At 57.0% G+C, this 49,287-nt stretch carries 50 protein-coding genes; 21 read left to right on the top strand and 29 right to left on the bottom strand.

The genetic code is table 11. The features are described from left to right. Positions 1-560 precede the first annotated feature (560 nt). The 20 genes from metK to dtd all read left to right on the top strand — a co-directional run bounded on the left by metK (position 561) and on the right by dtd (position 20,931). Complete coding sequence (gene metK / locus LHW45_06910) at positions 561-1,733, top strand: methionine adenosyltransferase (protein ID MCB5285305.1); 1,173 nt, start codon at positions 561-563, stop codon at positions 1,731-1,733. Positions 1,734-1,837: 104 nt separating this feature from the next. Then, a complete protein-coding gene (locus LHW45_06905; protein ID MCB5285304.1) occupies positions 1,838-2,395 on the top strand; it encodes an HAD hydrolase family protein in 558 nt (185 codons plus the stop codon). A gap of 7 nt (positions 2,396-2,402) precedes the next feature. Next, entirely contained in the window at positions 2,403-2,924 is a 522-nt protein-coding gene (lptC, locus tag LHW45_06900) for an LPS export ABC transporter periplasmic protein LptC (GenBank protein ID MCB5285303.1), read from the top strand. Continuing rightward, positions 2,899-3,975 (top strand): hypothetical protein, encoded by a 1,077-nt coding sequence (locus LHW45_06895; GenBank protein ID MCB5285302.1) that lies wholly within the window; start codon positions 2,899-2,901, stop codon positions 3,973-3,975. Before lptC ends, LHW45_06895 begins: the two co-directional genes overlap by 26 nt. Before the next feature lie 32 nt (positions 3,976-4,007). Beyond that, complete coding sequence (gene lptB, locus LHW45_06890; GenBank protein ID MCB5285301.1) at positions 4,008-4,757, top strand: LPS export ABC transporter ATP-binding protein; 750 nt, start codon at positions 4,008-4,010, stop codon at positions 4,755-4,757. Continuing rightward, complete coding sequence (rpoN, locus tag LHW45_06885; protein ID MCB5285300.1) at positions 4,754-6,205, top strand: RNA polymerase factor sigma-54; 1,452 nt, start codon at positions 4,754-4,756, stop codon at positions 6,203-6,205. Before lptB ends, rpoN begins: the two co-directional genes overlap by 4 nt. Positions 6,206-6,216: 11 nt before the next feature. After that, the gene (gene lpdA / locus LHW45_06880; GenBank protein MCB5285299.1) at positions 6,217-7,617 is read left to right on the top strand and encodes a dihydrolipoyl dehydrogenase; all 1,401 of its coding nucleotides are present in this window, start codon (positions 6,217-6,219) and stop codon (positions 7,615-7,617) included. A 15-nt stretch (positions 7,618-7,632) separates the two neighbouring features. Further along, entirely contained in the window at positions 7,633-8,169 is a 537-nt protein-coding gene (raiA, locus tag LHW45_06875; GenBank protein MCB5285298.1) for a ribosome-associated translation inhibitor RaiA, read from the top strand. 63 nt (positions 8,170-8,232) lie between these two features. After that, on the top strand, positions 8,233-9,210 hold the full coding sequence (hprK, locus tag LHW45_06870; protein ID MCB5285297.1) for an HPr(Ser) kinase/phosphatase: 978 nt from the start codon (positions 8,233-8,235) through the stop codon (positions 9,208-9,210). Further along, positions 9,191-9,457 carry an HPr family phosphocarrier protein gene (locus tag LHW45_06865; GenBank protein MCB5285296.1) on the top strand — a complete coding sequence of 89 codons (267 nt, stop codon included), beginning with the start codon at positions 9,191-9,193 and terminating at the stop codon, positions 9,455-9,457. Before hprK ends, LHW45_06865 begins: the two co-directional genes overlap by 20 nt. Positions 9,458-9,463: 6 nt before the next feature. Then, complete coding sequence (gene ptsP, locus LHW45_06860) at positions 9,464-11,185, top strand: phosphoenolpyruvate--protein phosphotransferase (protein ID MCB5285295.1); 1,722 nt, start codon at positions 9,464-9,466, stop codon at positions 11,183-11,185. A gap of 10 nt (positions 11,186-11,195) precedes the next feature. Next, entirely contained in the window at positions 11,196-12,551 is a 1,356-nt protein-coding gene (locus LHW45_06855; GenBank protein ID MCB5285294.1) for a glucose-6-phosphate isomerase, read from the top strand. Between the two features lie 271 nt (positions 12,552-12,822). Then, a complete protein-coding gene (locus LHW45_06850) occupies positions 12,823-14,166 on the top strand; it encodes a class II glutamine amidotransferase (GenBank protein ID MCB5285293.1) in 1,344 nt (447 codons plus the stop codon). A gap of 173 nt (positions 14,167-14,339) precedes the next feature. Next, a complete protein-coding gene (locus LHW45_06845) occupies positions 14,340-15,377 on the top strand; it encodes a rod shape-determining protein (GenBank protein ID MCB5285292.1) in 1,038 nt (345 codons plus the stop codon). 91 nt (positions 15,378-15,468) lie between these two features. Further along, entirely contained in the window at positions 15,469-16,212 is a 744-nt protein-coding gene (locus LHW45_06840; GenBank protein MCB5285291.1) for a rod shape-determining protein MreC, read from the top strand. 55 nt (positions 16,213-16,267) lie between these two features. Then, positions 16,268-16,759 (top strand): rod shape-determining protein MreD, encoded by a 492-nt coding sequence (gene mreD / locus LHW45_06835; protein MCB5285290.1) that lies wholly within the window; start codon positions 16,268-16,270, stop codon positions 16,757-16,759. After that, the gene (gene mrdA, locus LHW45_06830; protein MCB5285289.1) at positions 16,756-18,672 is read left to right on the top strand and encodes a penicillin-binding protein 2; all 1,917 of its coding nucleotides are present in this window, start codon (positions 16,756-16,758) and stop codon (positions 18,670-18,672) included. Before mreD ends, mrdA begins: the two co-directional genes overlap by 4 nt. Then, positions 18,669-19,886: a rod shape-determining protein RodA gene (locus LHW45_06825; protein MCB5285288.1), complete on the top strand. Its 1,218-nt coding sequence runs from the start codon at positions 18,669-18,671 to the stop codon at positions 19,884-19,886. The genes mrdA and LHW45_06825 overlap by 4 nt, the downstream gene beginning before the upstream one ends. Further along, positions 19,883-20,494 carry a hypothetical protein gene (locus LHW45_06820; protein ID MCB5285287.1) on the top strand — a complete coding sequence of 204 codons (612 nt, stop codon included), beginning with the start codon at positions 19,883-19,885 and terminating at the stop codon, positions 20,492-20,494. The genes LHW45_06825 and LHW45_06820 overlap by 4 nt, the downstream gene beginning before the upstream one ends. After that, a complete protein-coding gene (gene dtd, locus LHW45_06815) occupies positions 20,494-20,931 on the top strand; it encodes a D-tyrosyl-tRNA(Tyr) deacylase (GenBank protein ID MCB5285286.1) in 438 nt (145 codons plus the stop codon). Before LHW45_06820 ends, dtd begins: the two co-directional genes overlap by 1 nt. Before the next feature lie 314 nt (positions 20,932-21,245). Here the strand turns inward: dtd and LHW45_06810 are convergent, their stop codons facing one another. From LHW45_06810 to rpmE, 19 genes are all read right to left on the bottom strand, one after another. Then, on the bottom strand, positions 21,246-22,031 hold the full coding sequence (locus LHW45_06810) for a formylglycine-generating enzyme family protein (GenBank protein ID MCB5285285.1): 786 nt from the start codon (positions 22,029-22,031) through the stop codon (positions 21,246-21,248). A 152-nt stretch (positions 22,032-22,183) separates the two neighbouring features. Next, positions 22,184-23,047, bottom strand: coding sequence for a hypothetical protein (locus LHW45_06805; protein ID MCB5285284.1), 864 nt, complete (start codon positions 23,045-23,047; stop codon positions 22,184-22,186). After that, positions 23,044-23,727: a hypothetical protein gene (locus LHW45_06800; GenBank protein ID MCB5285283.1), complete on the bottom strand. Its 684-nt coding sequence runs from the start codon at positions 23,725-23,727 to the stop codon at positions 23,044-23,046. The genes LHW45_06805 and LHW45_06800 overlap by 4 nt, the downstream gene beginning before the upstream one ends. 81 nt (positions 23,728-23,808) lie before the next feature. Beyond that, a complete protein-coding gene (locus LHW45_06795; GenBank protein ID MCB5285282.1) occupies positions 23,809-24,249 on the bottom strand; it encodes a DUF2147 domain-containing protein in 441 nt (146 codons plus the stop codon). A 30-nt stretch (positions 24,250-24,279) separates the two neighbouring features. After that, the gene (purB, locus tag LHW45_06790; GenBank protein ID MCB5285281.1) at positions 24,280-25,575 is read right to left on the bottom strand and encodes an adenylosuccinate lyase; all 1,296 of its coding nucleotides are present in this window, start codon (positions 25,573-25,575) and stop codon (positions 24,280-24,282) included. Then, positions 25,572-26,261: a hypothetical protein gene (locus tag LHW45_06785; protein MCB5285280.1), complete on the bottom strand. Its 690-nt coding sequence runs from the start codon at positions 26,259-26,261 to the stop codon at positions 25,572-25,574. Before LHW45_06785 ends, purB begins: the two co-directional genes overlap by 4 nt. After that, positions 26,258-27,082: a prolipoprotein diacylglyceryl transferase gene (lgt, locus tag LHW45_06780; protein ID MCB5285279.1), complete on the bottom strand. Its 825-nt coding sequence runs from the start codon at positions 27,080-27,082 to the stop codon at positions 26,258-26,260. The genes LHW45_06785 and lgt overlap by 4 nt, the downstream gene beginning before the upstream one ends. Positions 27,083-27,084: 2 nt before the next feature. Beyond that, positions 27,085-27,873, bottom strand: a complete 789-nt coding sequence (locus LHW45_06775) for an electron transfer flavoprotein subunit beta/FixA family protein (protein MCB5285278.1) — start codon at positions 27,871-27,873, stop codon at positions 27,085-27,087. Next, positions 27,870-28,985, bottom strand: a complete 1,116-nt coding sequence (locus LHW45_06770; protein MCB5285277.1) for a DegT/DnrJ/EryC1/StrS family aminotransferase — start codon at positions 28,983-28,985, stop codon at positions 27,870-27,872. The genes LHW45_06775 and LHW45_06770 overlap by 4 nt, the downstream gene beginning before the upstream one ends. A gap of 11 nt (positions 28,986-28,996) precedes the next feature. Beyond that, positions 28,997-30,334 carry an SLBB domain-containing protein gene (locus LHW45_06765; GenBank protein MCB5285276.1) on the bottom strand — a complete coding sequence of 446 codons (1,338 nt, stop codon included), beginning with the start codon at positions 30,332-30,334 and terminating at the stop codon, positions 28,997-28,999. Then, entirely contained in the window at positions 30,324-31,283 is a 960-nt protein-coding gene (locus LHW45_06760; protein MCB5285275.1) for a GDP-mannose 4,6-dehydratase, read from the bottom strand. Before LHW45_06760 ends, LHW45_06765 begins: the two co-directional genes overlap by 11 nt. Positions 31,284-31,601: 318 nt before the next feature. After that, positions 31,602-33,116 (bottom strand): T9SS type A sorting domain-containing protein, encoded by a 1,515-nt coding sequence (locus tag LHW45_06755; GenBank protein ID MCB5285274.1) that lies wholly within the window; start codon positions 33,114-33,116, stop codon positions 31,602-31,604. Beyond that, a complete protein-coding gene (locus tag LHW45_06750; protein ID MCB5285273.1) occupies positions 33,113-33,493 on the bottom strand; it encodes a DUF5658 family protein in 381 nt (126 codons plus the stop codon). The genes LHW45_06755 and LHW45_06750 overlap by 4 nt, the downstream gene beginning before the upstream one ends. Next, the gene (locus LHW45_06745) at positions 33,477-33,860 is read right to left on the bottom strand and encodes a DUF5658 family protein (GenBank protein MCB5285272.1); all 384 of its coding nucleotides are present in this window, start codon (positions 33,858-33,860) and stop codon (positions 33,477-33,479) included. Before LHW45_06745 ends, LHW45_06750 begins: the two co-directional genes overlap by 17 nt. Positions 33,861-33,924: 64 nt before the next feature. Next, positions 33,925-35,589 carry a glutamate formimidoyltransferase gene (gene ftcD, locus LHW45_06740; GenBank protein MCB5285271.1) on the bottom strand — a complete coding sequence of 555 codons (1,665 nt, stop codon included), beginning with the start codon at positions 35,587-35,589 and terminating at the stop codon, positions 33,925-33,927. Continuing rightward, on the bottom strand, positions 35,586-36,860 hold the full coding sequence (locus LHW45_06735) for a hemolysin family protein (protein ID MCB5285270.1): 1,275 nt from the start codon (positions 36,858-36,860) through the stop codon (positions 35,586-35,588). Before LHW45_06735 ends, ftcD begins: the two co-directional genes overlap by 4 nt. Then, entirely contained in the window at positions 36,853-37,920 is a 1,068-nt protein-coding gene (gene prfA, locus LHW45_06730) for a peptide chain release factor 1 (GenBank protein ID MCB5285269.1), read from the bottom strand. Before prfA ends, LHW45_06735 begins: the two co-directional genes overlap by 8 nt. A 1-nt stretch (position 37,921) precedes the next feature. Further along, positions 37,922-38,896, bottom strand: a complete 975-nt coding sequence (locus LHW45_06725) for a DUF1385 domain-containing protein (GenBank protein ID MCB5285268.1) — start codon at positions 38,894-38,896, stop codon at positions 37,922-37,924. Between the two features lie 96 nt (positions 38,897-38,992). Continuing rightward, positions 38,993-39,202: a 50S ribosomal protein L31 gene (gene rpmE, locus LHW45_06720; protein ID MCB5285267.1), complete on the bottom strand. Its 210-nt coding sequence runs from the start codon at positions 39,200-39,202 to the stop codon at positions 38,993-38,995. A 590-nt stretch (positions 39,203-39,792) separates the two neighbouring features. Here rpmE and LHW45_06715 point away from each other — a divergent pair. Then, positions 39,793-40,566 (top strand): T9SS type A sorting domain-containing protein, encoded by a 774-nt coding sequence (locus LHW45_06715; GenBank protein ID MCB5285266.1) that lies wholly within the window; start codon positions 39,793-39,795, stop codon positions 40,564-40,566. Between the two features lie 352 nt (positions 40,567-40,918). Here the strand turns inward: LHW45_06715 and LHW45_06710 are convergent, their stop codons facing one another. The 10 genes from LHW45_06710 to LHW45_06665 all read right to left on the bottom strand — a co-directional run bounded on the left by LHW45_06710 (position 40,919) and on the right by LHW45_06665 (position 49,130). Next, positions 40,919-41,584, bottom strand: a complete 666-nt coding sequence (locus tag LHW45_06710; GenBank protein MCB5285265.1) for a peroxiredoxin — start codon at positions 41,582-41,584, stop codon at positions 40,919-40,921. Between the two features lie 80 nt (positions 41,585-41,664). Next, positions 41,665-42,471 (bottom strand): Mrp/NBP35 family ATP-binding protein, encoded by an 807-nt coding sequence (locus tag LHW45_06705; GenBank protein MCB5285264.1) that lies wholly within the window; start codon positions 42,469-42,471, stop codon positions 41,665-41,667. An 86-nt stretch (positions 42,472-42,557) separates the two neighbouring features. After that, on the bottom strand, positions 42,558-42,899 hold the full coding sequence (locus LHW45_06700) for a NifB/NifX family molybdenum-iron cluster-binding protein (protein ID MCB5285263.1): 342 nt from the start codon (positions 42,897-42,899) through the stop codon (positions 42,558-42,560). Next, positions 42,896-43,768, bottom strand: a complete 873-nt coding sequence (locus LHW45_06695; GenBank protein MCB5285262.1) for an ATP-binding protein — start codon at positions 43,766-43,768, stop codon at positions 42,896-42,898. Before LHW45_06695 ends, LHW45_06700 begins: the two co-directional genes overlap by 4 nt. After that, complete coding sequence (locus LHW45_06690; GenBank protein ID MCB5285261.1) at positions 43,765-44,628, bottom strand: ATP-binding protein; 864 nt, start codon at positions 44,626-44,628, stop codon at positions 43,765-43,767. The genes LHW45_06695 and LHW45_06690 overlap by 4 nt, the downstream gene beginning before the upstream one ends. Then, complete coding sequence (locus LHW45_06685) at positions 44,628-44,960, bottom strand: NifB/NifX family molybdenum-iron cluster-binding protein (GenBank protein ID MCB5285260.1); 333 nt, start codon at positions 44,958-44,960, stop codon at positions 44,628-44,630. Before LHW45_06685 ends, LHW45_06690 begins: the two co-directional genes overlap by 1 nt. 14 nt (positions 44,961-44,974) lie before the next feature. Then, positions 44,975-46,339: an FAD-dependent oxidoreductase gene (locus LHW45_06680; GenBank protein MCB5285259.1), complete on the bottom strand. Its 1,365-nt coding sequence runs from the start codon at positions 46,337-46,339 to the stop codon at positions 44,975-44,977. 67 nt (positions 46,340-46,406) lie between these two features. Next, positions 46,407-46,631 carry a DUF5320 domain-containing protein gene (locus LHW45_06675; GenBank protein ID MCB5285258.1) on the bottom strand — a complete coding sequence of 75 codons (225 nt, stop codon included), beginning with the start codon at positions 46,629-46,631 and terminating at the stop codon, positions 46,407-46,409. After that, on the bottom strand, positions 46,618-47,082 hold the full coding sequence (locus LHW45_06670; GenBank protein ID MCB5285257.1) for a DUF134 domain-containing protein: 465 nt from the start codon (positions 47,080-47,082) through the stop codon (positions 46,618-46,620). Before LHW45_06670 ends, LHW45_06675 begins: the two co-directional genes overlap by 14 nt. Positions 47,083-48,032: 950 nt before the next feature. Further along, positions 48,033-49,130 carry a T9SS type A sorting domain-containing protein gene (locus tag LHW45_06665; protein MCB5285256.1) on the bottom strand — a complete coding sequence of 366 codons (1,098 nt, stop codon included), beginning with the start codon at positions 49,128-49,130 and terminating at the stop codon, positions 48,033-48,035. Positions 49,131-49,287: the final 157 nt, after the last annotated feature.

Raw genomic sequence — 49,287 nt, 5'->3', positions numbered from 1 at the left:
CGGCGCTTGAGCTCTTCTGCCGGCATCTTGTCACTTACTTGGATCTGTCTCATCTGTACCTCCAGTGAACTGAAACTGGAGATACAATAACCTATATTTGGAATTATGCAAGCGAAATGGTATGAGGTAAGCGGAGATGATTTCCAAAATGGATGGACAGAAGAACGGGGTTTCACTCGGGGAAGGGCATCACAGCTGGACTCCAGCCTAACCGTCGCCAAGTTGCCTTCAGTAAACCCCCCGCCTGATTCCCGCCTAAAATGCGGGGATATGGCGGGAGGCGTGCAAGAGGCGTACCGACAGGGGCATGGGGCGAAGGCAATTGGCAAGTTTGAGGGATCCGCGCGGATATTTTCCTTGACTGATTTGGGCGGTGTCAAGAAAATACCCCCGTCTGTCGCATTGCCGACGGCGATGTTGCAGACACGCGGTGATTTGCCCTTTGCTCCGTTTCCAATGTGCTAAAGTGCGGATAATTATCCATCCGGCTTTAGTGGCCGGTTTTTTTATCCGGACAAATCAAGGGCAGAAACGATAGATAAACATTACAGGAGAATAAAATGACAGCACTGCACGCAAACCATTCCTGCGACCAAAATGAGTATGTGTTTACCTCCGAATCGGTTTCGGAAGGCCATCCGGACAAGGTCTGCGACCAGATCTCGGACGCCATCCTGGACGCCTGGCTGAGCTTGGACCCCAATTCCCGGGTGGCCTGTGAAACGCTGGCCACCAAAGACAGGATCGTGGTTTCCGGAGAGGTTTCCTCGCCCACCGGTGTCAAGGTGGAGGTGGAACCTATTATCCGCCAGGTGATCGGCGATATCGGATACACCAGGCCCGAGCTGGGTTTTGACCACCACTGCGCGATCGAAGACCTTCTGCACGCCCAGACCACAGAGCTGGAAACCAACGAAGGCGCTGGTGACCAGGGCCTGATGTTCGGCTATGCCTGCAACCAAACCAAACACCTGATGCCGGTGCCGATCGCCATGGCCCATCTGCTGATGGAGAACCTGGCCAAGGCGCGCAAACAGGGCCTGATCCCGGACATTCTGCCCGATGCCAAATCCCAGGTGAGCATGCGCTATTGCGGCCGCAAACCGATGGCGCTGGATACGGTGGTGATCTCTACCCATCATCTGCCCAAGAACGAAACCGAATTCGCCCGGATGAAGGAACAGATCAACGAGATCGTAATCCGTCCCACCATCGACGAGATGGAAAGCGATTCCTGCGCCACTTTCAGCGCGGAGAACTACTCTGTGAAGATCAATCCCCGCGGCATGTGGGAAGCGGGCGGACCGGCAGCGGACACAGGGCTCACGGGACGCAAGATCATCGTGGACACCTACGGCGGGTGGGCCCAGCACGGCGGCGGGGCTTTTTCCGGCAAAGACGCCACCAAGGTGGACCGCAGCGCGGCCTACATGGCCCGGCACATCGCCAAAAGCGTGGTTCATTCCGGCCTGGCCGATGAATGCCTGCTGCAGTTCAGCTTCGTGATCGGCGAATCCGAGCCGGTCTCACTGATGGTGGACACCTTTGGCAGCGGCAGCATGAAAGACGGTGAACTGGAAAAACTCATCCGCGCCAGTTTTCCCTTGACAGTAAAGGGAATCATCGAATACCTAGACTTACGCAGGCCGATCTATCTGCCCACGGCCTCCTACGGTCATTTTGGCCGGCTTGACGCGAGCTTCAGCTGGGAAGGAGCGAAAGCTCTCAAGTAGCCTGTCCGGCAAGCTTTGAGAACTCGCTCCGGGTTTTTGGGACAGGTGTTCCCGTTCCAGGAACAGCTTGGCAGTAACGCACAAAAAATATAAATGGAGACCGGATGAGTTTCAACAAACTGGCAAAACCACATAAACCCCTGCTGCGCTGGGAAAAGATACAACTGCTGATCTTCGATTGTGACGGCGTGCTCACCGATGGACGCATCATTTACGACAGCGCCGGCAACGAAAGCAAGAACTTCGACGCCCATGACGGCATGGGTTTCATGCTGCTGCGGCAGACAGACGTCAAAACGGCTGTGATCACCGGCCGGAACTCCCCTGTGCTCCAGCGCCGCTGCGACGACCTGAAGATCGACTACGTGTTCCAGGGCATCCAGAATAAACTGGCCAAGGCCGGCGAACTGCTGCAGGAGCTGGGTTTGGGCTTCGATAGTGTGCTGTTCATGGGCGACGACTGGAACGATCTGCCGATCATGTTCAAAGCCGCGGTCTCGGTCTGTCCGGCGGACGCCATGGAGGGGGTGAAAGCGCTGAGCGACCTGGTAACCAAACATCCCGGCGGCCGCGGGGCCGTGCGGGAGTGCATCGAACTGGTGCTCACCGGCAAGGGGATCCATGAGCAGGCTTTGCTCAAGTATCTTGCTCAGATCAGTTGAATTTCTGATGCTGCTGGCACTGCCGCTGTTCTTTGGCTGCGGGGAAAGCGACCTGGTGCTGCGCACGGAATCACTAAAGCGCGGCCTGCCGGATGAAACCAGCACCAACGTGACCATCACGGAGTTTGACAAGGAAGGCGTGGCCTATATCCTGAAAGCCGCCAGGATCGACCGCTATTACGAACGCCGTATCCTGAACGCTTATCAGGTGGATATCACCGCTTATGACAGGGTGAAGGGCGGATCGTCATCCCTGCAGGCCGACAGCACCATCGTGGATGACGCCCGCAACGTTGTCTACGCTCACGGCAACGTTAAACTGAGGGGCAAGGAAGGCAATGTTTCCACCGCCCGCCTGATCTGGGACCGCAACATGGACGAGGTGCTTGCTCCGGGGCAGGTGACCCTGGTGCAGGACGGCAACATTCTGCGCGGCACCAATTTGCGCACCAATCTCAGCATTTATCCCACCGAAATGGACAATATCTCCGCCGAGGGCTTCTTTGAAGAAGATTATCTGGATTGGTAGCCTGCTGCTGGCTTTGCTCCCTCTCTGGGGCCAGGGCCGGGAAAAGATCCGCGTGATCCATTCGGACAAGCTGTATCTGAGCAAGGTGCAGGACGAACAGGTGATGCGGCTGGAGGGCAAGGTGCATTTCTGGTATGGAAAAACGGAGTTCAAAAGCGACCGGGCGCTGATCTTCGATCTGCAGAAGATCGCCCGCTTGGACGGCAATGTGAAGGTGAACAACGATTCCCTGAGCGTGGCCGCGGACAGCCTCACCTATTACCGCATCCCGGATGAACTGAACGCCGGAGGCAAGGTGCTGATCGAGCAAAAGACAAAGGGCAGGGTCACACGCTGGTTCCGTTCCGACAAAGCCATCTACAGCAAGTTTCACGACACCGTGACCGTTTGGAGCAACGTGAGTTTTTTCGACCAGGCGGAAAACGCATCCCTCACCTGCGGATACGCTTTTTGGGACCGCAAGAACCGCTACGCCTACATGATCGAAGAACCCCGCATGGAGGTGGCCGGCAAGGACACCCTCAGTGTGCGGGCGGACAAATTTGAATATTTCGAGGCGGAGCGCAAGCTGATGGCTACCTTCAACGTTCTGGCGCTCAGCCAGGATTACGAGGCCAACAGCGATTTCCTGGTCTATTTGCTCAAGGAGGAAAAGGCCATGTTTCTGGGCGAGCCGCAATTCCGCTCGGCCAGCGCCAGCGCCACCGCCAAAGAGTTTTACCTCTTTTTCCAGGAGCGGGAACTCCAGCGGGCCGAGCTGGTGGAAGGCTGCCGCTTGGATTTCGCGGAAAAGGAGGACGGACCGAAGAAAAACTGGGTGACGGCAAACTATGTCCGCATCGATTTTGAGGATAAACAGATCCGCCGCTTTGAAGCCGAAAAAACGGTGAGTTACCGCTTTGACCAGGAGCAGACAGAGGAGCGCGACTTTTTTGTGAATACCGCCAACGGCGAGTTTATGGAAGCTAAGTTCAACGAGGAAAATGAGCTGGACTTCATGATCATGCGCGAAAGGATCAAAGGCGTCTACAAATTCCACAACGAGTCTTGACAAAGCCCGCTTTCGGGGTATAATAACAGTATATGGAAGCGCACAAAATTCAGGCCAAAAACCTGGTTAAAATATACGGCAGACGCAAAGTGGTCGACGATCTGAGCATGGAAATGAACCAAGGCGAGGTCGTGGGCATTCTGGGACCCAACGGAGCCGGCAAAACCACCACTTTTTACATGATCCTCGGTTTGGCCAAGCCAAACAGGGGCAAGGTGCTACTGGACGGGCGTGACATCACCCACCAGCCGATGTACCGCCGGGCCAGGCTGGGTCTGGGGTATCTGGCCCAAGCACCTTCCATTTTCGCCAAACTCTCCGTGCGCGACAACATCATGGCCATCCTCCAAACCCTGAAGCTCAGCCGCCAGGAACGCAAAGAGCGCCTGGAAAGCGCGCTCGAGGAACTAAACCTCACTTCCCTGGCCAAACAGAAGGCTTACACCCTCTCCGGCGGCGAGCGCCGCAAGCTGGAGATCACCCGCTCTTTGGTGACCAAGCCCACCTTCATATTCATGGACGAACCTTTCGCCGGCGTGGATCCCATCGCCGTGGCAGACATTCAGGACATCATCAACAAACTGCGGGAAAAGAACATCGGCGTCATGCTCACCGACCACAACGTAATTGAAACTTTGAAAATCGTCAACCGAGCTTATATTATCTTCGAAGGAAAGATCATAGTGTCAGGTTCTTCACTGGAGCTGATAAATGATGAGCAAGCCAAGAAACTATACCTGGGAGAACGCTTCCTGTCCAATCCGTTCGAGCCGCAATCATGAGCATCCTTAGCCAGAACATATCCCTCAAGCAAAGGCAGGAACTGGCACTCAAGCCCAAGATGCTGCAATCCTTGAAGATGCTGTCCCTGCCCATCCTGGAGCTGGAGGACTACATCAAGCAGGAACTGGAGCAGAATCCCCTGCTGGAACTCAGGGAGGAAAAGGACGAGGATGAGCAGGACAATCTGGAAACTCCACCGCAGGAGAGCAAGGAATCCCTGGACGATCCCCGTAGCAGCGAGGAAGTTGGCCAAACCCTGAACGAGGCCCGGGAACTCACGGAGATCCTTGATCAGTGGAACGACTATCATCTTAGCTACGAAGGCTGGCACAGCGAGGCCGAGGCCGATCAGGGCGAATCTCTCATCCGCTATGAAGAAGACGCCCGGGAGAAATTTCTACAGCAACTCTATCCGCTGTCCCTGCCGGAAAACGAAGTCGAATTCGCTTCCGAGCTGATCGACAGCTGCGACAGCTACGGGTTTTTGCCGCCCCATTTCGATCTGGCCAAAGTGGCCCGGGCTTTCGGGATCAGCCCCAATCGCGCGGAACAGGTGCACCAGATCATCCTCCAGCTCAGTCCCAAAGGCATCACCGCGCGCAACATCGGCGAATGCCTGCTGGCCCAGCTCACGGAAGAGCAGCGCGACAACCGCATCCTGGTTGGGCTCTGCACCGACCAGTTTGAAAACCTCATCCACCGCCGCTATCAAAAGATCGCCTCCCACTTCGGGGTGGGGGAGGACCACATCCTGGCCATGAAAGAGATCGTGGCCAAGCTCGATCCCAAGCCCGGCCTGCGCATCCTGGCCCCCAACGCCGCCTACGTTTACCCGGACATCACCATCAAGCAGATCGACGGCAAATTCGAAGTGATCATCAATGACCACATCACCCCCAACATCATCATCAGCCCCCGCTACCGCCAGATGATCAACCGCGGCCATTTCGACCGCGACACCCTCAAATTCGTGCGCGACCGCATCAACAGCGCCAAATTCCTCATTAAAAGCATCTACATGCGCACCCGCACCCTCCAGCGCGTGGCCCAGTCAATCATCAAATTCCAGCCAGATTTCTTCCAGCTGGGTACCGGACTCATCCATCCCCTCACCTATGCCGTGATCGCCCGCGACCTTTCTGTTAGCGAATCCACCATCTCCCGCGTGGTGAAGCATAAATTTGCCGAAACCCCCTCCGGCATCTACGCCCTGAAGGATTTCTTCAGCAGCACCGCCGGCATGGACAACAACTATGAGGGCATCTCACGGCAGCACGTAAAGGCCCAGATCAGCCACCTGATCGAGAACGAGAGTAAGAAGCATCCCTTCTCCGACCAGGACATTGTGGAACTGCTGCGCGCCGAGGGACTGAACATTTCGCGCCGGATCGTGGCCAAATACCGTTCTGAGCTGGGGATTCTGAACAGCCGCCTGCGCCGGCAATGAAGGAGGAAAATTTGCCCGAACACAAAGTTTTGATCATTGGAGGCGGCCCCGGAGGCTATGAAACCGCGATCCGCCTCAACCAATACGGCATCGACTGCGCGGTGCTTGAAATGGAGCGCCTCGGCGGCGTTTGCCTGAACTGGGGCTGCATTCCCACCAAGGCCCTGGTGAAAAGCTCCGAGCTCTTCACAGAGATAAAGAACGCGGCGGAGTACGGCTTGCCGCCGGTGGACCCCGAACTCGATTACGCCAGGGTTTTTGCCCGCAAGAACGCTGTTGTGGAACAGTTGGTGAGCGGTGTGGAGCACCTGTTTCGCAAACGCGCCATTCCAGTACTCCGGGAAAAGGCGATCAGTGTTTCTGCCCTGGACAAGGGTTATGAGGTGCACACGGAAGCCGGAACGTCCATCAGGGCTGAATATCTGGTGCTCGCCACCGGCTCGGTGCCCAAGGAACTTCCCGGCGTGAAGATCGATGAAGTGAACGTGCTGTCCTCCACCGGCATCCTGGCTTTGGAAACACTGCCCCAAAGTCTGGCCATCGTCGGCGGCGGGGTCATCGGCTGCGAGTTTGCCTCCATCATGAACAGCTTTGGTGTGCAAACCACCATCATCGAATTTCTGCCCCGCATCCTAGCCCTGGAGGACGAGGAAATAGGAAAACGCCTCACTTTGGCCCTCAAAAAATCCGGGATCAAGATCGTCACCGGAGTGGGCGTGGAAAATGTGCTGCAAACCGCAACGGGCAACGAACTCACCCTGTCCGACGGCTCCAAAATGACTGTGGATAAAGTTTTGCTCAGCGTGGGCCGTGTACCCCGCTGTGATCTGGATTGGCAAAGTGGCGCGCCGAAAACGGAGCGGGGCGCCGTCACCATCGACACTTTCATGCGCAGCAGCCTGCCCGGGGTTTACGCCATCGGCGATCTCACCGCGAAACTGCCTCTGGCTCACACCGCCAGTAAACAGGGAATGACCGTCGCCGCCCACATCCGCGCTCTCAGCGAAGGCCGCGAATGCACCGCCCCCGCTTTGAATTACGCGAACATCCCGCGCTGCACTTTCACCCATCCGGAACTCGCCTCCGTGGGCTACACCGAGGCCGAGGCCCGGGAAAAATTCGGTGCTGTCAAGGTGGGAAAACTTCCTTACAGCGCCAACGGCAAAGCCCTGGCCATGAGCGGCACTTACGGCCTGGTGAAAACCATCGCCCGCGAGGATGATGACAGCCTGGTGGGCATGCACATCCTGGGTCTGAACGCCGCCGAACTCATCGCCCAGGGGGCTTTGCTGCTCTCGCTGGGCGCGAAGGCCGACGTCGCGGAAAAGGTCACCTTTGCCCATCCCACCCTGTCCGAAACCATCAAGGAATCCCTCGAGGACTTGCACAACCTCGCCATAAACAAAATTTAGAAGGAGGAATCACACATGCAGATCACGATCACAGCCCGTCATTTCGAACTCACGAAGGCGATCAGGGACTACGTGGAATCATCGTGTTTGAAGATCAAAAGATACTTCGACCATATCATCACCGTCCACGTCACCCTGTCTCTGGAGAACAGCCGCAACATCTGCGAGATCTCACTCCAGGCCTCGAAATTCGGCCTGCAGAGCCAGGCGGAGGAGATGGACATGTATCTTTCCATCGACAACGCCCTGGACAAGATGGAAGCTCAGATCAAGAAGCTGAAAGACCGTGTGACCGACCATCAGAAGAGGGCCCTCAAAGACCAGTTCCCAGAGTTTTCCCGCGAAACCGATTTCCTGGTGAGCCCCGGGAACAGGGTCCACAAAACCGTCAAAACCAAACGTGCCGTGGCTGAAAACCTCACCATCGAGGAAGCCATGGAAAAGATAGACAACCAGAAAGATGAATTCCTCATCTTCAAAAACGTGGAAACAGACAGGCTGAACGTCCTGGTGAAACGGGACGAGCAGAATTATAAACTCTTTGAACCGTAAGCAATGGCCCCGGACCGCCGGCAGCGCGATCTGCCGGTGGTCCTATCGGGCTGGGGACCGCCTATGAAATCCATCACCATCCGCGAGTTTTTTGACCACAAGAAGAAGGACCTCGCCCTTTCGCTGATCACCGAGCCCCAAACCCTGAACAAAAAACTCAGCTCGCCCCACATCAACCGCCCTGGACTCGCTTTGGCCGGTTATTTGGATGTCTTTTCCGCTGAGTGTATTCAGGTCTTCGGTGAGGTGGAAGTGCGCTATCTGCAAAGCCTGAAAGAAGATATGATGCTCGAGCGCGCCCGCTCCATCTTCAAGCTGGACATCCCCTGCATCATCGTCACCAAGGGCCTCACTTTTCCCCCCGCGCTGGAATATCTGGCCAACGATCTGCAGATCCCCATCCTTTCCAGCCGCCTTTCCACCATCCAGCTCATCCAGCAGCTCACCCGCCATCTGCAATACACCTTTGCCATGGAAAAAACCGTCCACGCCACTCTGATCGACGTTTTTGGCCTGGGCATCCTGCTTTCCGGCAAAAGCGGCATCGGCAAAAGCGAATGCGCTCTGGACCTTATCCACCGCGGGCACAGCCTCGTGGGCGACGACATGATCACCATCCGCTATCTGGACGAACAGCTGGTGGGAAGGTCCGCCCGCGATTTCGGCCACTTCATGGAGATCCGCGGCGTGGGCTTCATCAATGTGGAGCGCATGTTCGGCATCGAAAGGGTGCGCAAACAGAAGAACATCGACCTCCAGATCGAGCTGATGCCCTGGGCGGACAACATGGATTATGAGCGAGTGGGCCTCACCACCAACTTCGCCGACCACCTCGGCGTGAAGGTTCCCATCATCTATCTGCCCGTGTCTCCGGGTAAAAACGTCTCCGTGATCGTGGAAGTGGCGGCCATGAACATGATCCTCAAAGGTGTGGGTTACGATGCCGCCGAGGATTTCAACCGCCAGGTGCACGACGAGATCCGCAAGCAACCCCTTGTGAAACCAAGCATTTCCAGCCTCCATGCGCCAGACAAGGATTAAGGTCACAAATCCCCTCGGACTGCACGCCCGGCCCTCCACCCTGATCGTGCGCGCGGCCACCAAATACCGCAGCGAGTTTTACATCGAAAAAGACAGCATGCGGGTGAACGGTAAAAGCATCATGGGCGTGATGATGCTGGCCGCGGAATGCGGCTCCATGCTCAATCTGATCGCCGACGGGGTGGACGAGGAATACCTTTTGGAAGAGATCGAAGCACTCATCAACGGCGGCTTTGGAGAGGCCTGAAAAGATATGCGCGCCATCAACGGGACCGTGATCCAGCCCGGGCTTGCCCTTGGCCGGGCGCGCCTGATCGCAGCTCAAAACTGGGTCATTTCCCGGCTGCGGATCAAGCGCGGGGAGGTGCAAGCCGAACTGGCCGCGCTGCAAAGCGCGCTCGCTACGGTGGAAACTGAACTGGCGCAGCAGCTTAATGAATTCACTGGCGCCGCGGAGGACCGCGAGATCCTCAGCTCGCATCTGCTCATCCTCCGCGATCCGGAACTGATCCCGGCCATCAAAGAGCAGGTTTCCTCCCGTCTGGCCTCCGCCGCGGCTTCCGTGCAGCGAGAGTTTGAGAATGTGCTGGACCATTTTGCCGGACTTGACGACCCCTTTTTCGCCCAGCGCGCCGCCGATTTCCGCGACGTGCGGGACCGTCTTTTGGGCGAACTCACCGGTTCCCGAGCCGCCAGTCTGGAGGGCTGGGAGCCAGACCAGATAGCGGTTTTGGAGGAGGCCGGCCCTTCCCTGGTCAGCTCGTTCGGCCGGCACGATGTGCCAGCCTACTGCTCTGAACACGGCAGCTACACTTCCCACGCCTCCATCCTCACCCGTTCGCTGAAGATCACCGCCGTGGCGGGTTTGGCCGGTCTTTACGGCTCCGTGAAGGACGGTGATGCCATCATCGTCGACGGCCTCGAAGGCAAGGTGATCATCGCCCCGGATCCCGCCACCCTAAAGCTTTATGAGGATCTGGTGGAAAAACTCCGTCGGCGGGGTGACCAGGCCCAACGTGAAGCCAGCCTGCCCACCCAAACCCTGGATGGCCGCCAGATCAAACTGCGCCTCAACCTGGACCTGCTTCCAGAGCCGGACGCGCGGCCCGACCTGCCTGCCGACGGCATCGGCCTCTACCGCACCGAGTTTCTCTATCTGGGCAAGGACGAACTGCCCTCCGAGGATTTGCAGTTCGAGACCTACCGCCAGGTGGCGCAAATGATCGCGCCGCACAGCGTTACCATCCGCACTTTCGACCTTGGCGGCGACAAGCTTTCCCACCTGATTCCCTCTTCCCACGAGGAAAATCCCTATCTGGGCATCCGCGGCATCCGCTTTTCCCTGGCTCACGAGGATGTTTTCCGCGTCCAGTTGCGTGCCGTGCTTCGTGCCAGCGCTTTTGGCCGCATCAAACTGATGTTTCCGATGGTGAGCGGCCTGAGCGATTTTTTCCGCGCCCGCCTCATCCTGCAGTCCTGCAAGGCCGAATTGAGCGAAGCAGGAGTCGCGTTCGACGCCCAGATCCCTCTCGGGGTGATGATCGAGGTACCCTCTGCCGCCCTCTGCGCTGATGAACTGGCCCAAAACTGCGATTTCCTCAGCATCGGCACCAACGACCTCGTGCAGTACACCCTGGCGGCGGACCGCAACAACGACGCCCTCGCCCCCTGGTATCAAACCCATCATCCCGCCGTGCTGAAACTGCTGCGCCTCACCCTGGCCGCCGGCCAAAAACACCAGAAACCTGTCTCCGTCTGCGGCGAAATGGCCTCCCAACCCCAGTATCTGCCGCTGCTCATCGGTCTCGGCTGCACCGATCTCAGCGTGGGCGCTTCAGCTTGGCTGAGCTGCAAAGGCATCATCCGCCGCTGCGACGCCCGTCTGTCCGAACTGGTCCAAGGCGCTGATCTGGACAGCCTCGGCGAGATCGAAAACCTCATCCACGACCTTCTGAAACCCTACTACACACCATAAGGAGAGCGCCATGCTGCGTTTCGAGCATTTCAACCTTTTGCATTCTGAAGCTTTGCCCACCGCCATCCCCGCCACCAAGGTCAAGGATTATTACTACGCCTGCCTGCAGGCCCACGAAGAGATCCAGGCCGACCGCCACGCCAATGTCCTCGGATTTTACGACCTGCCGGAACATGACCTTCGCCCCATCGAGGATTTCGTGGCCGGGCTTGATGCCCGCTTCGACACTCTGGTGGTGCTGGGCATCGGCGGCTCCGCCCTCGGCAACCGGGCCCTCTATTCCGCGCTGCGCACCGAACGTGAGCTGCCCCGCCGGGTTTTGGTTTACGACAACGTCGATCCCGTTTTCCTCCACGAGATCCTAGCCCAGATCAACCTCGACACCACCCTCTTCAACGTGATCACCAAAAGCGGCACCACCGCCGAAACCATGGCCGGATACATGATCCTGGCCGATCTCATCCGCCGGCGCCATCCCGCGGATTACACCAAACGGCTGATCATCACCACCGACCGCGAGAAGGGATTCCTGCGCCAGGTGATCAAAAACGAGGGTTATCCCTATTTTGTGGTGCCAGACAACGTGGGCGGGCGCTTTTCTGTGCTCACCGACGTCGGCCTGCTCTCCTCAGCCTTCGCGGGCATCAACATCCGCGAACTCCTCAGCGGCGCCGCTTCCATGCGCTCGCGCTGCGAAAACCTTGATACCTTCAGCAATCCAGCCTACCTGAACGGCCTGCTCCACTTCCTCTACATGCGCGAGGGCAAAAACATCTCGGTGATGATGCCCTACTCCAATTCGCTCTACGACCTTGCCGATTGGTATCGCCAGCTCTGGGCCGAGAGTTTGGGCAAACGCCACGACGTGAAGGGCCGCGAAGTTCTGGTGGGCCAGACCCCTGTGAAAGCGCTGGGCACCACGGACCAGCATTCCCAGGTGCAGCTTTACACCGAAGGCCCGAACGATAAGGTCTTCACCTTCCTCAGCGTTGAGAATTTCAACCACGACTTCACCATCCCGAACCTCCATCCAGACCGCGCTGAAGTCAGCTACCTCGGCGGCAAAAAACTCTCTGAACTCCTTAACGCCGAACGCCTCGCCACCGAGATCGCCCTCACCCAGGCCCACCGCCCCAACTGCAATATCGTCTTTCCCGCCCTCGACGAATTCCATTTGGGCGAATTCATCATGATGTTCGAGATCCAGACAGTTTTCACCGGCAAGCTGCTGCACATCAACCCCCTGGACCAACCCGGAGTGGAAGCCGGCAAGATCGCCACCTACGCCCTCATGGGCAAAACCGGTTTCGACAAGGAACGCGCGGAGATCGAACAGTATCAAAAAAACAGGAAACAGGAAAGCTGAATTTCTGACTTGGCTTTGTCAATTCCTTTGTCAATTCCTGTGATCTAACCGGTTGTTTTCCGGTTCGCTCCCAATATCAATACGGTATCAATACGGAATCAATACGGATGAAATCCGTATTGATTCCGTATTGATACCGTATTGATATTGGGAGCCGGGCGGGGATTTGTTCAGCAAAAAATATCGAGTGAGACGATAAATCCCGGGCTGGACAGCATCATTTGACTTGACAGCAGAGTGAGTGAAGGCAGAATTTGCCCGGGAGACAGAGATGTTGGAAAACCTGATCAGTAGCGGAAAGGAAAGAGGCAGGGCGGTGGTTTGGGCGGGAGCTTGCCTGTTTTTGCTGTTGCTGGGAGCGTTGGCATCTCCCCAAACCCTTTCCGGATGCGTGATGAGCGCTCTGATCAGCCGGGAGGGCCGCACCTTGGACGATTTCGCCGCGGAAGGCCCCGGAACGCTGTACTGGCATTACGACGATCCCTGGGACTACCTGGCTTTTGTGATGACCAACAGCACCTCCGGCTACAACAATGACGGTTACGGCGTTGTGGCCTATTCCGCCGGGGATCCGCAATTGGCCCCGAGCGCGCGCTGGTACAAGCGGGTGAGGCAAAGCTCGGATTTCAACCGGGTTTACTACACCGGGCCCTATTTCGGCTGGGACAGCTCCGCGCAAGGAGGTTGGGACGTTCTGGACACGGCGCTGGCGGAATTGCGGGGCGGCCTGATGCAGCCGGCGATCGTGCTTTGCCACGCCAGATCTGCCTCCGGGCACACTTTTGGCAATCATCCCTTCACCTTTGCCAGCGCGGGAAGGACCTTTAGCTTCATGCACAACGGCTGGTGTGGCGGGGCGCGGAACTTCATGATCGCGGGGATCAGGGCTTTGGACCCGGACTGGTTCAAACTCCATCCCAGTGAGTATTTCGGGCTTGGTGACCCGCTGGTGTGGGTGGATTCGGAGTTGCTTTTCCACTATCTGCTGGCCCACATCGCCGCGGCCGAAGGAGAAACGCTAACGGGGCTGAAGAAAGGGCTGGCAGGCTTGCGCCAGCAGTTGGCACATCCCCAGAGCGGGGTTTATAATTTTGTGCTTAGCGACGGGGACCGGCTTTATCTCTTTCGCAGCACCGCCATCGGTTCCGGCTACAAGCTTTCCTACAAGGAGTTCAAGGGTTTCTTCGCCGCGCGCACCCTCTATCCCGGCGGCGGGGACGTCGAGCTGAAACAAAACGAACTGGTGGTGCTGTCACGGGACCGCCAGCCCTTGCACCATCAGGATTTCCACCTTTTTCCGGAAGAGCCGGGGTATGCCTCTGGCGTGCGCGACGGCGGCGAAATGATCCGGCTGGGAGTTTTCCCCAATCCTTTCGCGGCCGGCACCGATCTGCGGATCACGGGACCAGCGGGACAGGAATTTGAGGCGACGGTCTTTGACCTGAGGGGCCGAGAAGTTCGGTCCTTGACCGGCGTGATGCCTGCCGCGGGGGTTCGCGAGATCGCCTGGGACGGCCGGGAAAGCCACGGAAAGGCTTTGGCGGCGGGGGTTTACCTGATCAGGGTCCGGGTGGGGGAGAGCTGTGTTTTCCGCAGGGTGGCGCGGGTGGAATGAGCGGGAATTTCTGGCCGGGTGGGCGCGGAAGGCCGGCGGGTTTCAGGGTTGGAAAAGATCACCGCTTTTTAGCTTGACAGAGCGTAGCCGGAGAAAATCCTTGCCTTACGCTAGGAATTTATTATTTCGAAGAGCCTCTCCCGCCGCTGGAGGCTTGATATAAAGGAGTTTGAATGTCTTTATTCGATTTTGTCGGCATGAAGGCCAACGACATCGCCATCGATCTGGGCACAGCCAACACCCTGGTTTACAAAAAGAACGCGGGCATCGTTATCGACGAGCCCTCGGTGGTGGCTGTATCCAACGACAGCAAGAAGATCATCGCCATCGGCCATCAGGCCAAGGTGATGCTGGGCAAGAACCCGGATGAAGTGCGGGTGATCAAACCCATGAAAGACGGGGTGATCGCGGATTTCCAGGTGACGGAGCTGATGCTGCGCGACCTGATCCTGCGGGCGCAGAAAAAGCGCCTGCTGGTGCGTCCGAGGGTGATCGTCTGCGTGCCTTCGGGGATCACGGAAGTGGAAAAACGGGCCGTGCGGGACAGCGCTCTGCACGCCGGCGCCCGGGAAGTTTACTTGGTTTCCGAACCCGTGGCCGCGGCCATCGGAGCTGATCTGCCCATCGAAGAGGCCTTTGGCAACATGGTGATGGACATCGGCGGCGGCACCAGCGAAATCGCCGTGATCTCGCTCTCCCATATCGTTGTGCACAATTCCATCCGTGTGGGCGGCGACAAGATGGACAACGACATCATCAGCTATCTGCGCAAGAAAAACAACCTCCACGTGGGCCTGCAGACCGCGGAAAAGATCAAGATGACGATCGGCAGCGCCTATCCGCTGAAAGAGGAACTTACGATGGACGTGCGCGGCCGGGATATCGTTTCCGGCTTCCCCGTGACCATCAAGATCAGCTCCGAAGAAGTGCGGGAAGCTCTTTCCGAGACCGTGGCCACCATGGTGGATGCCATCAAGAGGCTGTTTGAACGCACCGCGCCGGAACTTTCGGCCGACATCGCGGAACGCGGCATCTTCCTCACCGGCGGCGGCGCCATGCTGAAAGGCCTGGACGAAAAGATCTCCAAAACCGTGGACCTGCCCGTCTATGTGGTTCCGGACGCCCTGGAATGCGTGGTGAAAGGCGCCGGCAAGGTTCTGGACGAGCTGGACCGCTACCGCGAAGTGCTGATCAAACGCATCGAAGACTGACCGCGCTGACTGATTTCCAAGATTTACATGCTCTGGCGCTCCCGCGGCGGGGACGCCTGAGCCACCCTGCGAGGATAAACCCGTGAAGAAAATGATTCTGCCCCTGGCCCTGGTGCTGGTATCCATCCTGCTGATCCTGGGCAGCACGGAGGGCCGTGTGAAACGCGCCTCCCTGCTGGGTAAAACGGTCTTTTATCCCTTTCTGCATTCGGTGAACCTCTTCCGCACCAATTCCACCCTCAAGGGCGAGATCGCCCTCCTGCGCGAACAGCAGGCCGCCACCACGCTGGAAAACCTGAATCTGCGCAACGCCCTCAAGGAAAGCCAGACCCTGCAGGCGATCAATTTCGACACCGGGGCGATAGCATTCGAAGTGGGCGAAGTGATCGGCTACGCGGGGCAGTTCCAGCAACGCAACCTTGTGGTGAACAAGGGTTCGGCGCAGGGTGTGAAGGTGAACAGCCCGGTGATCTCGGCGCGTGGGATCGTGGGCCGGGTGATTTCCGTGGCCGCCACCAACTGCGTGGTGCTGCCTTTCAGCAATCCGCGCTTCCAAATCCCCGTGATGGACAAGGCCACCAGCGTTCAGGGCGTGCTGCAATCCGATCTGGCGGGCAAAACCTACATGAACATGATCAAGCTGGGTTCGCAGATCAGCGCCGGCGACACGATCGTGACCTCAAACCTCTCCACGCTCTATCCGAAAGGCTATCCGGTGGGCACTGTGTCCCGTATCAGCGATTCCCAGGATTACCTGTTCATCAGCGCGGAACTGGAACCTTTCACCCAAGTGGAAAACCTGGAACACGTTTTCATCCTGCAGGGAAAGAAATGAGCCTGGCCACCGCCGCGCACCGCAGCCTGAAGCCCACCCGGCCCGGAGATGGATCATGATCTGGAAGCATCTTTGGACTTTCATCATGGGCCTGCTGTGCTTTTACGCGCAGGTGCTGCTTCTGCCGGCTTTCGAGCTTTTTGGCGTGATCCCGAACATCCTGATCGCCTGGGTGGTCTATCTGGTCTGGACGCGTGAGATCACGCCTGCCCTGATCGTGGTCTTCATCATCGGCCTGCTTTACGACACCACCCAGCCCGAATCCTTTGGCATGCACACTTTGGTGCTGCTGCTCATCGCCCTCGCCCTCCACCAATTCCGCAAACCTTTTGAAAGCGAAAGTGTGCTGGCCCGGATGCTGTCGCTGATCCTGGCCAACTTGATCTTCCAGGTGGTGAGTTGGCTGGTGCTGGGTGTGGTTTACGGCTTCAGCGGCGAGTTGGCCATCCTGGCGCTGATCGGCCTGGGCTACAATCTGGCCGTTAGTTTTGTGGTTTTCTGGCTAATGCAGCTGGTGTCCCGGCTGCGGATCGTGATGGTGGAATGACCAGAAGCGTTCAGAGCCTGGTTTTCCGCGTAACCCTGGGAGTGCTTTTCCTGCTGCTGACCGGGGCGCTGTTCCGCCTGCAGGTGCTGAAAGGCGAATACTACGGTCGCATCGCGGAGAGCAACTTTGTGCGCATCCGGCGCGTCGTGGCCACCCGCGGCGAGATCTACGACAGCAAATACCGCCCCATCGTTAGCAATATCCCCTCCCACGACCTTTTTCTCACCAGCGGCAGGATCGGCAACACGGAAAGGCTGGCGGTGTTTCTGAAAGCCCATTTCGGGATCGAGCCGGAGGAACTGCGCAAGCTGGTGTTCGAGCAGCGCTTCAAGACCTATGAAGAGATCCTGCTGGCGGACAACCTGCCCTACGAGATGATCCTGGCCCTGTCCGAACGAATGGGTGACTTTCCGGAACTCACTTTCCGCAGCGGCACCACGCGCAGCTACATGTATCCGAATCATTTCACCGGCTACGTGGGCCGCATCGACGAAAAGGAATACAGCCGCTACCGCGAGGAAGATTATTCGCTGAACGCCTACATCGGCAAAACCGGCCTGGAAAGCTATTACGAGGTGCTGCTGCGCGGCCGCGACGGCAAGGAGATCATGCAGGTTGACGCCCAGGGCAAGAGCTTGGAGCTGTTCAGCGAAAACACCTCGGTGCCGCCGCAGAACGGCCTCAGCCTGATCCTGAGCATCGACAACGACCTGCAGGAATACGCCAATTCAGTGTTCCCGCCCGGGATCAAAGGCTGTGTGATCGTTTCAGATGTTAAAACCGGCGGCATCCTGGCCTATCTGAGCAAGCCGGATTACGACCCCAACATCTTCATGCAGAAGATCAGCACCGAGGTCTGGGCGGGATTGAACACACCCTCCAAACCATTGATGGACAGGATCATTCATGCCACCTACCCCCCGGGTTCGGTGTTCAAGACGGTCACCGGCTCCAAAGGCCTCGAAACCGGCGTGATAGACAGGTACACCAGGCTGGCCTCCTGCGGAGGGGGACTCAAGATCGGCAACCGCTTTTTCCGCTGCTGGAGCGCGGCCGGGCACGGTTCTTTGAACATCGTTGACGCCCACCGGGTTTCCTGCGACGTCTTTTTCTACGACCTGATCAGCAAAATGGACCTCGACGCCGTGGCGGCGCACGCCAGGGCTTGCGGCGTGGTGGAAAAAACCGGGATCGACCTGCCCAACGAGCGCAGCGGCTTCTATCCCGACAAGCAATACTACCGCGACAAACTTGGCGTCACATCAGGGCTAAACGGCTACAAGGCAAACCTGGCCATCGGACAGGGTGAAGTGCTCACCACGCCTTTGCAGATGAACACGCATTATGCCGCCATCGCCCGCGGTGGAATGTGGATGCAGCCACACCTTTTGCTGCAAACGATGGGCAGCAGCCGCATCACGCGCGATCAGCTGCAGCCACTGAACAAACATCCCCTGCCCTGGTCCGCCAGCACGGTGCAGACCATCCGCGACGGACTTTGGGCCGTTACCAACGCCCCCGGCGGCACGGCCCGCGCGATCAGCGTGTCCGGCGCCACCAGCTATGGCAAGACAGGTTCCGCCCAAAACTACATGGGCAGCGTGACCCACGCCTGGTTTTGCGGTTTCATCGAAACGGACAAGCCGGAGATCGTGGTGACGGTCTTCATGGAAAACGCCGGCGGCGGCGGCGCGATGGCCGCCCCTGTGGCGAACAAGATCTTCAACTATTACATCGGCAACCTGGAAAAGATCCGGCAGCCAGCCCCCATTCCACCTCAGTTCCGCACCCGGGAGGAACGTACCACCGCTCCGCCCGAGCCGGCGGCGGCGCCGGAGAAAACTCCGGAACCCCAGCCCGAGCCGGCTCCGGAAGCGCCAGCGGAAGTCCCGGATGAGGAAAGCGGCAGATGATCAAGCGCAAGAAGTTCGATTTCGTGCTGGCCGGTCTGTTGTTGCTTCTGATCTTCAGCGGTTGCCTGGCCATCTTCACGGCTTCCACCACCACCATCGGCGAATATACAACCACCCAGAGCCACTGGTGGAAGCAGTTGATCTTCGCCGGCATTTCTTTGCTCATGATCTGGCTGTTGATCCGTCTGCCCATGCCGATCCTGGACCTGATCATCATCCCCGCCTATGTGCTCAACCTCCTGGCCCTCATCGCCGTGCTCTTCACCCCGGCAGTGAACGGTTCCCACCGCTGGTTCAGCCTCCTGGGGCTGAATTACCAGCCCTCGGAAAGCGCCAAACTGCTCACCATCCTGGTGGTGGCGCGGGCGATCTCGCGGGATAACCTCACCGAGATCAAGCAGATCATATACGGATTGGGCCTGGTGCTGGCGCCGGTGCTGCTGATCCTGATCGAGCCGGATTTCGGCACCACCCTGGTCTTCTTTTTCAGCCTCCTGGCGATGCTGGTGGCGGCGGAGGTGCCGCTGGTGTATCTGCTGCTGTTGATCAGCCCGGTGGTGAGCATGATCTCCTCGCTGTGGTGGCCGGCGATCATCATCTGGATCGCCCTCCTGGTGGCTTTGCTGCTCTGGACCCGGCTTTCCTGGGTCACCACCACCATCGCCGCCATCCTCAACGGCTTCATAGCGCTGATCATGCCCGTGTTTTGGAATGGGCTCAAAGACTACCAGCAGAGCCGGATCGTCTCGTTTTTGAATCCCATGGCCGATCCTCTCGGCGCCGGATATCAGATCATCCAGGCCAAGATCGCCATCGGCAGCGGCTCCATCATCGGCAAAGGCTGGCTGATGGGCACTCAGAAAAACATGAACTTTTTGCCGGAACACCACACGGATTTCATCTTCAGCGTGATCGGCGAGGAGTTTGGCTTCATCGGCGCGCTGCTGCTGCTGGGCGCTTTCATCCTTTTTTTCTGGCGCATCATCACCGACATTGGCGAGATCAAGGTCCGCGAGCGCAAGATCGCCTCGGCGGGCATCTTCGCCTTCCTCATGTTTCAAACCTTCATCAATATCGGCATGAACATCGGCCTCGTGCCGGCCACCGGCATTCCTCTGCCTTTCATCAGCTATGGCGGCTCCAATCTGCTCTTCAATTCCCTGGCTGTGGGCGTGATCCTAAAATATCTAAACGAAAGGGGTTTCATGAAATGACAAAACGCGCTCTGTACTGCATCCTGAACCTGATCCTGCTCCTGACGCTGTCGTCCTGCCTGGTGCACACCAGCCTGGTCTATTTCGACAAAGACACCGAGGGTGTGCCCAATCTCATTTCCAATCCGGGTTTCAGCGCCTACTCCCTGGACCCCCGGGAAGCGCTGCTGGGCTGGGGCGTCGATCTGCAGGGGGAAAGCGAAGCCCCCAAAAATCTGGTGTTCATCGACGGACAGGAAGCCATCCAGGGCAATTCCTCTCTGCGGGTGGACGCCTCGCCCTACACGGTGGTGATCACCTCGGACGCCTTCCGCGTGAGTCGCTACGGTGGCTACTACACGCGGCTGTGGACCAAATCCTCCACCGCCGTGGGTCCGCAGATCAACCTGCGCTTCATCACTTTCAAGAGCAGCGGCAAGATCGACCGCCAGTTCAAAACCAAGATCAAATCCACCGACATGTGGGAAAAAGAGTCCATCAGCGCCGGCTTCCTGCGTCCGGGAGTTGCATTCGGCCGCCTGCAGATAACGATCCCGCCCTTCACGGAGGGCTCCGTCTGGCTGGATGACACGGGCTGCTGGGAAGTCCACCGTTTCCGTATTGACTGATGCGCGTTTTGGTTCAGAGGGTGCTTTCCGCCCGGGTTGAGGTGGAGGGAAAGGTCTGCGGCGAGATCGGCCCGGGTTTGCTGCTCTTTGTGGGTTTTGGCCGCGCCGACACGGAAAACCTCCTTCCGGCCGCGGTGAAAAAGATCAGGGAAATGCGCCTGTTCAGCGACGCGAAGGGCAAGCTGAACCTCTCGGTGGAGGACACCCAGGGCGCCCTGCTGGCGGTTTCGCAATTCACGCTCTATGCCAATTGCAGTAGAGGCCGCAGGCCGGATTTCACCCCCGCCGCCGCGCCGGAAATGGCTGAAAAGCTTTACGATGCTTTTGTAAAAACGCTCCGCGCAACCGGGATCCCAGTTCAGACCGGCATTTTTGGCGCGGATATGAAGGTCTCGCTGGTCAATGACGGCCCGGTGAGTTTCATCCTGGATTTCTGATATCCCAATAACAGAACCACAGAGTCAAGGTTCAGAGAGACAGGCAACTGGCAGGACTGGGCGGTAAACCAAAGGCATCATGTGGCGGCTCATTCCCTTTCCACTTGGGATTGGCCAATATGTTTCAGCCATGAACATATTTTGGCAAATACGGTTTTGCCAGCGGTCGGCCCCCAATATCAATACGGTATCAATACGGAATCAATACGGATGAAATCCGTATTGATTCCGTATTGATACCGTATTGATACTGGGGGCCAGACAGGATATCCAGCCCGAAGCACATGGTGAATCGTGTTCGTCACTGCCTGGGGCTAGATTGAGCTGCGCACCACCCGGAAACCGATGTTGAATTTCTTGTCCGGCCCGTAGCCCCTGAAAGTGTTGAGCGATTCCTCCGGGGTGTTCGTGAAACTGCCTCCGCGAAAGTTGCCGGAAAAGTGCCGGGTCTCGTCCCGGGGATTGTATTCGGTTTGGTCCCGATACCAGAGATAATCGTCCCAACACCATTCCCAGACGTTGCCGGTGAGGTCGTAGATGCCCAGTTGATTGGGCAGGCGGGTGCCAACCTCGTGAGTTTCGCCATAGGCGTTTTCCCTGGTCCAGGCCACGATCTTGATGTTGTTGCTGCCGGAGAAGAGGTAGTCTTTGTCTTTGTTTCCGCCCTTGGCCGCGTACTCCCACTCCGCTTCCGTGGGCAGCCGGTAGCCGTTGGAACGCCAGTCGCAGATGATGCGGCTTTCCGCAAAGCTGAAGCTGTAAGCGGGATTCAATCCTTCCATTTGGCTGCGGCGGTTGCAGTATTCGATGGCCTCACCCCAGCTGACGTTTTCCACGGGGAAATAGTTGCCGGGATGCAGGGAGGGATTGAAACCCATCACATCCTGCCATTCCTTTTGGGTCACCTCGTGGGCTGAGATATGGAACGGGGCGACGAAAACTTCGTGGGAAGGGCTGTCCATGCACCATTCGTCCTCGCTGTCGATGCCCATGATGAAGCTGCCTCCCTCCACCGGGATCATTTCCACAGCCATGCCCGAAGCGGAATTCGGGGCGGCCCAGATCGCCGTCAGGGCGGCAAAGAGAAGAAAAATAGCCATCACTTTTCTCATGATCACACTCTCCATGCAAAAATAATTGACGCAAGCATCATCTTCGCAGGGTTTATCCCTGTCAAGACATTTATGCCCGAACCGGTAAGGCCTGCGTAAGCCCCTGTGGCCAGAGCTCGCGCGGCTAAACCACGGCGGGGTTATCTATAGTAATAAAGTTCGACAGGCGTTTCGCCCAGGCGTTCGCTGAGGGTGAAGTAGCCTTTTCCGTGTTCGTCGAAGGTGATGGCTTCGCCCTGTTCCTCCAGTTTGTAGCGCATCTCCCGGGGTTTTCCGGACAGGGCTTCCGCCACGGACTGGTTTTTGCCGCGCTTGTAGCAAAAGACGTTGGAATAGGTTTTCACCAGGATGCGGTTTCCTGTGGGCGAGATATCCGCCGCGGTCACCCAGCAATAGGGCAGGGTGCCAACCCGGCGGGCGACGTTTGGTTTGTCGTAGCTTTGGGGATAGGCCAGGCGATAGATCCCGCAGTTTTCCTCGCGTTTGCTGATCACGTAGAGGTCGCCGCTGACGGGATCGGCGAAAAGCGCTTCGGCGTCGCGGGCACTGTCTTCGTAGGTGAATTCAATGCGGTCGATCCGGTCAAGGATGATCAGGGTGTCCAGAATTTCCGGCTCGGCAAAGCGGTGGATGAAGACGGAGGGGTATTTGGCATTATTGTCTCCGATCTCGCCCACAAACACATAGGGCTGGCCGTCACGGGGATCCACTCCGGTGGCGATGTCCTCCCAGTCGCGGTTGTTCACGCCTTTCAGCTCGATCCGGGCTGGCATGAGGCCGCGTTTGTTCAAAACGAAGACCGAAGCGCTGCCGCCGGAATCGTTGTGGGTGTAGAGCAGGCCGGGGGTTTTGAGGCTGGAAGCCAGTCCGGAGGCTTCATTGATGATGGCCTCTTCCACCGTGTCGCTTTGCAGCGAGGGTTTGCCCAGCAGGGCGCAGCCGAGCGCGCCGAGCAAGAGGGCCAATACAACAAGCAGAGGTAAAAACCTACGGAACAAGGTCATATATTGTCTCCTTCTGCGTTCGGTGCGGAACCGTCTTCCAAAGCGGGGTCCGGCAGAGAGTTGCCGAGGCCGGGAAACTGGCTGATCAGGGGATCGGCTGCCTGCACGGGATCGCCAGGTTGGACGCTGAAACCGGGTTTCCCGGGAAAGATCACGGAGCAGGAACCGGTTCCGCCAACGATGCCGATGATGTTGCCGGCGCTGAGGTCCGGCTCCACGAACCACTGGATGTGGCTGAAATTGAAGCGGAAACTGATCTTTCCGGCCGCGGTGTCCAGCCACAGCTCCCCGTCTTCCAGATGGCAGGCGGAATGCGGGCTGCGCAGTTCCACGCTGTCGAGCAGTTTTTTCCGCACGGTGAGCAAAGTCACGTCGCCGCTGCCCCGGATATGCTCGATCCTGCCTTCGATGGGGGAGAGCAGCGCGTTTTCGAGGGGCAGGGGAATGCGCTGGCGATAGCGGAAACAGAGGCCGATGAAGAAATAGATCACGATGCCCAGGATGGCCAGGGCCAGAGCGACCGTGTAGAGCCAGTTTCCGGTGTTCGGAAAGATGGATTTCAGGGCGATGGCGACTGCCACCAGCAGCAAGGCTGGCACCTGGGCACGGAATTGGGCGAACTTGATCCGCCGCAGCGCGTCCGCGTCTGAGAGCAAATATTTGCTGGTCGTATCGGGCATAAACTCCTCAGTTCCCAGGCTTTGGCCTGGCTGGTCCAAGATGGGCATGGAAGGGCCGGGCGGCCCTTCCTACCATAAGGTTCAGGGTGTGGCGCGGGTCCAGGTTTGCGTTCTGCCCAGCAGGGATACGCCGATGAAGCCACGCAGTTTCATGGTGTTGGGGCCTGTGAGTTCCGCTTTGCTGGAATAGGTGTTTCCGGACTCGGGGTCGTAGATGGTGCCGCCGTCGTACTTGTTGTTGCCCTGCGATTTAAGGTGTTTAACGATCACCAGGTTCATCAGCGGGCGGGAGCGGAGGCTCTTGTCCGGGTTTTTCTTGTCCAGTTTTGGCTTGCCGTTTTCATTGGGCACTCTCTGCCAGACGATCTTGCCGTCATAGTGTCCGGACGAGGTTTTATAGATCTGTATCTTGGCGTCCTTGTCCTGGTCGTACCAAAGGCCTTCGATCTTGTGGATCTCGGCCACCAGGGCCAGAGGCAGCAGCATGGCCAGCAGGGTGACGGCGAATATCAGCTTGTTCATCTTGTTCTCCTTTTTGGGTTGGGGGCGGTCTCAGATGATCCCGCAGCGTTTGAATATGGTATCCACGTGGCGCAGATACCGGTCGTATGAAAAGATGTCCTTGATCTCGGAGGCGGGAAGCAGCGCGGTGATCCGGCTGTCCGCCAGAATATGGTCGAGCAGTGGTTTGCCGCTTTCCCAGCACTGCATGGCGGCATCCTGCACCAGGGCGTAAGCTTCCTCGCGGGGTAGGCCCTGTTTCACCAGATGGAGCAGCACGGCCTGGGAAAAAACGAGGCCGTTGGTGAGTTCCAGATTGGCCTTCATGTTTTGGGGGTGGACGGCGAGGTTGGAGATCAGCCGGCAACATTTGGCCAGCATGTAGTGCGCGAGGATGCAGGAATCGGGCAGGATCACGCGTTCCACCGAGGAGTGGGAGATGTCGCGTTCGTGCCAGAGGGCGTTGTTTTCCAGCGCGGCATGGGCATTGGAGCGCAGCAGCCGGGCCAGGCCGCAAAGCTGTTCGCTGAGGATGGGATTGCGTTTGTGCGGCATGGCGGAAGAGCCTTTCTGGCCTGCGGCAAAGCTTTCCTCCGCTTCCTGAACCTCGGTGCGCTGAAGGTGGCGGATCTCCAGGGCGATCTTTTCCACGAGGCTGCCGATGAGGGCCAGCTCACTCAGGAAAAAGGCGTGGCGGTCGCGCTGCAGCACTTGGGTGGAGACGTTGGCGGGCCGCAGGTCCAGATGCTTGCAAGCCAGTTCCTCGATCTTGGGATCAAGGTGGGCGAAATTGCCCACCGCGCCGCTGAACTGGCCGACGGCCACAGTCTCGATGGCGCTCTGCAGCCTGTCGATGTTGCGCTTGGTTTCATCGTGCCAGAGGGCGAATTTGAGGCCGAAACAGGTGGGCTCGGCGTGAATGCCGTGAGAGCGGCCCATGCAGAGGGTGCGGCGGTGTTCGCGGGCTTTTAGCTTGAGGGTTTCAGCCAGGCGGTGCAGCTCGGTGAGGATCAGTTCGCCGGATTGCTTTAGTTGCAGGGCGGTGGCGGTGTCCAGGGTGTCGGAAGAGGTGAGGCCAAAATGGATCCAGCGGGCGGGTTCGCCCACATATTCCGCCACGTTGGTGAGAAAGGCGATCACGTCGTGCCGGGTGACGGCTTCGATCTCGTCGATGCGCTCACAGGAAAAATCGGCTTTTTCCGAGATCGCCTGCCAGTCGGTTTCCGGGATGATACCCAGCTCAAACATGGCCCGGGCTGCGGCGAGTTCCACCTCCAGCCAGCATTCGTAGCGGTTTTGCTGGGTCCAGACGCGCTCCATTTCCGGCAGGCAGTAGCGGCTGATCATGGCTGTTCAGAGCTCCCGGAAAGAGATTCAGAACCTTCTTTCGTTGCTTGATCCGGACGCGGCAGGGGAACGGTTTCCGCGCCGCCGTAGCTGATGTTGTCCACCAAAAGTTCCACTCCCTTGCTGTTGTCGATCCTGATCAGCACTTCGTCGGGATTGCCCTTGGAACCGTAGGTAACGGAAAGGGCCACTCCGGAAGTAACATCTTCAACCTTGGCCAGTTGCATTTGAGGGGTGAAGGTAACCCGCAGGTCACCCACGTCCACGGCCGCGTTGGCCGCGATCTCTTCCCCGTATTTTGCCAGCAGGGCCTCGGGATCGGCCAGCAAAGCCAGATAGGGCGAGGGGTCCAGCTGGGATTTGGAAAAATCGGGCAACTTGAGGTAAGAGGACTCCACGGCCAGATAATCCGCCAGAAAGACTGAGATCAAAGGCGCGGGAGAGATCCCGAACGCGCCGCCGTCAACCACGTCGAGTCGGGCGGAATCGACTGTTTTGGCCAGCACGAACATCTTGTGCAGGGTGAGGCCGGCATAGGTTACGCGGATGATTCCGTCGGCGCTGAAATTCTTCCAGCGGGCCAGTTCGGCGCGCAGCAGGGTAAGCTTGTCCACGGGTTTCATGGTGGCGCAGGAACCCAGCAGCAGGGCGGTGAGGAGCAGCAAAAGGAGCAGGGCGCGGTTCATTTTTTGGCCTCCGGCTTCTGCTGATACAGCTTCCAAATACCGATGGCGGCGGCCACCACCATCAGGAAACTGAGGATCTGCCCGATGGTCATGAAACCCAGGAAAAAGCCGTATTTGTCGTAAACGTCAAGCTGGTCCGGCACCCGCACGAATTCCACCAGAAAGCGAAAGATCCCGTAAAGGCCGATGAAGGCCCAGAACACGATCCCTTCCCGCCGGCTTTTCCTCAGCAGGAGATAGCAGACCGTGAACAGCACGATCCCTTCCAGAAACAGCTCGTAGAGCTGGGTGGGATGGCGGGGCAGGGAGCCGGCGTCGGCGCCGGGAAAGACCATTCCCCAGGGCAGGGTGGTCACCTTGCCCCAAAGCTCGGCGTTGATGAAATTGCCCAAGCGCCCCAGTCCCAAACCAATGGCCACCAGGGGCATGGCGGGATCGGCAAGTTTGAAGAAATCAAGCTTCTGGCGCTTCAGATAGATGAGGCAGGCGATGATCACGCCCAGAGCGCCGCCGTGAAAACTCATCCCCCCTTCCCAAACGAAGAAGATCTCCTGCGGATGCTGCAGATACCAAGGCAGGTTGTAAAACAGCACATAGCCCAGCCGACCGCCCAAGATCACTCCCAGCATGGCGGAGAAGATGATGCCTTCATACTGGTCCCGGGTGATCTTGACGTTGCGGACCTTCAGCATGTGGCGATAGAGGATGTAGCCCAGGATGAAGCTTAGCACGTAAAGAAAGCCATACCAGCGGATGGCCAGTTCCCGTCCGAAGAGGGGAAAGCTGACCAGGGTGGGATCGATGTTTGGATATTGCAGCAAGGTCATCCTCCCCGGGTGATGCGGTCCAGACGCTGCACGATGAGGTCGGCGGCTTCGTCGGGGGTCACGCTGATTTTTTCGGTCTGTTTGTCATGCCTGGGGGTGAAGATCTTCACCACCTGGGTGGGAGAGCCGTTGAGGCCGATCTCTTTCTCATCGAGGCCGAGGTCATCTGCGTTCCAGACCTTAAGCTCGGCCGCCCGGGCATTGCGTTTGCCGCGCAGCGAGGGCAGACGGGGCGTGTTGATCTCTTTCACCACCGTGATCACGGCAGGAAGTTTCAGCTTCAGCCGGTCATGGCCGTCTTCCATCAAACGCTGGAGGATCACGTGGCAGGAGGTGAGCTCTTCGATCTTACGTACAAAACAGGCCTGGCGGATGTCCAGATGGGCCGCGATGCCTGGCCCCACCTGCGCGGTATCGCCATCGATGGCCTGCTGGCCCGTGAAGATGAGGTCGTACCCGCCGATCTTGGTGATGGCGGCGGCCAGAGTGAGACTGGTGGCCCAGGTATCAGCACCGGCGAAACGCCGGTCGGAAAGCAAAATGATCTCGTCCACGCCCAGGGAAACGGCTTCCCGCAAAGTTTCCTCGGCTTGGGGAGGACCCATGCAGAGGGCTATGATGCTGCCTCCGAACTGCTCTTTGAGGCGCACGGCCTCTTCGATCGCGTAGGTGTCGAAAGGATTGAGAATGCTTTCCACGCCTTCCCGGATGAGGGTGTTGGTGACGGGATCGATCCTGATCTCGGTGGTATTGGGCACTTGTTTAACGCAAACGATGATCTTCATTGGTCCATTCCCCGGTAAAAATCCCTGATGGCATCGAAGACGTAGAGCTTCTGCGCTTCTGTGAGTTCCGGATAGATGGGAATCGAAAGCACCTGGCGGGCGGTTTGCTCGGCCACGGGCAGGTCACCTTCTTTGTAGCCGAGTTCGGCGAAACATTCCTGCAGATGCAGCGGTTTGGGATAATAGACGGCGCAGCCGATGTCACGGTCTTTGAGGTGTTCCAGCAGGGCGTCGCGCTCTGCGCAGATCAGGGTGTATTGGTTGTAGATGGTCACGGCTTTCTCTGCGATGTAGGGAATTTTCACCTGAGGGATGCCGGCCAGTTTTTCATTGTAGTAAGCGGCATTGGCGCGCCTCGCCTCGCTCCAGCCGGCCAGGTGGTCCAGCTTCACGTTCAGGATGGCGGCCTGAAGCGTGTCCAGCCTGCTGTTCAGGCCCACCCACTGGTGATAGTATTTGGGGTTTTCGCCGTGGACCCGCAGTTGGCGCAGTTTCGCGGCCAGATCGGCATCGTCGGTGACGCACATGCCGCCGTCGCCCATCGCGCCGAGGTTTTTGCTGGGGAAGAAGGACAGCGTACCGATGTCCCCGAAAGTGCAGCTCATCTTGCCGCTCCAGGTGCAGCCAATGCCCTGGGCGTTGTCCTCGATCACCTTCAGGCCGTGTTTGCGGGCGATTTTCATGATCCGCTCCATGTCGCAGCACTGGCCGAAAAGATGCACTGGCATGATGGCTTTGGTGCGGGGCGTGATGGCCGCTTCGATCTGGTCCGGATCGAGGTTGAAGGTGCGGGGGTCGATATCCGCGAAGCGGGGCTTGGCGCCATTGCGCCAGATCGAGGAAGCGGTGGCGAAAAAAGTGAAGGGGGTGGTGATGACCTCGTCGCCGGGGCCTATCCCCAGCGCTTGCACGGCCAAAACCAGGGCGTCGGTTCCGGAAGCGCAGCCCACGGCGTATCTTGCCCCCAGGTAAGAGGCCATCTTCTCTTCCAGTTCTTTCACCTGATGGCCCATGATGTAGTTGTTTTCCTTCAGCACCGTGTCCATGGCGGCCCGAATGTCGGGCAGCAAAGGTTCATATTGCGCTTGGAGGTCCAGCATTGGTACTTTCAAACTTCAGCTCCTTAATTCGTGAGGGTGCGCACGCCCAGGAAGATCGTGATCACCTGCGTGGCGATCAGCATGATGTCCTTGAAGCGGGTCCAGGTATCGTAAGTGTCCTTTTCAGAAACGTATATGGTGTCTCCGGGATCGAGGGTCAGCTTTTTATTGGGCTTCACCCAGTTGCCGCTGGCCGCGCTGATGATCCGGGTGCCGTTCCAGCGCTTGTTGTTGGTGTAGCCGCCGGCCAGGTCGATGTAATATTCGTAGTTTTTGCCTTCCACCCAGGGAACCAGGCCGGGATTGACCACCTGGCCGCTGACCTCCACCATGTCCATGTGCTGAGGCACGTAGAGATAATCGCCGTCCCGCAGGACGGGATTGGCCTCGGCGCCTTTGCTTGCCCAAACTCGCGCCACATCAACGCTGTAGCGCCCAGGGTACTGGCGGATGCGGTTCAGCATGTAGCGGTATTCAAATGAGGTCATGTTGGCCACGTCAAGCTTCATCAGGCGTTCAAATTCCAGATCGGGTTCCTCTGCGCCGGCCCGGTTGGCATAGATGGCGCTGCGGAGATTACCTCGCGAGGTGGGGCCTCCGCAGAGGTTGAGAACGTCGTAGAGAGTGGTGTTTTCGCCGATGTAATATTCGCCCGGCGCCTTCACGTCGCCCTCCACCACGATCTTCCAGGCGCGGCGGTGCTCTGTGTTTGAGGACACGCTAACGCGGTCGTAGGGCTTCAAAGCTATGTCCTGGGCCCGTTGTTCCCGCAGGTCAACTTGCAGCACCTCGAACTCGGGGGAGTTTTCCCGGTAGCGGTAGATGTTCACCAGGTTGCGGTCCGCGGCCAAAGTGAAGCCCTGAGCCAGTTCCAGGATGTCCGCGAGTTTGTCTCCTTCCACAAACTGGTACTCGCCGGGAATGTAAACCTCCCCGGAGATGGTCACAGAGGTTTCCAGCGCCGGGATCCAGAGCAGATCGCCGTCTTTGAGCAGCGGGTTTTGGTCCTGGTCGCCCGTGCGCATGAAGCGCAGCAGATCGTAGGTGCGGGTATCCTTGCCCCGGGTGAGTTTCACGCTGCGCAGGCCCTGAAAATTCCGGTAGAGCGAGTCGCGTTCGGCCTCTCTGGTCTGCTGGGGGGTGAGGGCTGTCAGAGTGGAAACTGTGGGGGTTCTATCTCCCGCAACCTTGACGGCGTCGGAGATCCGGGCCAGGGGAGTAAGCTGATAGGTGCCGGGATTGGCCACAAAGCCGGTCACGTTCACCGAGATCAGCATCTGTCCGCTCAACTGCGGAATGGTCTGCGCGCCCAGAACGCAGGCCAGAAGCAGCAACCCGGCAAGCAGCAGCCTAGTTTTCATAATAGTCGATCATCCGCTGGATGATGGCATCCAGGTCAAACTTGGGCTCAAAACCGATGAACTGCTTGATCTTGCTCAGATCGGGCATGCGGTTCATCATGTCTTCAAACCCCTCTTCAAAGGCGTCTTCGTAGCTCATGTAATCGATGCGGGATTTGCTGCCGCACATGGATTTGACCTTTTTGGCCAGGTCCTCGATGGAGATGGATTCCGTGGTGCCCACGTTGAAGATCTCGCCCTGGCATTCCGGCGTGTGCATCAATTTGATGAAAGCCTCCACCACGTCCGAAACATCCGCAAAACAGCGGGTTTGCTTGCCCGAGCCGTAAACCACCAGGGGTTGGTCCAAGAGGGCGGCTTTGATGAATTTGGGCAGCACCATGCCATACTGGCCCGTCTGGCGCGGGCCCACGGTGTTGAAACAGCGCACGATCACCACTGGCAGCCGTTTTTCACGGAAATAGGCCAGAGCCATGAATTCGTCGATCGCCTTGCTGTCGCTGTAGCCCCAGCGGCTTATGCGGGTGGAGCCGAGCAAGCGGTCATCATCCTCGGAGAAAGGCACTTTTTCGCTTTTGCCGTAGATCTCGGAGGTGGAGGTGATCAACACCTTGGCCTTGTGCTTGTTCGCCAGCTCCAAAACGTTGTCGGTGCCCACGATGTTCGTCTTCAGCGAGAGCAGCGGGTTTTCGATGATGTATTTCACGCCCACGGCCGCGGCCAGATGGTAAACCTGGTCGATCCCGGCCATCAGTTTTTCCATCAGTTCGCGGTTCAGGACGCTGCCGATCGTATAGTGGAAATTTCCGTTTTCCTTGATTGATTCGATGTTTTCCAGGCGGCCGGTGGAAAGGTTGTCGATCACGCTGACCTGATGTCCGTCTTCCAGCAGTCTTTCCGCCAAATGTGAGCCGATGAAACCGGCTCCGCCGGTGATCAGAATCTTCATAACTTCTCCAAAATTGAAGTCTTTATCCTATCTGGCAAGCATATTTTGCCATCACGTAACAAAATCTGCCAGCCGGGTTTTTGTCAATAGAAAAGAGGTTCAAGCACATTTTGCTCATCCTATATACTCCGGTTTCCGGCTGTTTACTGTACTTTGTTGGGTCCCGCGCCAGGCCCGCTTCCCCTTGTTCTTATGATATTTTCATCCAGGATCCGCCCCGAGCCCCAGCCCATTCACCTCACGCACACCTCCGCCTCACCACCCGCCGGGCGGGCGGGAAGTGTGGCGGAGGTGTGCGGGAAGTGAGTAAGCTGAGGTTTAGGGCCAGATCAGCAGTTTTCGCTGAGCGCTAGCTCCCGCCGCGCTTTGGGCCCTGGCCAGATACAATCCGGACGGCAGAGTGGGCAGTGATATCTCAGTTTCGGTCCTGTTCCCGGAAAAGCTCTGTTCCCAGAGCTTCTGGCCACGAAGGTTGTAGATGGTGAAAGACACCAGGGGCTGAGAGCCCCTCAATTTCAAGGCTTGGGCCGTTGCCAGAGGATTGGGGGCGCAGGAAAAAGTGAACGGGGCTGAGGGTAGGTTCGCGTCGGCCACAGGGGTGGAAAAGCTAAACAGATCCGACGCGGAAAGGTGGATGGCGGCATTTTGATAGGCGGGAAGAGAGACCATGGCCCCGGCCCATAAAATGCTTCCGGTGGAGGGGGTGTACTGCAGCGCGGTGAGATTGGTATCCTGTCCCGCGGCGCCGGACATCAAAGACCACTGCCGCTTGGCGGTGATGTGGTGGCTCACGTTCAGGGAGTCGGTGATGTTGGCGTAGCGGGTGCAGCAGGAGGGGAAAGTGAGAAGGCGGAAGTGGTTGGTGGCCACGAGGTTCTGCCCTGCCAAGTTGCTGTTCGGATCGTCGTGATAACGCAGCGCGGTGCCGTTGTTGTTGTTTTCAATCACCACCGCTAGTGTCTGCCCGGCGTTTTCGCTGAGGCTGTGGATGATGGTTCCAGTGAGGTTGTTTCCTGCCTGGATGGCGGCGCAGACGTCCATTATGTTGGATGATCCGTCGCCATTAAAATCGGTCCTTTCCAAGCCCCTGCGGATGTCGAAAAAGATGGGGTCGAGCCCGCTCTGGTTCACCACAGAGTGGTCGCTGCCCACGTTCAGGGAAGCCCAGATGCCGGTTTCGGAGATGGCGGAAGCCGCCCCCAGCCAGCCTGGGAAGGTGAAAGTGAGCCATTTTTGCTCATCCGGCTCACTGGGGTGGTGCACCACCAGGAGGGGATTGTCGATCAGGCAGTCATAGAGGGTCCAGTCCAGCCAGCGCGTGATCACGGATGATCCGGCCAGCAGGGAATCCTGCTGGGTGGATATCCCCCAGCTGGAAAGCGAGGCGCAGCCGAAATCCACATCCGCGTCGCCGAGATCGTTGCGCAACTGCTGCAAATCCAAAAAAGCATTGGCCAAAAGCACATCGTCGTGGGTAATCTCGCGCTGCAGGCCGCTGTGGTAAAGGCTCGCGCCGGAAGCAGCGATCCCGGCGATCAGGCCCTGGGCTTCCTGGGACAGGCGCGGATCGGTGTCGAAATGCTCCTGGTAATAGTTCCAGAGATAGGCATAGCGGGCGGGATCGGAAAACACGAACATCATGTAGAAGAAATCGTTGAAGACTTCGAGAGTGGGTTGGGCGAGCAAATAGCCCTGGGCGTGGCCGCGCTGGTAGTGGTCGCCCCACACATGCAAAATGGCTTTGTCTCCGATGTATTGGAGGTTTCCATTCACTTGGGCGGCCAGCGGCACGGCCAGAACGAAGAGGATCAGCAATAGTGGAAAACGTTTCATGATAACAGCTCCCTGCGGATTTCGCGGTGGGCTTTCACCCTTTTATAAACCTTGTAGTTGTGGATCACTACGGCCAAAAAGACCAGATTCGCCACGCCCAGCGTGATGTTCATCACCTTGGTCTCCTTTTTGGCGTAAATGGCGAAGGCGCCACCCAGGATGAAGAGCAGCACAGCTTTGAAGATCACGATCCCCCGGGGTAGGCCCAGCTTGCGGAAAAACCAGCGGGCCACGGGATTGCGCTCCCGGTGAAAATGGTTTGGCTGGATCACCTTCCAGGTGGAATGGCCGTCGAGAATGTTGAGGATCACAAAGATCCCGAACTGTCCCGCCAAAAACGCGATCTGACCCAAAATACCCTCAAGCATGGCCAACATCCACATCTTCCTTTTGCTGTTTTCCCGCCAGCAGCTCTTCCCGCTGCCGGATGCGGCGCCAGGTGCGGAAATTACCACTCACGACGCGCAGGAAGATCAGCACCCCCACACAGAGCAGGACCAGCAGGACCACGCTCCCGACGGGATGCGTGAAGGTGAGGAAAAAGACGGCGCTGATGAACCCGATCCACAGCACTTCAGCTAAAAGGACGCCCCGGGTGAGGCCGAGTTTCATGAACATCCAGCGGGCCAGGGGATTGCGCTCACGGTGATAGTGGTTGGGTTTCAGCACCTGCCAGGTGGAAACGCCGTCCAGGACGTTCAAGGCCACCAGGATGGCGAAGAGAGCAACCAAGGTAGTCAACATCACGCTTTGGGCCAATGTCCCTTGGTGAGGTCAGCTCTGGCTGCCGGTCCGGGCTCAGCGGAGGTCAGATCCGGTCCCTGACCTTGGTTTCGATGCTTTCGGCCAGTTGCTGGCATTTGTTCACCAGTTCCCCGGCGCGGGTTTTGATGTCGGCCTTGAAGGCCTCGTCAGAGCTGCCGGACAGGTTGATCAGGATGTTGTAATCCGCCGCTTTGGCTGCGCTGAGCGCGGTGAGGGCCGCCACACCGGCATCGGAGAGGGCGTTGGCGTTCCCGGCATCGGCAATTTTGTCGGAAAGTTGCATGGCTTCCCAGGCCAGTTCAAGAGTTCGGAAGGGCACCAGGATCGCCTGTTGGGTGGTTTTTTCCACCTCGGCATTGCGCGCGGTTATCTCCTGCTCCGTCTTTTTGGGGAGGCGCGTGGCTGCCATCATGGCGTTGAAGGCATCTGTGTCGGAATCAATGCACTGCAGGGCCTGAAGCTTGATCTCCTGGCCGCGGGGAGCCAGTTCGCGCACGATTTCCTGAACCTCATCGTAGCCTTTTTTGTCCACCGTGAGGTTGGCCACCATTGCGGAAAGCGCTCCGGACAAGGCAAGGCAAAGCGCGGCCACGCTGCCGCCGCCGGGGGCGGGGGAATCTGTGGAAAGCAGATCGGCAAAGGCTTCCAGGCTTAGGGAGCATAGGCTGTCGGCGCGGGCTATGGCGTATTCTATCACTTTCTTGTCCAGATCGAAAGGTCCCAGTTCCGCCAAACCCATCGATTGGATGGCGGTTTCCATGATCATCCTTTCCGGAATGCCGGTGCTCTCATCCATCCGGCGTAGGTAAAACTTTCCGGCCTCCAGCAGAGCGGCTTTGGGGATGAGCCCCACCAGCTCGCTGCCGGTGATCTGGATGCCATTCTCCGCGGCGAGTTCGCGCACTTTTTCCAGCACCAGATGAGGGGGCGTAACCTTGTAATTGGTGAGGTTGATGCTGATCTGGGCGCGGTTGTAGCTGTCTATATACCAGCCCACAGCCTTGCAGTGGCTGAAGAGACCGGGGATGATGACCTTGTTGCCGTTGGCATCCTTTACCAGCTTTCCGGCGGCGTCCCGGGCGGGTTTGCCGCTTTCGCGGATGGTGAGGGCCAGATCGTGGGCTTTCTTTTTATCGCGGGTGTTCAGATTAATGTTGTAGGCGATCAGGAATTCACGGGCGCTGATGGCGGTGGCGCCGGAACGGGGATTGAAGGTGTGGGGGCCGAAATCCGGCTTCCAGGCTGGATCCTGGGCTTTTTGCGGCAGGGCCTCGTATTCACCGGAGCGCACGTTTGCCAGGTTGCGCCATTCTTCTTTGGAGGCGGCGTTTTCATATAGATAGACGGGAATGCCGAGCTCGTCTCCAACCCGTTTGCCCAGTTTGCGGGCGTATTCGGCGCATTCCTCCATGGTCATATCCGAGATCGGAATGAAGGGACAGACGTCCGTGGCGCCCATGCGGGGATGCTCGCCGTGGTGCTTGCTCATGTCGATCAGCTCAGCGGCTTTTTTGATGGCCTGAAAAGCTGCTTCCACAACCGCTTCAGGCTCTCCGGCCAAGGTGAAGACGGTGCGGTTGGTGTCCGCGCCGGGGTCCACGTCTAGCAAAACAGCGTTCTTCACAGAGCGGATGGCAGCCGCGATGGCTTCCAGAACGGCTTTGTCCCGGCCTTCGCTGAAATTGGGGACGCATTCCATCAGTTTCATGATTCACCTCTTGTACTGGTTTTATGTATCTTGACCTTGATAATCTTTTTGTCCGTAGCCTGCAGCACCTGAATGCGGTAATCCCCCACAATCACTATCTGGCCCTGGTGGGGGATGCGGGCCAGCTTGTCCAGGATCAGCCCGGCCACGGTTTCGTAGTCGCCCTCGGGGAGGTTGATGCCATGTTCGTCGGCCAGGTGGTCGATCTCTGTGTCCGCCTGCACCAGCCAGGTGTTGGGGGAAACCTGTTCCACTTCCGGGATCTCCTCAGCTTCGTCATATTCGTCCGCTATGTCGCCAAAGATCTCTTCCAGAATGTCTTCCATGGTCACGATCCCGGAAGTGCCGCCATAGGCGTCCACCACGATGGCGATGCTGCGGCGGTGTTTCTGCATCTCCCGCAGCAGCACATCCAGATCAGTGTTTTCCGGGGTGAAAAAGGGTTTGTGCAGCAGTTTGCTGACCAGGGTGTCCGGAGTGTATTCACGTTTGAGCACATCATAGATGATGAGGATGCCCTTGATGTCGTCAAGGTCCTTGCCGAAAACCGGATAGCGGGTGAATCCCTCTTCCCGGGCGATCTCGATGGCCTCGGCCACGGTCGCGGTTTCGGGGATGGCCACCAGGTCTGTGCGCGGGACCATCACGTTGCGCGCCATCTGTTCCGTGAAATCCAGCGCGTCCTCTATCATGTCCATCTGCGGTTCATCAGCTTCGTCGGCCTCTGTGAGTGACAGCAAATAGGAAAGATCATCTTTGGTGAGATAGTTGAAGTCGTTGCCTTCGGTGATCTTGAGCCATTTGCGCAAAACCGAATTCAGCCAGGAAACTCCCAGGACCAGCGGTTTGAAAAGAAAGTAAACAAAGCGCATGAAAGGGTAGATGACTGGCACAATGGTGTCGGCGTGATCCCGGAAGATGGATTTAGGGACGACTTCACCGAAAACAAGCACCACTGCCCCGATCACCAGGGCAGTATAGCGCGCGTCGAAGCCGGTGATGTATCTGCTGGCCACATAGGTGGAAAGGGTGGCCATGAGAATGTTGACAACGTTGTTTCCCAACAGGGTGGTGCCCAGAAGTTTGTCTGGCTGGCGCAGGCTGGCCAGCAGCCTGGCGGAGGTTTTGTCCTTTCTGGCCTTGCCTTCCAGTTCCAGCAGGTTGATCGAGATGATCCCGTTCTCAAACCCGGAAAACAGGAACGACAAACCCAGGAGTACCAAAAAAACCAAGCTCCAGAGCAGTATTTCGGGAATTGACAATCTATCCATTTACCTTTTCGTTGCGCCAGGCGATCCGCAGAGCCTGGATGAACTCATCTATGTTGCCGGCCAAAAAAGAATCCAGATTGTAGCTTGTCAAGTTTATTCTGTGGTCGGTAACCCGGGATTGGGGAAAATTGTAGGTGCGGATCTTGGCGGAACGGTCTCCAGTGCTGACCTGGGCCTTGCGCGAGCGGGCAATTTCCTGTTCCTGCCTGCTGATCTCGGCATCGAGCAGCCGGGAGCGCAGAACTTTCATGGCTTTCACTTTGTTCTTGAGCTGGGATTTCTCGTCCTGGCAGGTGACCACGATCCCGCTGGGCAGGTGGGTTATGCGTACCGCGGAATCTGTGGTGTTAACGCTTTGGCCTCCATGCCCGGAACTGCGGTACACATCCACCCGAAGGTCGTTTTCGGCGATCTCGATATCGATGTCCTCTGCCTCGGGCAGCACGGCCACGCTCACGGCGGAAGTGTGGATGCGGCCTCCGGATTCGGTTACCGGAATGCGCTGAACGCGGTGGACGCCGCTTTCAAAGCGCATCAGGCCATAGGCTTCTTCACCACTGAGCATGAAAATGATCTCTTTGTAACCCCCCAGGCCGGTCTCGTTGAGGTCCAGCAATTGCTGTTTCCAGCCTTTCTGCTCCGCATAATAGCTGTACATCCTGTATAGATCGGCCACGAACAGCGCTGCTTCCTCGCCGCCTGTGCCAGCGCGGATCTCGACGATGGCGTTTTTGCTGTCGTTGGGGTCGCTGGGGATCAGCAGGTCGCGGAGTTTGATTTCGCTTCCCTCAATCCGGATTACCAGTTCCTCCAGTTCCTGACGCGCCATGTCGGCCATTTCAGGGTCCGTCTCGGTTCTAAGCAGGTGTTCCACGCCGTGGACCTGGGCTTCCAGATGCAGATAGCGATCCCATTCGCCGCAGATGGCGGAGAGCTCCTTGTTGCGGCGCATCAATTCCCTGTAGCGGCGGGGATCGGCAAGCGCAGAGCTGTCAGACAGCGTGTTCTGCAGCTCCGCCAGTTCCTGTTTCAAACCCTCCAGTTTTTCGCGGGGCAACATATCAGTTGGGCATCACCTTCACGTTGTGCCCATCCAGGTCCATGTCCAGGGCAGCTTTCATCGCCACCAGAGCCGTTTCCACCATCTGGTCGTCCGGGGGTTGAGTGGTGATGCGCTGCAGGGCCATGCCGGGAACTGTGAGCAGCTTCACAACGGGGTGCTTCAGGTTTTTGCCGCTGAACTTCAGGATCTCGTAGCTTACCCCCGAAACGAGCGGTATCAGGAGCAGGTGATAACCCAGGCGCAGGGCCATGGGGACCTGACCTTTGAGGATGAATAACGACACCAGCGTGTCCGTGACGGAAAAGATGAGGATCGAGACCAGCAGCACAAAGAACATGAAGCTGGTGCCGCAGCGGGGATGGATGGTTGTATTGGTCTGTATAGCGGCAATATCAAGGCCGGTCTCTTTTTCGTAGGCGTTCACGTTCTTGTGCTCCGCGCCGTGGTATTGGAACAATCTGTGGATGTCCTTCATCCGGCTTATCAGCCAGATGTAGAGCACAAAAAACACAATGCGGATGCTGCCCGCGAAGAGGTTGAAATAGAAATTCTGCTTGGCCAGCCCGATCCAGTCAGCGATCCGGTAGGGTAGCCAAGCGAAAAGCACAAAGGCCAACCCGAACGCGATCACGTAGCTGATCAGGTTTTCGGTTTGGACAGCGACCTTGGATTTCTCTTTCTGTTGCTTGCCTTGGGCCGCTTCCTCGGCTTTGACGTCCAGTTCCGCGCGGTTCGCGGAAAGCGTGATGGTCTTCATGCCGATCACCAGCATCTCGATCAGGGACACAAAGCCCCGCACGAGGGGCAGGCCCAGGAAAGTCCCTTTTTTGGCTTTGCTGGCAAAGGGCTGTTTATATAGCTCGATCGAGCCGTCTTTTCTGCGGAGGGCGGTGGCCAGGGAGTCCGGCCCGCGCATCATCACGCCTTCTATCACGGCTTGGCCGCCAACGCTGATCTCTTTTTTGGGTTCCATGTTCCTATCCAATAATGCGGTTAATGCTGCGAGGATACAAAAAAGCCATTTCCCAAGCCCGGGGCTGCGGTGAAATGGCACGTTTTGAAAGCTGCGCTACTTGTCTGTTTTGACGTTATATTTCTTGTTGAATTTTTCCACGCGGCCGGCGGTGTCGATGATCTTTTGTTTGCCGGTGTAGAAAGGATGGCAGACGTTGCAGATATCCACCTGCATGTTGCCCTTGGTGGAACGGGTCTTGAACTCGTTTCCGCAGGCGCAGCGCACCGTTACCTCTTCATATTTGGGGTGTATTCCCTGTTTCATTTATCTGGCTCCTTAGAAACTGACATTGAATTTTGGGTCAGGATTTTGGCGGGGGCAGATATGTCAACTGCTTTTTTACCTTCCGCGTATCGCCCAATTATGCCTGTTTCCGCCTGATGTCTTTTTCTCAGCCTGACTATGTCGCAATTCGTTGCTGGATTGGTGTTTTCCAACAAATACCGGAAAGGGTTCAGCAGCATAATGGAAAAATATCCACAGGCAACATTGCGAACGGCCAAAAAAAATCTTGACACGAATATGTACTGTGATTAGATTGCTCCCAGATGGTAACAGTCCCGATCAGTTCGGGCTGCATTATATATTGTGTGTAACGAGGACATGCGCTGTACCTAGCGTGTTTTCAGTCAGGCGGAATGATACGGGTTGCACGATCGCCTGGCATGATCTTAGGCAACCTGATAAGGAGAAAAGGTATGAAAAAATTTGTATTATTAGCAGTAATTGCAGCGTTGGCATGTGGGGCGTTCGCCATTGACTACAAGGTTTCCGTCAGGACGAATGACATACCGCAGGTATTTCAAGTATACCGCAACGGGAATCCAATTGCTGTAACCAACGGAGATAACCCCGTGCCGGTTACAAATACCGATGTAACTCAACTGATCGGATTGTGGACGATCGAAGCTCCTCCTGCTGGCTATTTCTGGGCTATCCCCACGTCTTTCAGTGTACAGGCGAATTGGTTCACGCCGAACAACAATTACTCCATTGTGCTTAATTGGAATCTTTTCGATGTGCCATTGCCTGTAGAATTGAGCAGTTTTACCGCCACTCTGACTGCCTTCAACGAAGTTCAGATCAACTGGATCAGCCAGTCTGAAAGCAACATGATGGGTTATCGCGTATACCGCAGCGAAAACACTAGTCACGATGGTGCCCTTCTCATTACTCCAATTCTAATTCCTGCCACTAACACGACTACTCAGCAAAGTTACACCGTCGAAGACACCGAAGTTGAGATCGGCAGCACCTACTTCTACTGGCTGGAAAGCGTGGAAGCCAACAACAGTATGTTCTATGGCCCTGTAAGCATCAACGTCCAGGGTGAAGTACCTCCCGTCTATCCGGAAGTCACCACCCTCAAGAACGCCTACCCGAACCCCTTCCGGGCCAACACCAGCACCAACATCAACGTTGAAGTCAAAGATGGCGAAACTGGCACCGTGACTATTTACAACCTTCAAGGCAAAGTCGTGAAGGCTTACAACGTTACCCCGGGTTCCCACACCATCACCTGGAACGGCACTGACAGCAACGGCAATGCCTGCAGCAGCGGTATCTACCTCTACAAGCTCAGCACCCCTTCCGCCAACGCCACCAAGAAGATGGTCATCATCAAATAACTCCGTATTTCGATACGAATCAATTGGTCCCGGTGCAAGCCGGGACTTTTTTTGTGGTTAAGTATCATTGACTCAAGGCAGTTATGTAGAATAATTTTGGCTCTCTACCAAACGGAGTTAGAGGGGGGGGATCGGCTGGACACAGAGCTTTCTACTGACCGGCCTCGGATTGTCATTCCGGGACGACGCAGTCGGGCCCGGAATCCAGGTGGTCCGGGCAATTCATTCAGAGGGTGTTGTTTCGGTCCCGCTTCTGCAGATCGATAGCGTTGGGATGCGGAGATTTTCGCAGGCAAGAAAAATCCCGTCCCACAGCGAAGCGGGACGGGATGAATGATTGCGGGGAGGGAAGCTAGCTCAGCTTCTTGTGGCAGAGCCACCAATCCAGGCATTCGTATTCGCCGGTTTTGGCCCCTTCCATTCTTTTCTGGGCACTCTCCACGTCTTTGGGCGGCGGGATGATCACGTGGTCACCGAACAGTTCGCCTTTGGGCCAGTTGGCCGGCATGGCCACTTTGTTCTTGTCGGAAACCTGCATGGCTTCAACTGCCCTGAGGATCTCGTCCATGTTGCGTCCGAGCTCCTGGGGATAGTAGAGCATGATGCGGATGGTGCCTTCAGCGTCGATGATGAAGACTGCGCGCACGGTGTTGGTGTCCTTACCGGGATGGATGAGGCCCAGCTTGTTGGCCACAGAGCCGGTGTCGGCGATGATGGGGAACTGGATCTCCACGCCGATCTTTTCCTTGATCCACTCTTCCCATTTGATGTGCGCAAACACCTGGTCCACGCTCATGCCGATCAGCTCGCAGTTGAGGGCTTTGAATTTCTCGTAGCGCTGCTGAAAGGCCACAAACTCGGTGGTGCAGACGGGAGTGAAATCAGCCGGGTGGCTGAACAGCACGAACCATTTTCCCTTCATGTCGTCCGGAAGGGTCATCATGCCGCGGGTAGTGAGAACCTTCATCTGGGGAAACTTGTCTCCCAAGAGGGGAATGCCTTGTTTTTCGTTTTCCATAACTTACTCCTTATGATTGTGATGTTATACTCAATCGATATGATACCCGGAAAATCCGTACGGGCAAGATATATTTACTGTCAACCTTCTGTTTTGGTGATCACGCCCTGGACGAAGTCCTGCAGGATCTGCGCGGAAGGGGTTTTGCCAAATTCGTAAATGAAAGGCCGTCCGCCATCGCAACTGGAGGTAATATTGCTGTCGAAAGGAAGTTTGGCCAGCAGGTCCACATCATAATCCATCAGTGCTTTGGCGATCCCTTCACCACCGAACAGCTCCACTTTTTCGCCGCAGTGGGGGCAGGCGATCCAGGACATATTCTCGATCAGGCCCAGCACCGGCACGCCCAGTTTTTTGGCAAAATCCAGATTCTTGCGCACGTCCAGAAGGGCAACGTCCTGGGCGGAACTCACCACCACAGCGCCGTCCACCCGTCCCAGCAGCTGAACCACTGATAGCGGCTCGTCTCCGGTGCCGGGAGGACAGTCGATGATCAGATAATCCAGTTCGCCCCATTCGGTGTTTTGGATCATGTCCTTCAAAGCGCTCATTTTCAGGGGGCCTCTCCAGATGAGGGCGGAATCGGCGTTTTCGATCAGATAGGCGATGGAGAGAGCGAGGAAATTGTCATGCAGCCGCACCGGCAGGATCTTTCCTTCCGCGTTCCCGGATGCCCTGGCACCCTCGCTGCCGGTCATTTTGGCCACTGAAGGCCCGTGCAGGTCGGCATCCAGCAGCCCAACTTTTTTGCCAGCCAAAGCCAGGCCGTAGGCCAGATTCACGGCGATGGTGGATTTTCCCACCCCGCCTTTGCCGCTCATCACCATTATTCTGTGTTTGATGCCGCTCAGATCCACTTCGGTCTCTGCGTTCTTGTTCGTTTCCATTGTTCAATTATCCTTATATGTTTTCTTCGCTATATGCATGCCGGCCCGAGCGATGTTTGTAGGTGCCTTGCCTTTGTTTCAGGATCTCAGGTTCCCTGTGGCAGTTTCCCGTCCTGATAGGCTTGATAGGCTTGGCGCACGGTCATTCCGCCCGCTCCTGTGAAGATCTTCAGGTCCATTTGGCTCAGGATGGAGGCGGCATTGCCCCCGGGACCGTTTCCCGTGATCAGCACCTGAGGTTTGTGCTCATAGATCCTTTGCGCGGTCTGCGGTCCGGCCCCGTGCGCGACATTCACGATCTGCCGGTTGTCGATGTGTGTGGTTTCCTGGGTATCTTCATCGTATATGAAGATATAGTCCGTGCGCCCAAATCTGGGATCGATCATGGCATCCCAGTCTGTGCCTGTGCTGGTGAAAGCTATTTTCATGTTAACTCCTTGCATACTATCTGCCAAATGCGGTCAAATCTTGGTCTCCACTTGGCCGGGTTGAATTCCACCAAACTCTGGCCGAGTGTGATGGCATGGGGAAAATCCTCATCGTAGGGAATCTCATCCACCAACAGGATGCCTTTCTCCTGGATGAAATCCTTGATCCGGTCGGTGACCTCAGGATTGATGTCCGCCTTGTTGATCAGGCATCCCGCCGGGATCTTGAACTGCTCGACAAGCTGATGCACGCGTTGCATGTCTCCCAGTCCGGACAGGGTCGGTTCCGTTACCAGAAGCACAAAGTCCGCTCCAGATAATGAAGAGATCACAGGACAGCCGATGCCGGGCGAACCGTCCACCCAAACATAATCCATGCCTGTTTTAAGGGCAAGCTCTTTGGCGTCTTTCTTCACCTTGGCCACCAGCTTGCCAGAGTTGTCGGCCCCGGCCTCCAGTTTGGCGTGAACCAGCTGGCTGCCCAGCTTGGTGTGGGATATGTAGCTGTGGCCGACCTGCTGTTCCGGCAGACTGATCGCGTCCACGGGGCAAATATGATGGCAGTAGCCGCAGCCTTCGCAGGCCAGCCGGTCAACCGCGTAATGCATGCCCTGATGGCTGATGGCGCCAAAACGGCAAATGGCTTCGCAGAGGCCGCAGGCGCTGCACTTGTCCGGATCTATCACAGCTTTGACCCCGCTGAAAAATGCTTCGCTTTGCCGTGTGTCCGGTTTGAGGATCAGGTGCAGATCGGCGGCGTCAACGTCACAATCCGCCATCACCGTCTGGGATGCGATCGTGGCCAAAGCCGCCGCGACAGAGGTTTTGCCCGTGCCGCCCTTGCCGGAAATGATCACTATTTCCTTCATTCGGACGCCTCCTTCAGTTCGTTCAGCCTGGCCAGAATGGCGTCCAATCCTTCCCGGAATTCCTGCACTTCGGGGTAGATAAGTTCTCCCCGGGAATAAAGCTCCGCTATTTTACGCTGATTGGGGAAGATCGCCCAGACCGGAAGCTGTTCCTTTTCGCAAAAGCGCAGTACTTTCCCGTCGCCGATCCCCCAGCGGTTGATCACCACCGCCATGCTTTTGTCCAGTTGGCGCATGGTTTCCACCGCCAGTTCAAGGTCATACAGGCCAAAAGGGGTGGGCTCTGTAACCAGAAGCACCAGGTCCGCGTCACTGGTGGCGGCGATCACCGGGCACGCCGTGCCGGGAGGGCAGTCGCGAAACTGAAACTCCGGCCTGGAAAGCTTTTCGTCCATGTAGGAGATGGTCTGTTTGATCAGGGGCGCGGCCATTTCCTCGCCCACGTCGAGCTTGCTTTCCAGAAACACCAGCCTGCCCTGCTGATATCCGCGCAGCCAGCCCAGCGGTGTATTCCTCATGGGGAGCGCGTTCACGGGACAGAGCTCACTGCAGGCAAAGCAGGAATGGCAAAGCTGAGGCAGCACCAGAATGGTTTCCCCCAGTTTGACCACAGCGTTGAACTGGCAAACTTCCGCGCACTTGCCGCACAGCGTGCAGGCCTCTTTTTCCCAGTTGGGAACGGCGCGGAAAAACCGTTGTTCGGTTGTTTTGTCTCCCCGGATGAAGATGGCGCTGTTCGGCTCCTCCACATCCAGGTCGGCCAGCACCACGTTCCGCGTTTCAGCGGCCCGCAGGGCCAGATTCACCGCCAAAGTGGTTTTTCCGGTCCCGCCTTTGCCGCTGGCAATGGCGATCTTCATCAGTGGTCGCAACGGTTTTGCCCGGATTCCAGTTTCCCCTGCAGATATTGATTCACCAGTTCCGGCAGCGGCAGGTTCGGAACTCCCACCACCACGCTGATGCCGTTTTGGCACATCAGTTCCTGGGCTTTGTAGCCCATGCCCCCGGCTATCACCACAGTGCAGCCAAGTCCATGCAAAAAGGCCGGATGCGATCCCGGTTCGTGCGCGGGCGGATCCACGGTTTCTTCTTTCAGGATCTGCTTGTTGTCAACGGTGTAGATGGCGAATTTCTCGCAATGTCCGAAATGTGAGCTCAGGGCTCCGTTGGTGAGCGGTATGGCTATTTTCACTTCTTTCTTCCTTGTCAGTTTTTGCGGGTCTTCATTTTGCCGATGGCCACTTCCGCGGCTTTGATCAGCACATATTTGGTGGGCGCGGTGGTCAGCAGGGGATGGGTGCCGATCTGGTATGAAACCAGTTCATAAGCGGTTACGCCTTTCTGGACGGCCAGGCCGATCACGTTGATAAGTTCGCCAGCGGATTTGCCACCGCAAACTTCACCCCCGATGATCAGGCCGGTATCCGGTGAAACCACCAGGCTCACCCAGAGTTTGGAGGCGCCGGGGAGGCCTTCCGGATGGCGGTCCACATCTTCGAACTCGCCAACGATGTAGCTGATCCCGGCTGCCTCAGCGGTTTGTTGTATGGCTCCGGCTGAGGCCAGAACTTTCCCGCCGATCTCGGTGGAAAAAACGGAGAGCGTACCGGAGAAGGTGCGTATCAGGTTGATCTCAAAGAGGTTATAACCCAAAATCCGCGCTTCGGCAGTGGCGGTGGAAGCCAGCATGATGTTGTCCACCCGGCCGGTGATGAAACCGATGTTTTGGGAGCAATCGCCCACGGCGAAGACGTCTTTGACCGGGCTGCGCATGTAATTGTCCACCACGATGGCTTGGTTGCAGTTCAGTTCCAAGCCGGTTTCTTTGGCCAGATCGGTATTGGGTTTATAACCGATGGACATGATCACCAGGTCAGCCGCAAGTACCTGTCCGTCGGATAGTTTAACTCCGGTTGCCTTTCCCTCGTGCCCCACGATCTCGGTTACCTTGGTGGAGGTGTGCAGTTTCACGCCTTGTTCCTGGATAGCGGTGTCCGCGATGACGCTAAGCTTCTCGGAAAAGGCCGCGCAGAGAACATGCGGCAGCATTTCCACCAGGTGCACGTTTTTGTCTTTGAACTTGGCCAGCTGCTCCGCCATTTCCACCCCGATGAAACCGGCGCCGATGATGACGATGTTTGTTGCGGCATCGGTCTTTTCTTTCAGGGATTTGATGTAGTTGTAAGATTTATGGATGTATTCGATCCCCTGCAAGTCGTATCCGGGGATGAATTTCGGCACCACGGGTTTGGACCCGGTGGCAAACACCAGCTTGTTGTAGCAAAACTCCGCTCCGGACTTTGTTTGCAGCTGCTTTTTTTCCAGGTCCACCCGGATCACGGAATCCACCATAACTTCTCCGCCCGCCGCCACAAAGGGGGCCGGACCCATCATGTTTTTGTCCACGTCGCCCAAGTCGTGGAAAACGTAGGGTATCCCGCAGGGGACCAAGCCTTTTTCCTCTTCCTTGAGCATCAGAAAGCTCTTGTCCGGATTCTGCTTGCGTCCGGTGACTCCAGTGATGATGGCGGATGGGCCGCCTCCAATGATGATGACGTCATAAGTTTTCATGCTTGTACTTCCTCTGTTTGATCTATGCTTGTGCTAAATTATCCATTTGGCAGATTGGCTGGCGCGATCAGTTTTCTTTTTCCAGTTCGCCGATCTTGTCCTCGATCCAGCGGATCTCTTCTTCCAAAGCCTGCTTGCGTTCTTTAAGCTCTTCCAGGGTGTATTCATACACGTAGCCTTGTTCCGGGGGGAGGCTTTCGCCAGCGTGTCCCTTGCCGTATCTGTTTTGGCGTCCCAATCCGCGCCCGGGCCGGCCTGTGCCCCTGGGTCCTGTTCCGTCAAATCCGGGCATTTCTACCTCCTTGGTAGCATTTTTTGCACTTTGGGCATTGATTTTGGTAACAATCGTCGAGAGATATGAGGTGAGGTGATGCGCAGACCGGACAATGAAAAACGTGCGCAGTGGCGGTTTCGGTGAAAGCGCCGCAGTCTTCACACAGCCATTCGTGTTGTTTCAGCCTGATATCGCCGCCTTCGATCAGTAAAATGCCTCCCTCCACCAAAGCTGTGGCGAATTTACGCCTCGCCCGGTTGTAGATGCGGGTGAGCGTGGGCCTGGAAATATCCATGGCGGCAGCGGCTTCTTCCTGCGTGAAATTCTCGTGATCCAGCAATCTGATCGCCTCATATTCATCCAGCAGCATGATGATCTTTGGCCTTGGCCCGCCGATCCTGCCGAAGGGCCTGAAACCCTTGACTGCCGGTGTGGCCAAAACTCGTCTGCGAATTCGGCTTCTTCCCATTATCTTCTCACTTTAATGAACATATGTTCAATTCTGTCGCGCCGCCTTTCCTGTCAACACTTTTTTGAGGATATCCTTAAGGCACTCCGGGAGATGCGGTTAAAATGCGAATCACAGTTTTGCGGCCCACTCGATCTTGATGATCGTCACATCCATTCATCCCTCAGTTTTTCAGCTCTCTTTCGAACCGAGTGGGTTGAGTGACAATATGACCGAAGCACCTTAACCCAACAAGTATCTATTCGTCATTCCGGAAAAGCCACACTGGGGTCGAGCGACGAAGGAGCATCGACTACAGCAGAACCCTCATTCACCGGACCCAAACCCACGTCATTCCGGACGCAGGTGCTTCAGCGCCGGAGATCAGTCGGGGTCCTCGCCGCACAACCTGTTGGCCGGTGGGGTGATTCGAATCCAGCCCCTTGCGGGAATAGCCATTCCAGGAGGGCATTACCCGGACCGTCTGGATTCCGGGTCTGGCTCTGCTGGAGTTGATTCTCGTTACTCGCTCGACTCCAGCTTCACCGCCCGGAATGACGGAGCGGGATAGGGTGGTGGAAAGTCTGTATCCAGCCGATCCCTCCACCTACTCAGTTTGCAGGAGAGCCAGGTTTTCTCCTATCTGACCTCCAACGTGAATGGGAATTTTCTTTTCTGAAACCCGACATGGCTCCCAATATCAATACGGTATCAATACGGAATCATTACGGATGAAATCCGTATTGATTCCGTATTGATACCGTATTGATATTGGGAGCGAAAGAGGAAATCGGGGCGGTTGGAGACAGCCATTAGCGCGTGGATATTCCCGCGGAAACCTCAGTCCAAACTTCACCGGGGACGAAACCTATGAGACTGAGAACGTCTTCAGAACAACTCTTGACTTTGAACCAGCGGCACAAAAAACCCCGGATCTTGGCATCCGGGGTTCAGGATTGATCAGGAGGGCCTTATTTGAGCAGCACCGCTTTTTGGTGGTGGCTGCTGGTTCCTATGTTCATGCGAACGCTGTATACACCGGTGCTGCAAGTGGCGCCGGAGTTGTCACGCCCGTCCCATTCGGCGTTGTGGTGTCCCGGGGTTTTGGTGCCGAGCTCGATGCTGCGCACCAACTGGCCGCGGGAGTTAAAGATAGCGATGCTCACATTGCCGCTTTCCGCCAAACTGAAGGGTAGCGTGAGCTTGGGATTGAAGGGATTGGGGTAAACGGGTTTGAATTTAGTCACCAAAGGTATTTCGGGGGTGGAACTGCCGGCCGGTGTGTAGAGTATCGACACGGGGCCGTGATACTGGACAGCTCCGTCCAGATCGGAGTTCTGCAACCAGTAATAGTAGGTTCCTTCCTCAAAGATCTCCCGGTCGTTATAAATGTAGCTTTGCTGCTGGGAGGTGTTCGTGGCGGGGATCAGCTCGCTGATCGTGGTGGCAGATCCGAGCTCCAAAGAGTTGTTTCGAAGGATGTAAAACCCCAGCACTCCGGTCTCGGACTGGGTGATCCAGGTGAGGTTGACAAAATTGTCCACGGAAAGCTGAGCCATGAAACCGGATAGTTCCACGGGAAGAGGCAATTCACCACCGGTGATGCTGATATCGTCTATATACCACATGCCGGTTTTGTTGCTTACTACATAGATCCTGATGAAATGAGTGTTCGCATCAGGATCTAAGTTTATCACAGCATTTTCCCACGCGTTGATGTTGCCATTGTGAAAAGAACCGGCATTTGTCCAGGTGACCCCGTCAGGGCTGGATTCCACGTGCACATAGGTGCTACCCCATCCTGAAACTGTCGAGTCGTTGTAAACCCACATACTCACAGTGGTGGGGATCACTTCCATATACTGGCTGGTCAGATAGCCAGAGGAGGCTTCTCTTTCAGTAGTGTTTCTTAGCATATAAACAGACGTTCCTGGAGTGTAGCCAAGGGTGTTGTTATAACTGTTGCTCAGTGATGGTGTTGGAGAATTGTTGCCAGCGCTGGGAACCCAGAAATCGAAGGGAGTGACTTCAAAATCCTCATCGATCTGTCCTGTGGCAGTAGCTGCCATTCCTAAAAGCAGGATCACCAAAAAAAGTCTTATAAGACCTTTGCACATAATCCTCAGGGTCTGGTGAAAAAGTAAGAGCATTTAGGATCAAAAAGTAGTTTTTGAAATCTGCAAATAATTCTTGACAAAATAGATAGGCTCATATTTTGTCACTCTA

This window comes from Candidatus Cloacimonadota bacterium (assembly GCA_020532085.1).
Taxonomy (GTDB): Bacteria; Cloacimonadota; Cloacimonadia; order Cloacimonadales; family Cloacimonadaceae; genus Syntrophosphaera.
This window is presented reverse-complemented; position numbering and strand designations above follow the sequence as displayed.

What these genes read in the sequence shown, in the direction of transcription:
- metK (MCB5285305.1), top strand. Translation starts at nt 561, where the DNA reads ATGACAGCACTGCACGCAAACCATTCCTGCGACCAAAATGAGTATGTG.
- LHW45_06905 (MCB5285304.1), top strand. Translation starts at nt 1,838, where the DNA reads ATGAGTTTCAACAAACTGGCAAAACCACATAAACCCCTGCTGCGCTGG.
- lptC (MCB5285303.1), top strand. Translation starts at nt 2,403, where the DNA reads ATGCTGCTGGCACTGCCGCTGTTCTTTGGCTGCGGGGAAAGCGACCTG.
- lptB (MCB5285301.1), top strand. Translation starts at nt 4,008, where the DNA reads ATGGAAGCGCACAAAATTCAGGCCAAAAACCTGGTTAAAATATACGGC.
- rpoN (MCB5285300.1), top strand. Translation starts at nt 4,754, where the DNA reads ATGAGCATCCTTAGCCAGAACATATCCCTCAAGCAAAGGCAGGAACTG.
- raiA (MCB5285298.1), top strand. Translation starts at nt 7,633, where the DNA reads ATGCAGATCACGATCACAGCCCGTCATTTCGAACTCACGAAGGCGATC.
- hprK (MCB5285297.1), top strand. Translation starts at nt 8,233, where the DNA reads ATGAAATCCATCACCATCCGCGAGTTTTTTGACCACAAGAAGAAGGAC.
- LHW45_06865 (MCB5285296.1), top strand. Translation starts at nt 9,191, where the DNA reads ATGCGCCAGACAAGGATTAAGGTCACAAATCCCCTCGGACTGCACGCC.
- ptsP (MCB5285295.1), top strand. Translation starts at nt 9,464, where the DNA reads ATGCGCGCCATCAACGGGACCGTGATCCAGCCCGGGCTTGCCCTTGGC.
- LHW45_06855 (MCB5285294.1), top strand. Translation starts at nt 11,196, where the DNA reads ATGCTGCGTTTCGAGCATTTCAACCTTTTGCATTCTGAAGCTTTGCCC.
- LHW45_06850 (MCB5285293.1), top strand. Translation starts at nt 12,823, where the DNA reads ATGTTGGAAAACCTGATCAGTAGCGGAAAGGAAAGAGGCAGGGCGGTG.
- LHW45_06845 (MCB5285292.1), top strand. Translation starts at nt 14,340, where the DNA reads ATGTCTTTATTCGATTTTGTCGGCATGAAGGCCAACGACATCGCCATC.
- LHW45_06840 (MCB5285291.1), top strand. Translation starts at nt 15,469, where the DNA reads ATGATTCTGCCCCTGGCCCTGGTGCTGGTATCCATCCTGCTGATCCTG.
- mreD (MCB5285290.1), top strand. Translation starts at nt 16,268, where the DNA reads ATGATCTGGAAGCATCTTTGGACTTTCATCATGGGCCTGCTGTGCTTT.
- mrdA (MCB5285289.1), top strand. Translation starts at nt 16,756, where the DNA reads ATGACCAGAAGCGTTCAGAGCCTGGTTTTCCGCGTAACCCTGGGAGTG.
- LHW45_06825 (MCB5285288.1), top strand. Translation starts at nt 18,669, where the DNA reads ATGATCAAGCGCAAGAAGTTCGATTTCGTGCTGGCCGGTCTGTTGTTG.
- LHW45_06820 (MCB5285287.1), top strand. Translation starts at nt 19,883, where the DNA reads ATGACAAAACGCGCTCTGTACTGCATCCTGAACCTGATCCTGCTCCTG.
- dtd (MCB5285286.1), top strand. Translation starts at nt 20,494, where the DNA reads ATGCGCGTTTTGGTTCAGAGGGTGCTTTCCGCCCGGGTTGAGGTGGAG.
- LHW45_06810 (MCB5285285.1), bottom strand. Translation starts at nt 22,031, where the DNA reads ATGGCTATTTTTCTTCTCTTTGCCGCCCTGACGGCGATCTGGGCCGCC.
- LHW45_06805 (MCB5285284.1), bottom strand. Translation starts at nt 23,047, where the DNA reads ATGACCTTGTTCCGTAGGTTTTTACCTCTGCTTGTTGTATTGGCCCTC.
- LHW45_06800 (MCB5285283.1), bottom strand. Translation starts at nt 23,727, where the DNA reads ATGCCCGATACGACCAGCAAATATTTGCTCTCAGACGCGGACGCGCTG.
- LHW45_06795 (MCB5285282.1), bottom strand. Translation starts at nt 24,249, where the DNA reads ATGAACAAGCTGATATTCGCCGTCACCCTGCTGGCCATGCTGCTGCCT.
- purB (MCB5285281.1), bottom strand. Translation starts at nt 25,575, where the DNA reads ATGATCAGCCGCTACTGCCTGCCGGAAATGGAGCGCGTCTGGACCCAG.
- LHW45_06785 (MCB5285280.1), bottom strand. Translation starts at nt 26,261, where the DNA reads ATGAACCGCGCCCTGCTCCTTTTGCTGCTCCTCACCGCCCTGCTGCTG.
- LHW45_06775 (MCB5285278.1), bottom strand. Translation starts at nt 27,873, where the DNA reads ATGAAGATCATCGTTTGCGTTAAACAAGTGCCCAATACCACCGAGATC.
- LHW45_06765 (MCB5285276.1), bottom strand. Translation starts at nt 30,334, where the DNA reads ATGAAAACTAGGCTGCTGCTTGCCGGGTTGCTGCTTCTGGCCTGCGTT.
- LHW45_06760 (MCB5285275.1), bottom strand. Translation starts at nt 31,283, where the DNA reads ATGAAGATTCTGATCACCGGCGGAGCCGGTTTCATCGGCTCACATTTG.
- LHW45_06755 (MCB5285274.1), bottom strand. Translation starts at nt 33,116, where the DNA reads ATGAAACGTTTTCCACTATTGCTGATCCTCTTCGTTCTGGCCGTGCCG.
- LHW45_06750 (MCB5285273.1), bottom strand. Translation starts at nt 33,493, where the DNA reads ATGTTGGCCATGCTTGAGGGTATTTTGGGTCAGATCGCGTTTTTGGCG.
- LHW45_06745 (MCB5285272.1), bottom strand. Translation starts at nt 33,860, where the DNA reads ATGTTGACTACCTTGGTTGCTCTCTTCGCCATCCTGGTGGCCTTGAAC.
- ftcD (MCB5285271.1), bottom strand. Translation starts at nt 35,589, where the DNA reads ATGAAACTGATGGAATGCGTCCCCAATTTCAGCGAAGGCCGGGACAAA.
- LHW45_06735 (MCB5285270.1), bottom strand. Translation starts at nt 36,860, where the DNA reads ATGGATAGATTGTCAATTCCCGAAATACTGCTCTGGAGCTTGGTTTTT.
- prfA (MCB5285269.1), bottom strand. Translation starts at nt 37,920, where the DNA reads ATGTTGCCCCGCGAAAAACTGGAGGGTTTGAAACAGGAACTGGCGGAG.
- LHW45_06725 (MCB5285268.1), bottom strand. Translation starts at nt 38,896, where the DNA reads ATGGAACCCAAAAAAGAGATCAGCGTTGGCGGCCAAGCCGTGATAGAA.
- rpmE (MCB5285267.1), bottom strand. Translation starts at nt 39,202, where the DNA reads ATGAAACAGGGAATACACCCCAAATATGAAGAGGTAACGGTGCGCTGC.
- LHW45_06710 (MCB5285265.1), bottom strand. Translation starts at nt 41,584, where the DNA reads ATGGAAAACGAAAAACAAGGCATTCCCCTCTTGGGAGACAAGTTTCCC.
- LHW45_06705 (MCB5285264.1), bottom strand. Translation starts at nt 42,471, where the DNA reads ATGGAAACGAACAAGAACGCAGAGACCGAAGTGGATCTGAGCGGCATC.
- LHW45_06700 (MCB5285263.1), bottom strand. Translation starts at nt 42,899, where the DNA reads ATGAAAATAGCTTTCACCAGCACAGGCACAGACTGGGATGCCATGATC.
- LHW45_06695 (MCB5285262.1), bottom strand. Translation starts at nt 43,768, where the DNA reads ATGAAGGAAATAGTGATCATTTCCGGCAAGGGCGGCACGGGCAAAACC.
- LHW45_06690 (MCB5285261.1), bottom strand. Translation starts at nt 44,628, where the DNA reads ATGAAGATCGCCATTGCCAGCGGCAAAGGCGGGACCGGAAAAACCACT.
- LHW45_06680 (MCB5285259.1), bottom strand. Translation starts at nt 46,339, where the DNA reads ATGAAAACTTATGACGTCATCATCATTGGAGGCGGCCCATCCGCCATC.
- LHW45_06675 (MCB5285258.1), bottom strand. Translation starts at nt 46,631, where the DNA reads ATGCCCGGATTTGACGGAACAGGACCCAGGGGCACAGGCCGGCCCGGG.
- LHW45_06670 (MCB5285257.1), bottom strand. Translation starts at nt 47,082, where the DNA reads ATGGGAAGAAGCCGAATTCGCAGACGAGTTTTGGCCACACCGGCAGTC.
- LHW45_06665 (MCB5285256.1), bottom strand. Translation starts at nt 49,130, where the DNA reads ATGGCAGCTACTGCCACAGGACAGATCGATGAGGATTTTGAAGTCACT.